This window comes from Mucilaginibacter sp. GW822-FHT03E02 (genome assembly GCF_058801545.1).
In genome coordinates this window covers 57,672-115,342 of record NZ_JBXANJ010000003.1, presented here as the reverse complement: position 1 = coordinate 115,342, position 57,671 = coordinate 57,672, and the positions used below count along the sequence as shown (strand labels likewise).

The 57,671-nt window shown below is 42.0% G+C and carries 47 protein-coding genes (2 of these 47 cut by a window edge); 21 read left to right on the top strand and 26 right to left on the bottom strand.

The genetic code is table 11. The annotated features are described in order from the left end of the window. On the bottom strand, positions 1-424 hold the 5' portion of the coding sequence (locus tag AC1RM2_RS33005) for an MOSC domain-containing protein (RefSeq protein WP_492989388.1). 419 nt of this gene lie to the left of the window's left edge; 424 of the gene's 843 nt are visible here — the first part of the coding sequence; the start codon lies at positions 422-424; the stop codon falls past the left edge of the window. Positions 425-615: 191 nt separating this feature from the next. Between AC1RM2_RS33005 and AC1RM2_RS33000 the strand changes: the two genes are divergently transcribed. The 7 genes from AC1RM2_RS33000 to AC1RM2_RS32970 all read left to right on the top strand — a co-directional run bounded on the left by AC1RM2_RS33000 (position 616) and on the right by AC1RM2_RS32970 (position 7,369). After that, the gene (locus AC1RM2_RS33000; RefSeq protein WP_492989387.1) at positions 616-2,325 is read left to right on the top strand and encodes a GMC oxidoreductase; all 1,710 of its coding nucleotides are present in this window, start codon (positions 616-618) and stop codon (positions 2,323-2,325) included. A gap of 219 nt (positions 2,326-2,544) precedes the next feature. After that, positions 2,545-3,021, top strand: a complete 477-nt coding sequence (locus AC1RM2_RS32995) for a GAF domain-containing protein (RefSeq protein ID WP_492989386.1) — start codon at positions 2,545-2,547, stop codon at positions 3,019-3,021. Then, positions 3,021-3,671: an alpha/beta hydrolase gene (locus AC1RM2_RS32990; RefSeq protein WP_492989385.1), complete on the top strand. Its 651-nt coding sequence runs from the start codon at positions 3,021-3,023 to the stop codon at positions 3,669-3,671. Before AC1RM2_RS32995 ends, AC1RM2_RS32990 begins: the two co-directional genes overlap by 1 nt. Next, the gene (locus AC1RM2_RS32985; protein ID WP_492989384.1) at positions 3,668-4,270 is read left to right on the top strand and encodes a DNA-3-methyladenine glycosylase; all 603 of its coding nucleotides are present in this window, start codon (positions 3,668-3,670) and stop codon (positions 4,268-4,270) included. The genes AC1RM2_RS32990 and AC1RM2_RS32985 overlap by 4 nt, the downstream gene beginning before the upstream one ends. 35 nt (positions 4,271-4,305) lie before the next feature. Further along, positions 4,306-5,592, top strand: a complete 1,287-nt coding sequence (gene kynU / locus AC1RM2_RS32980) for a kynureninase (RefSeq protein ID WP_492989383.1) — start codon at positions 4,306-4,308, stop codon at positions 5,590-5,592. Between the two features lie 11 nt (positions 5,593-5,603). Next, complete coding sequence (locus AC1RM2_RS32975) at positions 5,604-6,458, top strand: bestrophin family protein (RefSeq protein WP_492989382.1); 855 nt, start codon at positions 5,604-5,606, stop codon at positions 6,456-6,458. A 5-nt stretch (positions 6,459-6,463) separates the two neighbouring features. Next, a complete protein-coding gene (locus AC1RM2_RS32970) occupies positions 6,464-7,369 on the top strand; it encodes a histone deacetylase family protein (protein WP_492989381.1) in 906 nt (301 codons plus the stop codon). On the opposite strand, the gene AC1RM2_RS32965 is transcribed toward AC1RM2_RS32970, so the two are convergent. Genes AC1RM2_RS32965 through AC1RM2_RS32950 form a run of 4 tightly spaced genes read right to left on the bottom strand, consistent with a single transcriptional unit; the run spans position 7,366 to position 10,390 of the window. Next, positions 7,366-8,745, bottom strand: coding sequence for an MATE family efflux transporter (locus AC1RM2_RS32965; protein WP_492989380.1), 1,380 nt, complete (start codon positions 8,743-8,745; stop codon positions 7,366-7,368). The two genes, AC1RM2_RS32970 and AC1RM2_RS32965, sit on opposite strands and share 4 nt — an antisense overlap. Before the next feature lie 51 nt (positions 8,746-8,796). After that, on the bottom strand, positions 8,797-9,420 hold the full coding sequence (locus tag AC1RM2_RS32960; protein ID WP_492989379.1) for an AlbA family DNA-binding domain-containing protein: 624 nt from the start codon (positions 9,418-9,420) through the stop codon (positions 8,797-8,799). 25 nt (positions 9,421-9,445) lie between these two features. Continuing rightward, the gene (locus AC1RM2_RS32955; protein WP_492989378.1) at positions 9,446-9,904 is read right to left on the bottom strand and encodes a GNAT family N-acetyltransferase; all 459 of its coding nucleotides are present in this window, start codon (positions 9,902-9,904) and stop codon (positions 9,446-9,448) included. A gap of 9 nt (positions 9,905-9,913) precedes the next feature. Then, the gene (locus tag AC1RM2_RS32950; RefSeq protein WP_492989377.1) at positions 9,914-10,390 is read right to left on the bottom strand and encodes a DUF4442 domain-containing protein; all 477 of its coding nucleotides are present in this window, start codon (positions 10,388-10,390) and stop codon (positions 9,914-9,916) included. Between the two features lie 191 nt (positions 10,391-10,581). Between AC1RM2_RS32950 and AC1RM2_RS32945 the strand changes: the two genes are divergently transcribed. Beyond that, positions 10,582-10,758 (top strand): coproporphyrinogen III oxidase, encoded by a 177-nt coding sequence (locus AC1RM2_RS32945; protein ID WP_492989376.1) that lies wholly within the window; start codon positions 10,582-10,584, stop codon positions 10,756-10,758. A 99-nt stretch (positions 10,759-10,857) separates the two neighbouring features. Here the strand turns inward: AC1RM2_RS32945 and AC1RM2_RS32940 are convergent, their stop codons facing one another. The 12 genes from AC1RM2_RS32940 to AC1RM2_RS32885 form a co-directional block, all read right to left on the bottom strand. Next, positions 10,858-11,652 carry an SDR family NAD(P)-dependent oxidoreductase gene (locus AC1RM2_RS32940; RefSeq protein WP_492989375.1) on the bottom strand — a complete coding sequence of 265 codons (795 nt, stop codon included), beginning with the start codon at positions 11,650-11,652 and terminating at the stop codon, positions 10,858-10,860. A 503-nt stretch (positions 11,653-12,155) separates the two neighbouring features. Further along, a complete protein-coding gene (locus tag AC1RM2_RS32935; RefSeq protein WP_492989507.1) occupies positions 12,156-12,236 on the bottom strand; it encodes an SEC-C metal-binding domain-containing protein in 81 nt (26 codons plus the stop codon). A 154-nt stretch (positions 12,237-12,390) separates the two neighbouring features. Continuing rightward, positions 12,391-13,044, bottom strand: coding sequence for a hypothetical protein (locus AC1RM2_RS32930; RefSeq protein WP_492989374.1), 654 nt, complete (start codon positions 13,042-13,044; stop codon positions 12,391-12,393). A gap of 274 nt (positions 13,045-13,318) precedes the next feature. Beyond that, the gene (locus tag AC1RM2_RS32925; RefSeq protein WP_492989373.1) at positions 13,319-14,329 is read right to left on the bottom strand and encodes a hypothetical protein; all 1,011 of its coding nucleotides are present in this window, start codon (positions 14,327-14,329) and stop codon (positions 13,319-13,321) included. Between the two features lie 249 nt (positions 14,330-14,578). Beyond that, positions 14,579-15,820: a tetratricopeptide repeat protein gene (locus AC1RM2_RS32920; RefSeq protein WP_492989372.1), complete on the bottom strand. Its 1,242-nt coding sequence runs from the start codon at positions 15,818-15,820 to the stop codon at positions 14,579-14,581. Between the two features lie 6 nt (positions 15,821-15,826). Next, positions 15,827-16,903, bottom strand: coding sequence for a tetratricopeptide repeat protein (locus AC1RM2_RS32915; protein ID WP_492989371.1), 1,077 nt, complete (start codon positions 16,901-16,903; stop codon positions 15,827-15,829). 47 nt (positions 16,904-16,950) lie between these two features. Next, on the bottom strand, positions 16,951-19,515 hold the full coding sequence (gyrA, locus tag AC1RM2_RS32910; RefSeq protein WP_492989370.1) for a DNA gyrase subunit A: 2,565 nt from the start codon (positions 19,513-19,515) through the stop codon (positions 16,951-16,953). A gap of 163 nt (positions 19,516-19,678) precedes the next feature. After that, positions 19,679-20,077, bottom strand: coding sequence for a hypothetical protein (locus AC1RM2_RS32905; RefSeq protein ID WP_492989369.1), 399 nt, complete (start codon positions 20,075-20,077; stop codon positions 19,679-19,681). Between the two features lie 11 nt (positions 20,078-20,088). After that, positions 20,089-21,003, bottom strand: a complete 915-nt coding sequence (hemF, locus tag AC1RM2_RS32900; protein WP_492989368.1) for an oxygen-dependent coproporphyrinogen oxidase — start codon at positions 21,001-21,003, stop codon at positions 20,089-20,091. 118 nt (positions 21,004-21,121) lie between these two features. Beyond that, on the bottom strand, positions 21,122-22,354 hold the full coding sequence (locus tag AC1RM2_RS32895; protein ID WP_492989367.1) for an MFS transporter: 1,233 nt from the start codon (positions 22,352-22,354) through the stop codon (positions 21,122-21,124). A 113-nt stretch (positions 22,355-22,467) separates the two neighbouring features. Next, positions 22,468-22,665, bottom strand: a complete 198-nt coding sequence (locus AC1RM2_RS32890; protein WP_492989366.1) for a cold-shock protein — start codon at positions 22,663-22,665, stop codon at positions 22,468-22,470. A 140-nt stretch (positions 22,666-22,805) separates the two neighbouring features. Further along, positions 22,806-23,441, bottom strand: coding sequence for a peroxiredoxin (locus tag AC1RM2_RS32885; protein WP_147060352.1), 636 nt, complete (start codon positions 23,439-23,441; stop codon positions 22,806-22,808). A gap of 149 nt (positions 23,442-23,590) precedes the next feature. Between AC1RM2_RS32885 and AC1RM2_RS32880 the strand changes: the two genes are divergently transcribed. Continuing rightward, positions 23,591-25,375, top strand: coding sequence for a glycoside hydrolase family 15 protein (locus AC1RM2_RS32880; RefSeq protein ID WP_492989365.1), 1,785 nt, complete (start codon positions 23,591-23,593; stop codon positions 25,373-25,375). 114 nt (positions 25,376-25,489) lie between these two features. On the opposite strand, the gene AC1RM2_RS32875 is transcribed toward AC1RM2_RS32880, so the two are convergent. The 5 genes from AC1RM2_RS32875 to AC1RM2_RS32855 form a co-directional block, all read right to left on the bottom strand. Next, a complete protein-coding gene (locus tag AC1RM2_RS32875; protein ID WP_492989364.1) occupies positions 25,490-27,703 on the bottom strand; it encodes a bifunctional alpha,alpha-trehalose-phosphate synthase (UDP-forming)/trehalose-phosphatase in 2,214 nt (737 codons plus the stop codon). Between the two features lie 146 nt (positions 27,704-27,849). Next, positions 27,850-28,329, bottom strand: a complete 480-nt coding sequence (locus tag AC1RM2_RS32870) for a hypothetical protein (protein ID WP_492989363.1) — start codon at positions 28,327-28,329, stop codon at positions 27,850-27,852. 693 nt (positions 28,330-29,022) lie between these two features. Then, positions 29,023-29,502 (bottom strand): hypothetical protein, encoded by a 480-nt coding sequence (locus AC1RM2_RS32865; protein WP_274213405.1) that lies wholly within the window; start codon positions 29,500-29,502, stop codon positions 29,023-29,025. A gap of 227 nt (positions 29,503-29,729) precedes the next feature. Next, complete coding sequence (locus AC1RM2_RS32860; RefSeq protein ID WP_492989362.1) at positions 29,730-30,539, bottom strand: SDR family oxidoreductase; 810 nt, start codon at positions 30,537-30,539, stop codon at positions 29,730-29,732. A gap of 200 nt (positions 30,540-30,739) precedes the next feature. Then, positions 30,740-31,912 (bottom strand): MFS transporter, encoded by a 1,173-nt coding sequence (locus tag AC1RM2_RS32855; protein WP_492989361.1) that lies wholly within the window; start codon positions 31,910-31,912, stop codon positions 30,740-30,742. 210 nt (positions 31,913-32,122) lie between these two features. On the opposite strand from AC1RM2_RS32855, the gene AC1RM2_RS32850 reads away from it, so the two are divergent. The 9 genes from AC1RM2_RS32850 to AC1RM2_RS32810 all read left to right on the top strand — a co-directional run bounded on the left by AC1RM2_RS32850 (position 32,123) and on the right by AC1RM2_RS32810 (position 49,635). Next, entirely contained in the window at positions 32,123-33,277 is a 1,155-nt protein-coding gene (locus AC1RM2_RS32850; protein ID WP_492989360.1) for a putative sensor domain DACNV-containing protein, read from the top strand. Positions 33,278-33,480: 203 nt separating this feature from the next. Then, the gene (locus AC1RM2_RS32845; RefSeq protein ID WP_492989359.1) at positions 33,481-35,991 is read left to right on the top strand and encodes a DUF3857 domain-containing protein; all 2,511 of its coding nucleotides are present in this window, start codon (positions 33,481-33,483) and stop codon (positions 35,989-35,991) included. Between the two features lie 239 nt (positions 35,992-36,230). Continuing rightward, entirely contained in the window at positions 36,231-37,454 is a 1,224-nt protein-coding gene (locus AC1RM2_RS32840) for a Pycsar system effector family protein (RefSeq protein WP_492989358.1), read from the top strand. Between the two features lie 37 nt (positions 37,455-37,491). Next, a complete protein-coding gene (gene ppk1, locus AC1RM2_RS32835; protein WP_492989357.1) occupies positions 37,492-39,531 on the top strand; it encodes a polyphosphate kinase 1 in 2,040 nt (679 codons plus the stop codon). A 4-nt stretch (positions 39,532-39,535) separates the two neighbouring features. After that, a complete protein-coding gene (locus AC1RM2_RS32830) occupies positions 39,536-40,396 on the top strand; it encodes an SdiA-regulated domain-containing protein (protein ID WP_492989356.1) in 861 nt (286 codons plus the stop codon). Between the two features lie 4 nt (positions 40,397-40,400). Beyond that, on the top strand, positions 40,401-41,027 hold the full coding sequence (locus tag AC1RM2_RS32825; RefSeq protein WP_492989355.1) for a phosphatase PAP2 family protein: 627 nt from the start codon (positions 40,401-40,403) through the stop codon (positions 41,025-41,027). After that, positions 41,020-44,622: a BamA/TamA family outer membrane protein gene (locus tag AC1RM2_RS32820; protein ID WP_492989354.1), complete on the top strand. Its 3,603-nt coding sequence runs from the start codon at positions 41,020-41,022 to the stop codon at positions 44,620-44,622. Before AC1RM2_RS32825 ends, AC1RM2_RS32820 begins: the two co-directional genes overlap by 8 nt. A gap of 20 nt (positions 44,623-44,642) precedes the next feature. Beyond that, positions 44,643-46,991, top strand: a complete 2,349-nt coding sequence (locus AC1RM2_RS32815; protein WP_492989353.1) for a GAF domain-containing protein — start codon at positions 44,643-44,645, stop codon at positions 46,989-46,991. A gap of 52 nt (positions 46,992-47,043) precedes the next feature. Next, a complete protein-coding gene (locus AC1RM2_RS32810) occupies positions 47,044-49,635 on the top strand; it encodes a BamA/TamA family outer membrane protein (RefSeq protein WP_492989352.1) in 2,592 nt (863 codons plus the stop codon). Positions 49,636-49,872: 237 nt separating this feature from the next. Here the strand turns inward: AC1RM2_RS32810 and AC1RM2_RS32805 are convergent, their stop codons facing one another. Continuing rightward, positions 49,873-52,899: a glycosyltransferase family 117 protein gene (locus AC1RM2_RS32805; RefSeq protein WP_492989351.1), complete on the bottom strand. Its 3,027-nt coding sequence runs from the start codon at positions 52,897-52,899 to the stop codon at positions 49,873-49,875. A gap of 199 nt (positions 52,900-53,098) precedes the next feature. Here AC1RM2_RS32805 and AC1RM2_RS32800 point away from each other — a divergent pair, with 199 nt between their 5' ends. Then, positions 53,099-54,787: a gliding motility protein RemB gene (locus AC1RM2_RS32800; protein WP_492989350.1), complete on the top strand. Its 1,689-nt coding sequence runs from the start codon at positions 53,099-53,101 to the stop codon at positions 54,785-54,787. Positions 54,788-55,001: 214 nt separating this feature from the next. On the opposite strand, the gene AC1RM2_RS32795 is transcribed toward AC1RM2_RS32800, so the two are convergent. Further along, positions 55,002-55,382 (bottom strand): DUF1493 family protein, encoded by a 381-nt coding sequence (locus tag AC1RM2_RS32795; RefSeq protein WP_492989349.1) that lies wholly within the window; start codon positions 55,380-55,382, stop codon positions 55,002-55,004. A 165-nt stretch (positions 55,383-55,547) separates the two neighbouring features. Here AC1RM2_RS32795 and AC1RM2_RS32790 point away from each other — a divergent pair, with 165 nt between their 5' ends. Further along, positions 55,548-56,252, top strand: a complete 705-nt coding sequence (locus tag AC1RM2_RS32790) for an HAD family hydrolase (RefSeq protein WP_492989348.1) — start codon at positions 55,548-55,550, stop codon at positions 56,250-56,252. Positions 56,253-56,295: 43 nt separating this feature from the next. Here the strand turns inward: AC1RM2_RS32790 and AC1RM2_RS32785 are convergent, their stop codons facing one another. Next, on the bottom strand, positions 56,296-56,805 hold the full coding sequence (locus tag AC1RM2_RS32785) for a GNAT family N-acetyltransferase (protein ID WP_492989347.1): 510 nt from the start codon (positions 56,803-56,805) through the stop codon (positions 56,296-56,298). 67 nt (positions 56,806-56,872) lie between these two features. Next, positions 56,873-57,208, bottom strand: a complete 336-nt coding sequence (locus AC1RM2_RS32780) for a cupin domain-containing protein (RefSeq protein ID WP_492989346.1) — start codon at positions 57,206-57,208, stop codon at positions 56,873-56,875. A 223-nt stretch (positions 57,209-57,431) separates the two neighbouring features. Between AC1RM2_RS32780 and AC1RM2_RS32775 the strand changes: the two genes are divergently transcribed. After that, positions 57,432-57,671, top strand: partial view of a DnaJ C-terminal domain-containing protein gene (locus tag AC1RM2_RS32775; RefSeq protein ID WP_492989345.1) — the start only. The gene runs 663 nt beyond the window's last position; the window shows 240 of its 903 coding nt (coding positions 1-240); its start codon is at positions 57,432-57,434; its stop codon lies off the right edge, out of view.

Here is a 57,671-nt window from a genome sequence, read left to right as displayed (position 1 = left end):
TGATCATGCCCGGTTGGGCATAGCGTTGGTCAACTTCACGTTCACTGTCGTCGGGCATATAAATCAGCCGGCAAGGAATACCCAATGTGGTGGTAAACCATTCGTCAAACTCATCGCTTACATAAACGCCCATACACGTATCATCCCAAATCACAACGTCATGTTTACTACTGGCATCGTATGCAAACGGAATCGTTATAGATCCGTTTGCATGATAAGAAACCAGCAAGCCATCGCTTTGTATGTTTACTTTGATCAGCGCCATCTGGGGGTGTTCCCTTTGGGTGAGAAACCTGTTTTGGCCATCAACCAGCATCCATCTCCTATCATATTTAAAACCGCGCGAGGTAACTTCGGCCGAAGTTACCGGAATACCGCCAAGAGACTTGATAGGGTAGATGAAGAGTTGGCTAATTTGAAGCATATAAGATTGTTGTGGCCTGGTAAAAATAAAGAATTTTGGCATGAATGCGAAGTCGGCTTAGTAGCAACTGCGGTAAATTTGGTTTATATAAAAAATATTTCAATCGATTGCTTTAGTTAATATTAATTGATAATATTGTTTTATCCAATTGAGAAACCATTACTTAATTTACTCATAACCAATTCGAGATTATGCCATTAAACAATGTAAGCGGCAGCGCCAAAGCCGGGAATACTTATGATGCTATTGTTATAGGTTCGGGCATCAGCGGCGGCTGGGCGGCTAAAGAACTAACAGGCAGGGGTTTAAAAACCATTATGCTTGAACGGGGCAGAAAGTTTGATCACATTAAAGATTATAAAACAGCGGCCAAAGATCCCTGGGACTTTGAGCATCGCGGCTCGGTAACGCAGGAGCAGCGGAAAGCCCGCCCGGTAATTTCACGTAACTGGGGCGCCCAGGAACCTATTATGGATTACTGGGTGAATGAGCAGGAAGCGCCTTATCACGAGGTTAAGCCGTTTAACTGGTGGCGATCATATCAAATGGGCGGCCGCTCTATTTTATGGGGGCGTCAAAGCTACCGCTGGAGCGATTTTGATTTTGAAGCCAATGCAAAAGATGGCTGGGCAATTGACTGGCCCATCCGTTATAAAGATCTGGCGCCATGGTATGACCACGTGGAGAAGTTTGCGGGTATAAGTGGGTCCTTGGAAGGATTGCCTCACTTACCTGACGGTCATTTTTTACCACCGATGGATATGAACTGGGTAGAAAGAGATGTAGCTGCCCGAATTAAAAAGAATTATAACGATACAAGGCATATGATCATAGGTCGTGTTGCCAACCTTACGGCCGCTATACCTGGCCGTACGCAATGCCAGTTCAGGAACAGGTGTTGGGAGGGCTGCCCCTTTGGGGGATATTTTAGTACGCAGTCATCTACCTTGCCTGCTGCTTTGGCAACAGGTAATTTGACGGTGAGGCCGTACAGCATTGTTACCCGGATATTATATGATAAAGACACGCAGAAAGCTAAAGGTGTAGAGGTATTGGATGCCGAAACCAACAAAACTTATGAATATTATGCCAAGGTTGTATTTGTTAATGCTTCTGCTTTAAACAGTGCGTGGGTATTGATGAATTCGGCCACCGACATCTGGCCTGATGGGTTGGGCAGCAGTAGTGGCGAACTGGGCCACAATATTATGGATCACCATTATAATTTGGGTGCATCGGGGACGGTTGAAGGGTTTGAAGATAAATATTACTATGGCCGCAGGGCCAATGGCATTTACGTAGTGCGTTTTGCCAATTTATTTGGCGATAAACGCGATTACCTGCGTGGTTTTGGTTACCAGGGCGCCGCAAGCCGCACCGGCTGGAGCCGTGAAATTGCCGAAATGAATATTGGTGCGCAATACAAAGATGCCATAACCGAACCTGGCGACTGGCAAATAGGTATAGGCGGATTTGGCGAACTACTGCCTTATCACGATAACAAGATCACCCTTGATAAAACCCGCAAGGACAAATGGGGCCTACCGATATTATCTATGGACGCCGTAATCAGGGATAACGAGATGAAGATGCGTGTAGATATTGTAAAAGAAGCTAAAGCAATGCTGGAAAGCGCCGGTGTTAAAAATGTAAAAACGCACGACAGAGGCCATAATATAGGCGATGGAATCCACGAAATGGGGACTGCACGTATGGGCCGCGATCCTAAAACATCGGTGCTAAATGAACATAACCAGGTTTGGGATGCCAAAAACGTATTTGTTACCGATGGGGCGGCCATGACATCGTCGGCCTGTCAAAACCCATCCCTAACTTATATGGCATTAACCGCCCGTGCCGCAAATTTTGCTGCGGATGAGTTGAAGAAAGGGAATATTTAATTGATTTGAAAATTTGAGGATTTGAAAAGCAATTTGAAGATTTGAGGATTTGAAAATTTGAGGATTGGAAAAGCAATTTGAAGATTTGAGGATTTGAAAATTTGAAGATGGATTGTTTGGTAGGATTTGTGTTGTAGGTGCTTTTTTGCATTGTAAATAATATGCAAAAATTGACTTTTGCACTAAAATACTTGCTGCCAAATTATCCATCTTTGCGTTATGGCAGAGGATTTAAACATAACCACATCAACCGATAAAACCGAACAATATACCACATTGCTACCCCAGATAGCAGCTTTGCTTGATGGCGAAACCGATTTAGTGGCTAACCTGGCCAATATCAGCGCAGCTTTAAAAGAGCAGTTTAATTGGTTTTGGGTCGGTTTTTATATGGTAAAAAACGACGAACTTGTTTTAGGCCCGTTTCAGGGGCCGGTGGCATGCACCCGTATTAAATTAGGCAAAGGCGTTTGCGGTGCGGCATGGGAGCAGGCCAAAACATTGATAGTGCCGGATGTTGAAGAATTTCCCGGGCATATTGCATGTAGTTCGCTTTCCCGGTCGGAGATTGTGGTGCCGGTTTTTAATAACGATTTAGCAGTAGGGGTGCTGGATGTTGACAGCGAATTGCTGGATCAGTTTGATGAAACCGATGCTTTGTTCCTGGAGCAAATAGTAAAGCTGATTAAATTTTAATGAGCCGGATTTATATCATTCCGGGCCTTGGTGCCGACACCCGGATTTATAAGAATATCGACTTGCACGACCATGAAGTTATCCCGATAAACTGGATAGAGCCCGGCAAAGCTGATACTTTAGCTTCGTACGCCCAAAAGCTTATATATCAATATAATATAAAACCTGATTCAATAGTGATTGGCAATTCGTTGGGAGGAATGCTCGCGGTAGAAATTGCCAAAATCGTGCCTATGAAAAAGGTGATCCTGATATCCAGTATCAAAACCAGTGATGAGGCGCCGGGCTATTTTAGCTTTTTCAGAAATGTGCCGATTCAAAAACTCGTTTCGGGCAAATTAATGACTTCGATGGGTTCTATGATCAGGCCGGTGTTCGGAAGGATGACGAAAGGTGATGCAACGGTGTTTATGGAGATGTTGAAAGGTACTTCACCGGTGTTTATCGAGTGGGCGATGGGGGCTATTTTAGCATGGAAAAATGACATTATTCCACCAAATACCTACCACATTACCGGCGATAAAGATTTGGTTTTCGATTACAAAAAAATAAAGGGTGCCACCATTGTAAAAGGCGGTACGCACATTATGATTTTTGATAAAGCAGCAGAAATAAACAAATTATTAAAACCAATCCTCCATCAGCAATGAAACTAAATGAGGACTATTACCTCGGGAATGATGTGGTTGCCATCAGTAAAAACCTGCTTGGCAAGTACTTATTTACCTGTATTGATGGTGTAATAACCGGAGGTTATATTGTTGAAACAGAAGCTTATAATGGAATTGTTGACAAAGCCTCTCATTCCTTCGGCAACCGGATAACTCCCCGTACCAAAACCATGTTTATGAAAGGCGGTATCGCCTACGTCTACCTGTGCTATGGCATTCATGAGATGTTTAATATAGTAACTAATGTTGAGGGTACACCCCATGCTATACTTATCCGTGCAATAAACCCTGCGGAAGGTATTGAGGCCATGCAGGTTAGGCGCAATATGCCCATACTTAAGCCCACTATTACTGCGGGGCCAGGCTCGGTGGCTAAGGCATTAGGTATCTCCCGCAATATCAACGCGATAAGCTTGCAAAGCGATACCATTTGGATAGAGGACCGCGGTCTTAGTTTTACAGATGAACAAATTGCTATCGGCCCCCGTATTGGTGTAAGTTATGCTGGCGAAGATGCTTTTTTACCTTATCGGTTTTATGTGAAAGGCAATAAATACGTGAGTAAACCCAATAAATAACCCGGTTTAAAATGCCTTTTTTGTAATATTGGGCGATGAATTACCAAAACAGCTTAGCATTTGCAATTGAACAGGACGAACTCGATCCACTAAAAGAGTTCAGAGATCGTTTTTTGATTCCGAAACATAAGGGAAAGGATGCCATTTACCTTTGTGGTAATTCCCTTGGCCTTCAGCCAAAATCTGCAGCTCAATATGTGGCCGATCAAATGGCAAACTGGCAAAACCTTGCGGTTGAGGGTTGGTTCCAGGGAAATGATCCCTGGCTGGAGTACCACAAGCCGCTTGCCAGGTCGATAGCAAGCATAGTAGGTGCAAATGAAAATGAAGTTGCTGTTATGAATTCGCTTACAGTAAATCTTCACTTATTGATGGTAAGTTTCTATAAGCCAGATAATAAAAAATTTAAAATCATCATGGAAGGCGGCGCTTTTCCGTCAGATCAGTATGCCATGGAAAGCCAGGTTAAGTTTCATGGCCTTGATCCTAAAAATGCTGTTATCGAGATTTTTCCGCGTGAAGGCGAAGTAACACTACGTATCGAAGATATCTTAAATTGCATCAATGAACACGGTGATGAATTAGCTTTAGTAATGTTTAGTGGAATAAACTATTACACAGGACAGTTTTTTGATTTACCGGCCATAACTAAGGCTGCACATAATGCCGGCGCCTATGCCGGGTTCGATTTGGCGCATGCTGCCGGAAACGTGCCGTTGAAGCTGCACGAGTGGGGAGCCGATTTTGCCTGCTGGTGTTCGTATAAATACATGAATTCCGGCCCGGGAGGCATTAGCGGGATATTTGTGCATCAAAAACATTTTAAAGATAAGGAAATGAACCGCTTTGCCGGTTGGTGGGGCTATCGTGCCGATAAACGCTTTTTGATGGCCCCGGGCTTCGATCCGGCATCAGGTGCCGATGGCTGGCAGGTGAGCACCAGCCCCATAATCCTTTTGACTTTGTTTAAGGCCTCTATGGCGATTTTTGACGATGTGGGCGACATTGATATCCTTCGTAAGAAAAGCGTTGCGCTAACGGGCTATTTGGAGTTTCTGATCGGGGAGATTAATAAAGGGCTTAATGGCAGTGTTTTTAACATCATTACGCCGGTAGATGAAACTATGCGGGGTTGCCAGCTATCGGTAGTTTGCAACCAAAATGCCAAAGCAATTTTTAAATACCTGGCCGACAATGGTGTAATTGGTGACTGGCGTGAACCGGATGTGATTCGTTTAAGCCCGGTTCCATTATACAATTCTTTCCAGGACGTTTATCATACAGCAAAACACCTGGCAAGTGCCTTCGAAGCTGTAAAATAGATTATTGACATATGGTTTATTACAATCCCAAAGAGTGGTTTTCTTTTATTTTTAAGCTTAATAAAGCCGATACCCTGCGCGAACTTCTGCCACTGATAATTGCAGTTAGCGCCTATGCAGGGGTGGTTATTTATTTACTGATAGATTTTTGGCACCTGCCAGATAGCAGCCTGCTCAAAAAAGTGAGTTTTGTACACCAAACTGTAGGGTTTGTATTATCGCTATTGCTCGCGTTCCGGATTAATTCGGCTTATGACCGTTGGTGGGAAGGCAGGAAAGTATGGGGCAGCCTGACAAATAGCAGCCGTAACCTGGCTATAAAACTTAAATTCCTGATTGGCGAAGATGAATGGGCGTTTTTCAACTACCTAATTCCGTTTTATGCAAGAGTGTTACGAAATCATCTTCGGGATATTTATATACCAGAAGAACAGGCCTTCGTTGTTATTGATGCAGAGAAACATGTGCCTAACCAGGTGGCATCTGTTATTATCGGACGTATTTATGGGCTTAATAAACAGGGGCTTATAAACCCGGAGCAATTATTTAGTATAACTACCGAAATTACTTCATTTACAGATATTTGTGGTGCTTGCGAGCGAATCAGGAAAACCCCTATACCGTTCTCATACAATGTATTTATCAAGAAGTTCATCTTTACTTATATCATGACGCTTCCATTTACATGGGGATTTGAGATGAAATATCTTGCCATACCCATTATTGGTTTTGTATTATTCGTTTTTGCCAGCATTGAGTTATTGGCCGAAGAAATAGAAGACCCGTTTGGATACGATGCCAATGACCTTCCCCTGGATAATATTTGCGAAAATATCCAGAAACACGTAGGGGAGATCCTGGGTTAAATAATATGTTTAAGATAGCCTACGACCCGATATACGCTCATCCGTTGCCCGAAGGACATCGTTTCCCGATGCTGAAGTATGAACTGATTCCTGCACAGCTACTACATGAAGGACTTGTTAAACCCGACGATATTTTCTCCCCGGGACTGTTATCGGATGATATTATAATCAAAACCCATGATAAAGACTACTGGAAACAACTTCGCGATTTAAAACTCCCCCAAAAAGAGCAGCGGCGAATAGGCTTCCCTTTATCAGCACGACTGATTGAGCGTGAAGTAAGAATCGCTAAAGGGACTATTGATGGTTGTTTATCAGCCTTAAAAAATAACCGGATTGCGTTTAACGTAGCCGGGGGCACACACCATGCCGGCACAAACTGGGGCGAGGGTTTCTGCATGTTGAATGACCAGGCTATTGCAGCTAACTATTTGTTATATAGTAATTTATCTAAATCTATCTTAATTATTGATTTAGATGTGCACCAAGGCAATGGCACCGCGCAGATATTTGAAAAAGAAGCCAGGGTATTCACATTTTCGATGCATGGCGATAAAAATTTCCCTTTCAGAAAAGAACGATCTGATCTTGATATTCCATTAGCCGATGGGGCTGGAGATGAAGAATACCTGGATATCTTACATAAAACACTCCCAAAGTTAATCAGTACACATAAACCGGACTTTGTTTTTTACTTGTCGGGTGTTGACATTTTGAGTACCGACAAACTGGGCAAGTTATCCCTTAGCAAAGATGGCTGTAAAAAACGCGACAGATTTGTTTTTGAACAATGTATCAACAATAATTTACCGGTACAGGTAAGCATGGGAGGCGGCTATTCGCCACAGATCAAAGATATCGTGGATGCACATTGTAATACTTTTAAGGCAGCAATCGATTTGTATTTTTAATCTTTTGCAGGTATCGGTATCGTTATATCCCTATGCCGTTTACTGATCAAATTGAACCTGAAAAAAAGCAGCACAGAGGCAATAGCCAGGCCCAGCACAAGCCCGTACCAAACCCCATAAACGCCCATTTTTAATTTTACGCCAAGCAAGTAACCAATTGGCAAACCACCTACCCAATAAGCCAGAAAGGTGATAAACGTGGGAATATTTACATCGCCCATTCCTCTTAATACGCCCAGGCCAACAACCTGCGTTCCATCAAAAAGCTGAAAAAAGGCCGCTATGATCAGTAATTGCGAAGCTATGATGATAACGTCTTTGTCGGAGGTTATAATCCAGGGTAAATAATTTCGACCAACAGCAAAAATAACCGCTGTTATACCCATCAATATCAACACGATATGATAATTAGATATAGCTGCAAGTCGCAGGTTTTTGTGATCGTTAACGCCAAAATAATTGCCCGATTTTATCGCTGCAGCGGCTGATACGCCAGTGGCCATCATATAGGTAGCCGAGGCCAGGTTAAGCGCAACCAAATGTGCGGCTTGCTGGTTTACGCCGATGGTACCTATTAAAATAGATGCGCCGCCAAATGCGCTAACCTCAAAAATGTACTGCAGGGCGACCGGAGCACCAATTTTCAAGATTTGCAAACCACGCAGGCGATCGATATTTTTGACGGCAAAACTTTTTAAATAACCTTTAAATATGGGGGATTTAAATACATAAAACGACATTACAATTGCCATCACACAACGATCAATCAGTGTGCTGTAACCAACTCCTTTTATTCCCATAGGATGAATACCGAACAGGCCTTTAACAAATATGATCCCCAGGCAGATATTGATTACATTGCCCCAAATAGATATTTTCATGGCCTGTTTGGTAAAACCCAAACCCTCTGCAAATTGCTTAAACGTGTTAAAAATAAGCAGCGGAATAATTGACAGACTTAACAAGAAAAGATAAGGTGTGGCCGCTTTTACAACTGATGGTGCCTGCCCGAGATGGCCAATTAACGGCAACGTACCAAAATATATGGCCGAAAACAAGACAATGCCGGTCAGGAGGTTTAACATTAAGCTATTTGACAGTAATAAACCACATTCCTTAAAATCCTTGCGCGCATTATTTTGCGCGATGAGCGGGGTTAAGCCATATGATATTCCCATACCAACAACAAGCGGTATCATAAACAAGCTGTTTACCAACGAAACCGCGGCTAATGAAACTTTATTTGTAAAATGGCCAATGATGATTGAGTCGGATATCTGAACCATAATATGGCCAAGTTGCGATATCATTACCGGGATGGCCAGCTTTAAACTCTCGCTGTAAAATGGGCGGTATTTATGGTATATGGCTTTCATTACTTATTTGCAGGGGTGCAAAAGTAAGGATTGAAGGCGACAAAGAACGAACTAACAAGCTGTATAATATTCCTCTTTTTCGGTTGTATTAATCCGGATAAGCCCCGAAAGTATCAGATCAACTAAAATACGTTGGGTGCGTCGCCGCCCCATTTTCAGTAGTTCACTGCACTCTTTTATCGTGATCCGGTTGGATTTTTCCAGGTGACTTAGAAGCGTTTTTTCATTATCTGAATATTCTATTAAAACTCCCTGGTCAGCCGATGACCTTTTAAGCACTTCCAGTACAATTTTACTGGCTAATACACTTTTATCTTTTACCCTCACGTAAGCCCACCATTTACCGTCATCGGCAAGGGCATAGTGCGGTTTAAGGTCGCTTGGCGGCGTGTCTACTACCAAAACCAATTTATCGTCAACATAAATTTCTTCAAAAGTAGGCTCCAGTGCAGGCCTGATGAACATGTGGGCGGCCCGCGTAATCATGTAACGCTCTTCATCTTCGGATTTTACGCCTTTTATGGTGCCATCGTCAGCTACGCCAATTAATAATTTGCCGCCTTTGTTATTGGCAAACGATACCATAGTTCTGGCTATCTTTTCGCAGCTGGTAATAGTTTTTTTAAAGTCGAGCTTAACACCCTCGCCCTCAAAAATCAGTTTTTTTATATTCATTATAAGCTCCGGTTCCTTAAACTAATTATTGAGGTTTTATGTAAGGTGTAAATATTTCCATCCAGTTTTGGGGCTTACTTAATTGCGAAAAACCAAACTGTCCGTATAAGCCATGAGCATCCGCTGTAGCTAACGACCAACGTCTTAATCCTTGTAAATCAGGATGTTTAACGATGGTTTGCATTAGCCATTTCGACAGGTCTTTTTTCCTGAATTCGCGTAAAATAAATACATCGCAAAGGTAAGCAAAAGTGGCTTTGTCTGTAATAACCCGCGCAAACCCGGCAAATGCGGTATGACTGTAAACGCCAAAGCACATAGAGTTTTCGATAGCATTTTCAAGTCGTTGCCGCGGAATCCCTTGCGCCCAATAGGAGTGGTTATTTAAATAGCTGTATATAAGCTCAATATCCAACAGTTTTTTGTCTGTTGATATCATAAAGCCTTTTTCAATAAAAGGCTTATCATCAATAAAAGTAGTCATCAGCTAAAATTATAAATTCTGATCGATAAAATCGAGGTTCCGCACATAAACCTCATTCATTAATGAAACACATATTTCACCATGTTTATTATAAATGTCAATAGGGTGGTGGCCCGTGTATTTTCCGGTACTCTTCAATATGTCCTCAGCCTCAGCTATTTCAGCCTCGCCTAAGATGATTTTAAAACGCAAATCGGTTGAACCAGGCTTTAAATACTGTATAGTAGATGATTTTGACCATACCCTTAAACGATAACCTTTTTTGATAAACACCTGGTGAAATAACAGCGGATAAAACGGATCGGCGGCAGCGAAAATCGTGCCTCCAAAAATGGAGTTATTATAATTTTTGTTTAAAAAACTCTTTTTAATTTTTACTTCCACCCCTTTAAAATCTTTGTCAAATTGCACAACCCAAATTCGTTGGAAAAGGAGGGGAGGGTAAATGCGCATTGCCCATTTTAACAGGCTTTCGGATACGACCATATTTTTAAATATCTGAATTTTATGGCAAAATAGTTCAATTATAAGACGAAAAATGTCAATTAATTTTAACTTATTTCACAAAAAAGTACAACTATTTTCAACTAATGCGCAAACTTGTTTAAACAATGTAACACTTATCGGGTTAATAAGTATGTTCATTAAAAACGACACACACTATTAAATCAATAACTATGAAAAAGCAAATTTTAAGTTTCGCATTAGTCGCGGCCATGGTAGGTTCAATTGCAACAGGATGTAGTTCAACCAAAGACGCCAGCAAATCTGACACTACAAAGATGGATTCAAGTTCTAACACAACCCCGGCAGCAACCGACACTGCAAAAAAAGATACTTCTAAAAAGCAGTAATTACCCGTTAAGTTTTACCATAAGGATTACGGGATTTTCATAGCAAACCCCGTAATCCTTATGGTATTTTCATTACACTTTTATTGAAATTCAGCCTATTTAAAATGCCGTTTTTATGACCCCTCCGTCGGCCCTTAAAGTAGCGCCGTTGGTAGCGGCCGAAAGCGGGCTGGCCACATAAGTTACCAAGCTGGCAATTTCATCGGGCGTTATAAAACGTTTAATGAGGGATGTACCCCGCATGCTGGTGAAAAACTCCTTTTCAATTTCAGCTTCCGTTAGCCCCTGGTCGTTGGCCAGCGTAGTGATAAAATCGCCAACACCTTCAGATAGCGTTGGTCCGGGCAATACCGAATTCACCGTAACGGCAGTGCCTTTAGTCATTTCGGCTAATCCGCGGGCAATTGCTATTTGAGCTGTTTTGGTCATGCCGTAATGAATCATCTCGGCGGGAATTTGCAGCGCCGACTCACTCGAAATAAAAATGATACGCCCCCAGTTTTTGGCTATCATTTTATCAAAATAAGCGCGAGACAAGCGTACGCCGCTCAGTACATTTACTTCGTAAAATTTAAACCAGTCTTCATCAGTAATTGCCGAAAATTCTTTCGGTTCAAAAATGCCTACGTTGTTTACCAGGATGTCAACCTCTGGTAGTTGAGTCAGCAGGTTTTGAATTTGCTGTTTATCCGAAAAGTCGGCAGCGATGCCTTTGATGTTTTTGTTGCCGGTTTCGTTGCTCAGTTTATGAGCAACTGCATCAACTTTATGTTGATCGCGGCCATTGATATATACCTGGGCGCCTTCGTTGGCTAATGATTTGGCAATGGCATGGCCGATGCCTGCAGTTGACCCGGTTACCAAAGCAACCTTGCCCTTAAGTTGTAGATCCATAGGTTTTGTGTTTTTTTGAATTACCCCGCAAGATTAATACCTGCTTTCAGAATCGCAATTTTTTAAACTAAAAGATTAAAGGGCCCTGACAAAGGCATATGTTTATGACATAATTGTGGTTTGTTTTAAATAAAGCCACATCTCACCGCCATTTACCACAAATCTGGGGTGTTTCACCACATAAATCATAAGGTATCTGTTTGGTTAGTTTATTTTGAAATACAGTTGCTGGTAGGGGATAAGAGGGGTGGAGCCGTTTGGTGAAACAGTCAACGACTCTCCTAAAAATAAAACAGAAACGTGGGTGTCAGTAAAACGGCACCCCGCTTTACTTGTAGCCAGTTTAAGGGCAAACGCATTTAATTGGGTTAACATAACTTAACACATTTCAGAAATTGAATTTTTAATTAACTGATAATCAATATTTTATAATTTTTCATGGTTAACACTATTCGAACCGGTAATATTTAACAAAAGTATTTTTAATACACCATCCCAGTTAATCATCGAGCCATACAACAATTCTTAAATTTCTTACCGCTTTTACAGGGACACGGAGCATTTCTGCCAATTTTCCCTTTCATTGGTGTCACCGGAGTTGTTTTCATTTTTCCCAGTTCCTCCTGGTGTGCCGCTTCCAGCTCAGGATCGGGCTGCCAGGGCTCATTCAGGTAAATTAATGCATCGATAAGATGCGAGCTGGCTGAATAGGCTCCGAGGCCGAGCCAGGCGTTGGATTTACAAAGATATTTTCTGAGCCGGGCATAGGTACTCCAGTTCTGCAGAATCCCTGTTATTGGTCACGACATAGCTTAAACCGAAATCTGAAGCGAAAGAAGTAGCGAGCGACTTTATGGTTCCCTCTCTTCGGGATGCCTCGTTTAATTTGACCATGTGAGCAACAATGTTCTTGCGTGATTCGCCTGACCAGTCCAGTAAGTGGAAAATAATATCCGTTGTCCTTGGATCATTGGCCGTTTTAATGGCCTTTATAAACAAGTCGAATTGCGGATCCTTCCAGCGGTTAAGAATGGGATCATCTTTTTCGGGTAGCAGGTGCAAGATCCCGGTCTTATAAGGGTAATAGTTTCGGTCGATGATCTTACCAAAATCTGTTTCAATCGAAACAAAATCGAAACCATCCCGCGGCCAGAGCTTCTGATCGAGGTGATAGCCCAGGTAAACCAGTTCTTCATCCGCTCGAAAATAGTCCATTAGCCTGGTTCTTTGTCGCACGTAGTATAAAAAATCATAAGGATCTTTCAGGTAATGAACGAGCAATTCCAAGTCGAACGCAGAAACAAACAGGGGATAGGGGTCTTCCGGCTTTTTAGATAGCAAGATATGAATTTGATGCGCTAGCGTGGGGTAATTCTCTGTAGTAAGTCCCATGATGTAGGCTTCCTTGATCGCATCAGGCAAAACGATTTCTTCACCGTCGGCATTTACAAACTTGGCCTTTCGTTTAAATAGAGCGTCACGGGATAGAAGCCCTAGTCGTAAGCATCCTGAACAGCACCCTTAAAATCCTTGCATAGTTGTTCAAAATCTCCGCGTTTAGAGTTCAGCGTCAGTTTTTTGGATTTGACCTGGACACACAATGCTTTGTCGCCCAATATGCAAAGGACATCAATATCGGTTTCCCTTTGTCCTTTTTTGATTTCGATCAGCACGGACCGATAGGTATTGTCTTTGCCGAAAACCTGAGACAATAATTCATAAGCAATCTCTTCGCCGACATCCCCGCGGTGTTTAGCATATTGTAGTAACCAGGCCCTTTATAGGCCTCGTTGCACGCCGGGGAAAAAGAAAAATTTGTAAGGAAGTGGGCTACTGCGTCAGCGTCGATTTCGGCAAGATCAGAAGGCCGTATAATAAACAGCTCCAGAAGGTTCTGGTAAAATGCTTTCCAACCTTCACTGCTGTCATTCGATGTAAAGTCAGGATCAGGGAATAGTGCCCTGTACCGGTAAAAGCTTGCAACTATCAACTGCTGCCGTTCTATCTCGTCGATCCTCTCTTTTGAATATGCTTTCTTCAGTTTCTTACGTGCTTTTGCCGCCACGGTCGGGAATATTTCGCGGATGTCAGTTGGTAGTACTTTTTCGGACCTTTTTTTAGCAATTTTCTTGATGGTACTTACGATTTCTCGGGTTGAAGCAATGTCAAATTCTTTATTTTCCAATAACCATTCCCGGTCATATTTATATTTTGCATCAAGGTAATCCATATATTGGAAGTCATATACGCCGTCACCCGCGTAAAACATCGGTTCGATCATGCTGCCGTCTTTTGCGAAAAAGTCCGTCCGTTCCTGCCGGTTATCTTCAAAGACTTCGTCTTTCTCTTGTCTTTCCATCATCTCCCTGAGTTTGGCGAATTGCAGAGTATTGAAAGATATATGAAGTTCTTCCATCAATGCGTAAGTTTTCTCTTTTTTTTCGAAGGCTTCTTCCGATGTCTGGGGAAAACTGTAATCAATTTCTTCTTGAGCCAGGAAGCCGATTATTAAGGAACATTCTTTAACGCTAAGCTTTGCCCTGTGATCGACTTCATGGATTTTATTCATCTCTACATGGAAATCTTCGTAAAGAATAAGACAAAGCGAATAGATGTAACCTGGAGTGTGGATGAGAGCTTTAATATCTGCAAGGATCACCTGTGAATTTCTTAACATATAATGAACCGGTTTAAGTCTTATAAAGATAGTTGTATTATATGTGTACAACAACTACACGTTGAAAAAGGCCCTTAGATGTATTTTATATATTATGTAAATTTTGTTACGAACAATTCACTTGGGCGAAATAATCTTATGATACAAACCGACCAAGCAGGTTTTAATATTTTTTAAATATTACATAATTAACATTATGTTAAATAAGAATATCAAAAAGAAAGGCTTTTTAAGCCTTCCCTCTTTCAATTACTTTATTGCGTCTAACTGAGCTTTTATCTTTGTTGCATTTGCATCATCCTTTACGCCCAGGTAATAAGTGCGTAAGTTTGTTAATGCGTCAACAGATTTTGGATTCAAATCAGCAGCTTTTACCAAATATGGTTTTGCTGCTTCAAATTGCGCCTTGGCTTTTGCAATAGCGGCGTCGTATTCTTTTTGTTTGTTAGCTGGCAGTTTATTAGCGGCGTTGTAATCGTCAATCGCCGGGTTGATGATAACGTAACCTAAATTTAAGTTTGCTTCAAAATAGTTAGGATCGATTTCTAACGCTTTTTTGTACATTTCCGCAGCTTTGTTATAATTCTCAACTTTGCTTGCCTGTAATTTAGCTTTTGTGGCAGCGTCTTTTGCTTTGGCTTGATCTCTGCCAATTGCTTCTGCCGTTTGCGAATATGTTAAACCAGCATAGTAATACAGCGTTTTGTTTTTAGGATCTGCTGCTAAAGCAGTTTGAATTTTTTCTAATACTTCTTTTTCTTTGCCTGTTTGCAGGCTTATTTCAATTTCCCTTTTACGTAAATCTGCATTATTAGGGTATTTTGCGACACCCTCTGTAACTGTTTTAAGCGCGTTTGCAGTATCTGCGTTTAACAAATAAACAGATGAAAGATCAAGGTACACACCTTGTACCTTTGAAAATTTAGTTGTTACCAGCTTGGTGTAGTTTGATATGGCTGCAGGGTAATTTTTTGAGTTTGCTGCTGATAAGCCAGTGTAATAAATAGCGTTGGTATCTTCGGGCAATATGGTACGGTAATAATCAAACGATTTATAGGCAAGGTCATACTTACCGCTTCCGTATTCAGCAACGCCTTTTGTAAGCTGGTATTGGGCTAAATTTAAGTTGCCTGTTTCAATAAGCTGTTTGTTTTCGCCTTTGGTGTCCAGTTCTTTAGCCTTTTTTAAGGCTTCTTCGGCAGTTGTAAACAACGGTAACGACGTAGCGGCTACCGAATCCTGGTTGGCATAGGTAGAGTAAATAACACCCTTCAGTGCGTAAGTAAGCGGCAATGTTGCTGTTTTTTCATTAGCGGCCGCTTTGTCGATAGAAGTGCGTGCAGTGGTTAAACTTGCTTTGGCCAAAGGTGTGCCCCTTAAGCCTTCATACTTTTCATATTCTGATTTGGCAGTGTTCAATTCGCCTTTTTGCGCAAACGTTGTTGCGGAAACTAAGCCCAGCAGGCCCGCCATCAAAAGTTTGATTTTCATGTTTTATTAGTTAGTTAGCTGTTTTAATTTATTGTTTATTTTGTCAAGTTGATCTTTGTTATTGGTTTTAGCACATACAATTTGCAAAGCCTGTAAACCTTTCACATTGCCCGGCGATATTTCATTGGCCTTTTCGAGCCATTGAATAGCCATACCAATATTTCTGTCGCTCTCCCCCTCCTGCTTTGTTAAAGCACTTTGCTTTAAGTACAACAAACCCAGGTTAAATGCCGGATCGTAAGCCGAGCCATTTAGCTCAATAGTATGTAAATAAAGCGATTCGGCCTGGTCGTATTTGTTCAGATGATCGTAGCAATTGGCGGCTACGAATGCAATATCGGCGTTATTTGAATTAATATCAAGTAGTTGGGCAATTAATGGCTCTAATGATTTATAATCCTTTAAATTATTGTAGATATTGGCTTCATCCAGCAACAAAAACCTGTCATTGGGTACAAGTTTCCGGCCTTTTTTGAGTATTTGAAGCGCTTTGGCCGTATCGCCTAATGATTTGTAAATGCCCGATGCGGTTTCAATGTATTCGGTACGGGTACTATCAACAGCCAACAGGTTGCTGTAATATTTAGCCGCATCAACCAAATTGCCCATTTTATTATTGGCATAGGCTATGTAATCATTAACAGGTTTAAAATTCGGCGCATATTTTTTAGCATTTTCAAATGCCTGCCTGCCGTTGGCAAAATCAGAATTATTTACAAACTCAAAACCCTTCCTGATGTATGTATTAGCCAGGCACCGCTTTACATAGTCCATTTCAGGCTGATAGTTGTATATCTTGCTTTTGGCCGAGAGTTTGTCGGTAAGATCTGATGTCTGCGCCAATAACGTTGCAGGCTGCCCAAGCGTATTGGCAGAATCGATAAATAAAATACTTGCGTTGATTAATGCCCGGTAGGTATTCTTGGCTAAATCTGCTGAATCTGATTTGGTAACTACCAGGCTATCTGCCGATTTTTTTGCTGCCCGCAAATATTTCAAATCTTTATTTTGCTTATAGAAAGCCAGGTTATTAACTACAACTTTAAGCGCTTCGGATTGTGCGAAGGCAAAAGTTGTAGTCATGAATGGTATTAAAACCGATAAAACAATTTTACGGCACTGCATATTTGTTATTCAGTTGGTGGTTCGTCAGTTTTTGATTCTTCGCTGCTTTCGGTTGCCTCGTTTTCATCGGCTGCACCTGCTTCTGCATTTTCATCAATTTCCTTCTCTTCATCCTCGTCGTGCTCAATTTTAGCAACCGAAGCAATCTCATCGTTACCCTTAAGGGTAATCAAACGTACACCCTGTGTAGCCCTGCCCATTGTGCGCAGTTCGCTCACGGCGATACGGATAATAATGCCCGATTTGTTGATAATCATCAAATCTTCTTTATCTGTAACACCTTTTATGGCAACAAGGTTTCCTGTTTTTTCGGTAATATTTAAAGTTTTTACACCTTTACCGCCACGGTTGGTTACCCTGTAGTCGTCAATATCGGTACGTTTACCATAACCTTTTTCTGATACTACCAGTACGGTTGTCTCGCTGTCGTTAATGCTGATCATACCAACAACCTCATCTGTTTCGTCATCCAAAGTAATACCACGAACGCCGGTTGCGGTACGGCCCATTGGCCTTACTGTCGACTCGTTAAAGCGGATAGCCCTGCCCGATTTAAGCGCCATTACAATTTCGCTGCTACCGGTAGTCAAGGTTGCTTCTAATAAGGAGTCGCCTTCGTTAATGTTAATGGCATTGATACCATTGGCACGCGGACGAGAGTATGCTTCTAAAGAAGTTTTCTTGATGGTACCTTTTTTGGTACACATGATAATAAAGTTATTCTCCAGGTAATCCTTATCCTTAAGGCTAATCAGCTTAATGTAAGCTTTAATGTTCTCCTCTTTAGGGATATTAATGATATTCTGGATGGCACGTCCTTTTGAGGTACGTGTTCCTTCCGGAATTTCAAATACACGTAACCAGTAACACTGGCCCGATTCGGTAAAGAACAGCATGTAGTTGTGGTTGGATGCAACAAGCAGATGCTCAATAAAATCAGCATCGCGGCTATTACTGCCAATTGAACCTTTACCACCCCTGCCCTGGCGGCGATATTCGGTTAAAGGCGTACGTTTAATGTAACCTTCGCGCGATATGGTGATCACCACATCTTCATCCTCAATAAAGTCCTCAGTCTGCATTTCGGCAGATGAGTGAACCATTTCGGTGCGGCGCTCGTCTCCGTATTTCTCTTTAATCTCTAACAGTTCATCTTTAATGATCTGCATCCTTAAACCTTCATCGGCCAAGATAGATTTCAAGTGCTCAATCAGTTTCATTAAGGCTGCGTATTCATCTTTGATCTTATCACGCTCAAGTCCGGTTAACCTGCGGAGCGTCATATCCAAAATTGCGCGGGCCTGGATATCTGATAAGCCAAACTGGGCAATCAATCCTTCCCTTGCTTCATCAGGCGTTTGTGATGCACGAATCAGGCGGATAACTTCATCCAAATGATCTAACGCTATCAATAAGCCCTCTAAAATGTGGGCGCGTTTTTCGGCCTCCGAAAGTTCAAATTTGGTACGGCGGATAACAACCTCGTGCCTGTGCTCCACAAAGTGGTGTATTAGGTCTTTCAGGTTAAGCATCATCGGGCGGCCATTAACCAGCGCGATATTGTTTACACTAAATGATGTTTGTAACGCGGTGTATTTAAACAGGTTATTCAGTACGATAGCTGCATTAGCTTCGCGTTTTATTTCATAAACTATGCGGATACCTTCCCTGCTCGATTCATCACGGATTGCAGAAATGCCCTCCAGTTTTTTATCGTTCACCAGTTCGGCAGTACGCTCAATCATCAGTGCCTTGTTTACCTGGTAAGGTACTTCGGTAACAATAATGCGCTCCCTGTCATTACCATGGGTCTCAATCTCGGCCCTTGAGCGGATAACTATCCTGCCCCTGCCTGTCTCTAACGCTTCACGCGGGCCTTCAAAACCGTAGATGATACCACCTGTCGGAAAATCCGGACCTTTTACATATTTCATCAGCTCGGTAACCTCTATCTGGCGGTTATCAATTAACGCCATAGTGGCGTCAATAACCTCCGATAAATTGTGCGGCGCCATATTGGTGGCCATACCCACTGCGATACCCGAAGCGCCGTTAACCAACAGGTTAGGGAATTTGGCAGGTAAAACGGTTGGCTCCTGTAACGAGTCGTCGAAGTTTAATTGAAAATCGATGGTATCTTTGTTGATGTCGGCCAGCATCTCTTCGGCAAGCTTTTGTAAGCGGGCCTCGGTATAACGCATCGCTGCCGGCTCATCCCCATCTATCGAACCATAGTTACCTTGTCCTTCTACCAGTAAGTAACGCAGGCTCCACTCCTGGGCCATACGTACCATGGTATCGTAAACAGATTTATCACCGTGAGGGTGATATTTACCCATTACCTCGCCCACAATACGGGCCGATTTTTTGTAGGGCTTGTTGTTATTTAAGCCCAAATCAAGCATGCCAAATAAAACACGCCTGTGTACGGGTTTCAGTCCGTCGCGGACATCGGGCAGCGCCCTGGAAACAATCACCGACATTGAATAATCAATGTATGCCGATCGCATTTCCTCATCAATATTTATCGAAATTATTCTGTCTTCTTTGCTTGAATTATCGTCAGCCATTTTTATTTATTTGTAGAACCTTCTCTCTGTTTTTCGTGTTAAAAATTGATTTTTAAACGACCTGCGAAGTTAAGAAAATAGTTGACTAATGTGCCAATTTTGGCAACAATATGCATGCATAATTTATGCACACCAGCTAATTTATTAACGTTGCAGGTTTGGTTTATTTGATTTTTACCCAGTGATCTTCAATCTTATTCCCGTTGGGTAAAACGGTGAATAATTTAAGTGTATCATTACTAATTGCATAGGTATATTTCACTACTTTATTGAGCAATTGTGAGGATTGCAAACTGTAGGTTTGTGTTTCCAAACAGGTATCGGCCAGCAATTGATAATCTCCTTTTTCGTAAACCACATCCTTCTCGCCCTTTTCCTTTAAAACGGCTTTATAATGTGATTTATCGTAGGTACGCTGTAAAGAGTAAGCGGTTGAAGCGCTATCCGTTTTGCCATTAACCACGCCTCCCCTATATTCCCATACGCCCTTAAGCGGGTAATCCATCGCGGCAAATGAGCACAAAAAGCAAATTGTTAAAATTGGCAGTACAAGCTTTTTCATAGGTAATGATATTAAGCCCAGTTAATTCCTTTTTTTAATAAAGATAGTGTTTTTTCTTCCTCGCTACCCGGCGTTGCCTCGTAGTTATACACCCACTTGGCGGTTGGCGGCAGGCTCATCAATATCGATTCGATACGGCCATTGGTTTCCAGGCCAAATTTGGTGCCGGCATCATAAACCAGGTTAAACTCGGCGTAGCGGCTGCGGCGTTGGTATTGCCACAATTGCTCTTGTTCAGTAAATGATTTATGGCGGTTACGGTTAACCAACTCGGTATAAGCCGGAATAAACGAACGCCCCAATGCTTTCGAAAAATCAAAAATATCCTCCCATGATAATTCATCATTGGCAGTAAGCCTGTCGTAAAAAATGCCGCCTATACCCCGGGTTTCGTTTCGGTGTTTGATGAAAAAATAATCATCGGCCCAAAGTTTAAACCGGTGGTAAAAATCATGATAATAGCTATCACAAACGTTTTTTAAGCTGGTATGAAAGAATTTAGCGTCCTCCTCAATAACGTAGTGCGGCGTAAGATCGATACCGCCACCAAACCACCGTATGGGCTTATCTGTGCCACCGATAGTAGATGGCATTTCAAAGTAACGTATGTTCATGTGGATGATAGGCACCATCGGATGGTTTGGATGGATCACTATGGAAACGCCCGTCGCGAAAAAATCGTCAGATTCTACCTGCAGAGCCCTTTTCATACTATCGGGTAGCTGGCCATGCACGGCCGAAAAGTTTACGCCCCCCTTTTCAAAAATATTGCCGTTTTGGATAACACGCGTACGGCCGCCGCCGCCGCCTTCCCGCTCCCATTTCTCCTCTTCAAATTTAGCTTGGCCATCTGTCAATTCAAGCGCCGCACATATCTCGTCCTGTATCTGTTGGTAGTCTGCAGCTATTTGTTCTTTGCTAATCATTAATGCAAATGTAATTTTATTAGTCTTATTTGAGAATTTGAAGATTTGAGAATTTGAAGATGAAAAAAGGGACAATGGCCCTCCAATTTTCAAATCTTCAAATTCTCAAATCTTCAAATTAACTGATCTCCACATAATCAAGGTCTTTGCCGAAAGTTTCTTTCAATTGGCTCAGCGAGAATAATGATATTACAGTTAGTAATCCCATCATGATATAGCCGGCGGAGATATAGCCGTAGTGATCTTTAAAAAGATTAAAAACCATAATTATGGGTATAAGTAAGCCACGTACAAAATTAGGCACCGTAGTAGTAACTGTTGACCGGATATTAGTACCAAACTGCTCAGAAGCAATTGTGACAAAAGTAGCCCAGTATCCAACGGTGCATCCCATACAGAAACTAAGAATTGCGAATTTTCCTGGAGTTATACCCTGGCTGCTTAGATAAAAATATACACTAACAACCGAAAGAACAAGGAAGACGGCCATTGTTAATTTTCGGGACTTGGTGAATTGTGCTAAAAGACCAGCCAAAATGTCGCCAATAGCAATGCCTATGTAGCTATAAAAAATACCATCGCCCGGTTTTATGGGTGTTGTTGCTCCTAAAGCTGCTCCAAATTTATCTGAAAAGCTAATTAGCACACCTACAACATACCATAACGGTGCGCCTATCAAAATACAATACAGGTACTTTTTCAAGCGCTCCCAGCTTGTTAACAACATAAGTATATTACCCTTAGATGCTCCGCTGTTTTTTTCGTTTTTAAACATTCCTGATTCAAATGTACCTATCCGCAGTAACAACAGAAAAACACCTAAACCCCCGCCAACAAAATAAGCATTACGCCATCCAAACTTTGCTACGGCGTAAGCAGCAGTTGCTCCAAATAAGCCAATTACTGCTACCATCATGGTGCCATATCCCCTGTTTTCCTTACTTAAAGTTTCACTTACCAATGTAATACCGGCCCCCAATTCACCGGCAAGGCCAATTCCCGCTATAAAACGTACAATAGCATAGGTATTCACATCGTGTACAAAACCATTGGCAAAATTGGCGATTGAATAAAGCAATATGGAGCCAAAAAGCACTTTTATACGTCCGAGTTTATCGCCTATAATACCCCACATGATTCCGCCAAGTAGCAAACCAAACATTTGCACGCTGATAATAAATTGACCTTTATCGGTGATTTGCTGTTCGTTCAATCCCAGATCTTTAAGGCTTGAAATTCGTACTATCGAAAAAACCAGCAGATCATAGATATCAACAAAATAGCCAAGCGATGCTACAAGTACGAGGAAAATCATGTTCCTGGTTGCCTTGGCGGCGGTAGAGTCAGTCATAGTTGTATATAATTGGGTGGCTAAAGTAGCAGAATTATGGATATAATTTCAAAAAAACAGCACAAAAAAAACCCCTGTGTATGCAGAGGTCCCTTATCAAGAACTTTGGTTATTTATGCTTTTTTAACATTTACTGCCTGTAATCCTTTTCTGCCTTCTTCCACTTCGTAGGTAACGTTATCATTATCTTTAATGGCATTTACGCCGCCTTGCACATCCTTAAAGTGTACAAAAAGATCTTTACCGTCTTCGGTAACAATAAAGCCATAACCTTTTTGTGTGTTAAACCATTTTACTTTTCCAGTTTTCATAATTATAATTATCGTATTAAAAAATTGTTGTGAGATTAAAAACTAAAGCCAAACTGAAAATAAAATGGTTTTAATGTTCAGACGGAATAGATAACCCTATCTTTTTCAAATATATAAAATAATTAATAAACCAAATAAAATTATTTATTTGGTTGCGGAGTAGTGCGTAAGTAGGGTTTTATGAGGGTGAAACCCTTTGGAAATTTGGCCGGAATGTCTTCTGTCTTGGTAGCAGGTACCACAACAACGTCTTCTCCGTCTTTCCAATCAGCCGGGGTAGCAACACCGTAATTGGCCGTTAATTGCAACGAATCAATAACCCTTAAAATTTCCTGGAAATTACGCCCGGTTGATGCAGGATAGGTAATAATTAACTTAACGGCTTTGTCGGGCCCGATAATAAACAACGAGCGCACCGTTGCGTTTACAGACGCATTGGGGTGGATCATATCGTAAGCTTCAGAAATTTTACGGTCTTCATCGGCAATAATCGGGAAGTTTACCTCTACTCCTTGCGTCTCATTAATATCGTTTATCCACCCGGTATGTGATTCAACAGAATCAACACTAAGGGCTAAAACTTTAACATTGCGTTTAGCAAATTCATCTTTTAACGCGGCTGTTTTACCAAGTTCGGTTGTGCAAACCGGTGTATAATCGCCTGGGTGCGAGAATAATACTGCCCAGCTATCGCCAAGATATTCGTAAAAGTCTATTTCTCCTGCCGAGGTTTTTGCTTGAAAATTTGGGGCTTTGTCGCCTAATCGTAAACTCATGACTATTTAAATTTTAGTAGAATAAAGTCTACTAAGTTAATATGCATTAATTGACAAATCCAAATTAATCAGAAATTATACCGCTTTTTACGCCAACATTACACAAGGTATGTTGTTGAACAATTGAACCATGCTAAAAACTAACATTAATGGCACGACATACCTACGATACCGGGATAATTGGAAACTGCGCTTTTTTGGCGCACATACACAAAAACACAAATATAGAATGGCTTTGCTGGCCGCGATTTGACAGCACTTTCATCTTTGGCGGCTTGCTGGACAAAAAAAAGGGCGGCGAATTTTCCATTTTACCCGAAGGAGAATTTTCGTCCCATCAGTATTACCTCGAGAATACTAATGTGCTAATAACAGAAATTAGTCCGGCTTCAGGCGGCATGTATCGGGTAACCGATTTTGCTCCCCGTTTTTACCAGCACCAGCGCTATTATAAACCTTTGATGCTGTTCAGGAAAATTGAAGCTATTGAAGGGTCGCCGAGGGTTAAAGTAAAATGTGAGCCGGTGTCTGAATACGGCGCTGTGAAACTTAGGGTAAACCGCGGCAGTAATCACATTCAATACCTGGGCGGCGAAGAGAACATCAGGCTAACCACCAATATTCCCATCAGCTATGTTTTTGATGGGCAGCCCTTTGTGCTTAACGAAATCAAATACCTGGCGCTCACTTATGGCGAACCATTGGAGGCGCCGCTGATTACAACTGCCGAGCGTTTTTTATCCGAAACTATCCAATACTGGCGCACGTGGATCAAACACTCCTCTATCGCCACTTATTTTCAACCATATGTAATCCGGTCCGGGCTGGCTTTGAAAATACACCAGTTTGAGGACACAGGAGCCATTATTGCAGCCAGCACTACCAGTTTACCGGAATCGCCGGGAAGTGGCCGTAATTGGGATTATAGGTACTGCTGGCTGCGCGATACTTACTATGTGATAACCGCACTTAACCACATTGGCCATTTTGAAGAAATGGAGCGGTATTTTAGTTACGTTACCGATATATCTTTTTCAACAAATGAGCGCTACCAGCCGCTGTATAGCATTACCGGTAAAAAAGATCTGGTAGAAATTGTTTTAACCGATTTGGAAGGCTACCTGGGCAACCAGCCGGTACGCGTTGGCAACCAGGCATCCGAACATATTCAGAACGATATTTACGGGCAGGTAATGATCTCTATGTTACCACTTTACACCGATCATCGCTTTGTTTTCTCCGAAAGGAAAGACTCGGTACGATGGATTGAGTTTTTGCTGAATAAGATTGAGTTTACAATTGACGAGAAAGATGCCGGCATCTGGGAGTTCCGTAACATGGCCAATATCCACTGTTACAGTAATTTGTTTCAATGGGCGGGAGCTTCAGCAGCCGAAAAAATGGCGCGTACGATTGATAATCAGGAACTGATTGATAAGGCAATAGCTTTAAAAGAACGCGCAGCCGCGCATATTGAAAGCTGTTATGACCCTGTCAGGAAGGTATACACCAACTCGGCAGGCAGTTCAAATCTGGATGCCAGTACCTTGCAGCTTATTATGATGAATTACCTCGACCCAACCTCGCAGCGGGCAAAGGATCATTTAATTGCACTTGAAAATGAGCTAAAAGCAACTAATGGATTATTTTACAGGTACCTATACAAAGATGATTTTGGCAAACCTAAAACCACTTTCCTTATCTGTGCATTCTGGTACGTTGAAGCACTGGCCAGTGTTGGCCGCTTAGACGATGCCCAGCGCGAGTTTGGCAACCTGCTCAAGTACTCCAACCACCTGCTGCTTTTCAGCGAGGATGTGGACGAAAATGACGGTAGCCAGTGGGGAAACTTTCCGCAGGCCTACAGCCATGTGGGATTAATGAACGCGGCTTACAGGATAGCTATTAAGTTGGATAGGCCAATTTTCCTCTAACACTTAACGCGATTTAAGGATTTTGCAGGATTGACAGGATTTTTTTTGATTAACTCCCGGTAAAATTCGTCATTAACGAAGTTTTACCAGGTATTTGAAATCTGCACATCTGCATTAGTCCTGCAAAATCCCTGAATCTTGTCCTACGTGTTGTTTGGTAAAACTGGTGAGTAGCTTTCGTACTTCCTGTGGGTTGCGCAGGTAAAATTTAGCTGCCGATAAATTACTGCCCACCTTAATGGTAATGGCGCTTTCTGGCAGGGCTTTAAAAATATCCTCATCAGTATAATCGTCGCCAAAGGCTATCACAAAGTCATAGTCTTTACCTTCTGTGAGTGTTAAAGCTGCCTTGCCTTTGTTGATATCCATATTCTTCACTTCCAGTACCTTATCCCCTGCCAATAGCTGTAAACCTTTATCGCTGGCCAGGTACTTGAGGTTATTCATCAACTCCCCTGCCCTAAGCTCGCCCAGACCGGCCTGGGCCTTGCGGTAATGCCACACCAGCGAGTATGTTTTTTCTTCGATGAACGATCCTGGTGTACGGTCTACGTACGTTTCCAATAACGGGTATATATCATGTTTCCATTGGTCAGACAGGCCGGCTATTTTATGCCAGGTAGTACCCGGTTGTTTAAACCAGGAACCGTGCTCGGCTATCAGGTACATATCCGTGTGCTGAAACCACTCGTCAAGATTTTCGTGCTTCCGGCCGCTGATAAGCACCACCTGGTTGGCAGGATCCTCTGTTAGTTTTTGAATGATGTTGTAAAGCTCTTTATCGGGGCTGGCCTGCTCAATGGCCGATCTGAACCCGACCAGTGTACCGTCGTAATCTAAAAAGATAATACGCTTTTTGGTTTTACTGTAGCGGTTAATGATAGATTGCTCGGTAGTGTTGCTCACGTGCCTGGTTTGCAATGAACGCTGCATGAGTTTTACCTCCTTAAGCCTGTCCATAAAAATTTTAACCCAATGCCTGATGTTAAATTTTGCCACCAGTTGCCGCATGGGAATCATGCGCCTTTTTTGCTCATCAATGGGCATGTTAATTGCCTGCAATATGGCCCTGCATACCTCGCCTGTATTATTGGGATTTACAATTATCGCATCTATTAATTCTTTAGATGCGCCGGCCATCTCGCTCATAATCAGCACACCATCGTTATTTACGCGACTGGCTATATATTCTTTACTCACCAAATTCATTCCATCGCGCATTGGTGTAACCAGGCAAACATCCGCTGTGGTATATAAGGCTGCAAGCGTCTCGAGGGGGAACGATCTGTAGTAATAGTGAATAGGGCTCCAATCCATAGTGCGGTAAATGGAATTGATGTTGCCCACTTTTTTATCAATCTCGTCGCGCAGGTGTGCATACTGTGGCACCGTGTCTCGCGATGGTACTACGATCATATAAAGGGCTATGTTTTCGATACACTCGGGACACAATTGCAGCAGTAATTCAAATGCTGCAAGCCTTTGTAATATGCCTTTGCTGTAATCAAGCCTGTCAACAGATAATATGAGTTTACTATCCTTAAAGTTATTCTTGATTAGTTCTATCTGGTGTTTTACATCGTCCTGTAGTGGTAACGATGCATATTTTTGCTCGTCAATCCCCATGGGGAACGATTCGACTACGATGGATCGCTCGCCGGTCGCGATGATATTTGCCGACGATGTTACCGGCAAAATACGGGTTGTAGCCCCTAAAAAGTGCCTTACATCATCAAAGGTATGCAGGCCAATAAGGTCGGCTCCAAGCATTCCTTCCAACAATTCCGACCGCCAGGGGATCAATCTGAACATCTCATGTGATGGGAAAGGGATATGCAAGAAAAATCCGATAGAAACATCGGGTATTTCGTGCCTTACCAGGGCCGGTAACAGCAGCAATTGATAGTCATGTATCCAAATAACATCGCCGGGTTCGGCAATAGTGAGTATTACATCCCTGAATTTTTTATTTACCGCCTGGTAATAATCCCAGTTTGATTGTTTATAGGTGGCGTAGGTAGATGCGTAGTAGTGAAAAACGGGCCATAAAACCTCGTTCGAGAAACCTTCATAATATTGATTAATCTCCTCCTGGTCAAGAAAAACGGGTACCAGGCTCAGTTCTTTCAACTGTTGTGTTACGGTATCTTTATCCTGCTGCTCGGTAATTTCAACCCCGGGCCACCCTATCCATACGTTATCACCTTGTTTGTAAATTGAACCTAAGCCGGTAGCTAAGCCTCCCTCGCTTGATGACAAATTGTAATCGTTATCGGTTTTAGAGATTTTTACAGGCAGCCGGTTAGATACGATAATGGTCTTTGGCATAATAATTATAAAATATATTAACTAATACTTTATAAAGGCTTAAACAGCCAAGTTGTTTGATAAAATTTAATTATTGCGATTATCATAAAATAAAAAAGCCATCCCAATAAATTGGAATGGCTTGTATTAAGGTATTTTTTGGAGAATTATTTCACTTGTTGAAAAAACTCAAGGTTTGCTTGTTGAGTTATCCTTACAAGTACTTCGTGTTTGTCGTTTTTCAGATCAACAAAGTATGAAGTAGCATCAATGTTTGCATTGATATCGGTATTAGCCTGGTAAACAATTACTTCGCTAACCTCGTAGCCAGCGTAGTCTTTGCTGATTTGTTTCATTGTTTTAGCAGGGATAGCTTTAGCGTCAACGCGTTGAGTTACACCAAGGTACTCGCCGTTAAGGTTGTAAAAAGCAGTTTTCCTTACGCCATCAACAGTAAATGTTGCTTTCTGGGTATTTTTAGTTACAGTCCAGTTCACATCTTTTGCATCAGCAAAGTCAACGGTGAAACCATGTAAGGCTATGTATGATACGTTAGTACCTCCATCATTCTTTTTACCGCCATCGGCAGCAAATACATTAACACTTAATAAAGCGGCAATTGCGGTTGTTAAAAATATCTTTTTCATGTTGTTTTAAATCTTAAATCCACAACAAAAATAGACTAATGTTATAAATTTGGCAACTATAATTTAATTTTTATGAATATTTGATAATTTTAGTGGATTTAAAGTATAAAATTTAATTTTTGGCAATTCACTTAGTGTATATTTTACAATATCTTAAAGAATTGCATGGCTTGTAAATCGGTTTAGCTAAATCTGAATGCAGTAAACAGGTAACTATTGGCTTGAACTCTGTAGTTCTTCAATAAATTTCCAGCGACAAAATGATGCCTTTAGCCCGAATGGAAAATTCTGCGAAATATTGAAGGGAAAAATGAGATTGTAAAAAGGACTGTCATGGTGAGTGGTAAAGTTTCGTGAAATTCTGAAGGAGGAATGACGTATATTGCATGGCGGCGAGTCGACTCACCCCGACGAGGCTCCGCCCGTCTGCCCCTCTCTCCGCTTCGCGCATAGAGGGGCAAAAAAAGAAAAATGGGCTTCACCCTCTTTGCGGCGCAGCCGGAGAGAGGGTGGTCGGGCGTAGCCTCGACCGGGTGAGTTGTAGCCAGCGTTCAAAAGCCGAATGATTATTTGAAGTGAAACACATCAAGTGCATGCTTTTATTGATTTGATTACCCCTTGCTAAATCGATTCAAGCAAAAAAGCCACCCCGGATACCGGGATGGCTTGTAATAGTTGTGATTTTTTAAAGGATTACTTTACTTGTTGAAAAAACTCAAGGTTTGCTTGTTGGGTTATCCTTACAAGCACTTCGTGTTTGTCGTTTTTAAGATCAACAAAGTATGAAGTAGCATCGATGTTTGAATTTACTTCGGTGTTAGCCTGGTAAACAATTACTTCGCCAACTTCGTAACCAGCGTACTCTTTGCTGATTTGTTTCATTGTTTTAGCCGGGATGGCTTTAACGTCAACGCGTTGAGTTACACCAAGGTACTCGCCGCTAAGGTTGTAAAAAGCAGTTTTCCTTACGCCATCAACAGTGAATGATGCTTTTTGGCAATTTTTAGTTACTGTCCAGTTTACATCTGTTGCATCAGCAAAGTCAACAGTAAAACCATGTAATGCTACGTATGATACATTTGCACCTCCGTCAGCTTTCTTACCGCCATCGGCAGCGAATACATTAACGCTTAATAAAGCGGCTATTGCAGTTGTAATAAATATCTTTTTCATGTTATGTTAAATTTTAAATCCACAACAAAAATAGACTAATGTTATAAATTTGGCAAATAAAATTTAATTTTTATGAATATTTGATAATAACAGTCAATTTGACGTATAAAATTTAGAGTTTCGCAAATCACTTAGTGTACAATTTACAATATCTTCACCCTGAAAATTAATTAATATCGATTTAGCAAGATGCTAAACCAATATATTCACGTTTGATTTACATTGAGTTAACCGTTGTCGGCAAATCCGGGATATAAAGTCATGCCCCCATCCATAAATATGGTTGTACCGGTTATATAGTCGGCCTGATCTGATGCCAGCCAGGCTGCCAGCTGCCCAATATCGCCAGGTTTGCCTATCCGGTTATAAGGTATCAGGGTTAGTAATTTGTCAAGGGCTTCGGGTGTATCCCAGGCAGATTTATTGATGGGGGTTTGAATAGCTCCCGGCCCGATGCCAACAACCCTGATTTTATGAGGGGCAAGCTCCTGGGCTATACTCTTCATAAACATACTGATACCACCTTTACTGGCGGCATAGTTTACATGCCCGGCCCAGGGAATTACTTCGTGTACGCTGCTCATACAAATGATTTTGCCGGCGGCCATGCTTATGTCTTCAACTACTCCCCTGCGGATAAATTCTTTGGCGGCTTCGCGCGAGCATAAAAACTGACCGGTGAGGTTGATGCTGATCACCGTATTCCAATCTGCTAAGGTCATATCTACAAATTTGGAATCTTTTTGCAGCCCGGCGTTGTTAACCAATATATCAATAGTGCCATAACGTGCAAACATTTGGGCAAACATGGCTTTTACCTCGTCTTCGTGGCTTACATCGGCCTGCACAGCGAACGCCTCGCCGCCACTGGCTGTTATTTGGGCTACAACATCATCGGCAGCCGCCTGGTTATGCGCGTAATTGATTACTACTTTGGCGCCCGCAGCGGCCAGCGCCAGGGCAACGCCTTTACCGATACCACTATCGGCGCCTGTTACTAAGGCTGACTGATTTTTTAACGGTGGAGTTTGGTTCATGCTAACAGTTTTTGTTGTTCAATATAACCAATAAAATTTTGACACGATTGAGGGATTTTACAGGATTTACAGGATTTTTTCTGAACCCGGATTAAACAGATGTCTCGTCCTCAAAAAAGTTTACATTTTTTTCTTTAGTCCTATTAGTTGTTTACAAAGACAAGACATACGCTGCTGTCATAGGGACAACGCCGAATGAATTAAGCCAAAACTTCGTCGGGTTCTGCTTCTTCTTTAATGCGGGCAACCATCATGATAATAAGTGCGCCGAAGCCCGATACTATGCCAAATGCCCAGCGTAAACCGGCTCCCTGGGCTACAAAGCCCACAAATGGGGGGATAATTAAGAAACCAAGGTAGCTTACGGTAGATATTGCTGCCAGGGCCTGCCCGCTTTTTAATGTTTTTGATCGGCCGGCCATACTGAATACCAGCGGCACTACACATGAAATACCTAAGCCAACCATGGCGTACCCAATAAAGGCAGTATAGATGTAAGGTAAAAGCACGGCCATTAAAAAACCAACTAAAATAAATATGCCGCTAAAGTTCAATACCTTTTTGATGCTTGTGGCAGCTACTATCCTATCGCCGGTAAAACGTCCAAGGGTCATAAAAAACATATAAACTACAAAGGCAGCTGTTGAGGTAGCTTTAGGCGCATGCAGCGCTTTTTGAAAGTAAATGCTGCTCCAGTCATACATCGTGTTTTCGCAGGCCATACAGGCAAAAGCAATGAGTGCGAATTTAAGGAGGCCTTTGTCTGGAAACGAGAAAACAGTAGTGCTGCTTTGTCCGTATGCGGCTTGCTCCAGCGTACTTGGGTAAAACCAAAGTGTGAGGATAAACAGTACAACACTTACACCAATAAGGTGATAGGTTGGCGCAACATTAAAATAAACCATAATATAGCCTACTGCCGCCCCGGCAAAACCTGCCAGGCTCCAAATGCCATGAAAAGTAACCATAATGGGTTTATCATACATGGCCTGCACCCCTACCGCCTGCGCGTTCACGGTTATGGCAATTATGTTACGGGTAGAGCCTATAAAAAACAACACCAAAATAAGCTCCCACATATAGGCAGTAAAACCAGGCAGGCAAAGCAACAAGGTAAATGCAGTTACCCCGCCAAACATGATACTACGACTGCTGAAATGCCTTAGCATTTTGGAGGTGATGGGCATGGTAAGCATCAGGCCTATTGGCAGGGCAAGTAAAACTACCCCTAATTCAGCATCGTTTAAATGTAACTGCTGTTGCAATGATGGGATGCGCGATGCCCAGGACGAGTACCCAAACCCCGAAATAAAGAAAAAAATACTGATGCCGGTACGTAGTTTAGCCCTGTTAGCAACACTGGTGTTGTCCATGCGGCAAAAGTAAAAATAAATTATTTGCCTGCCAGCTGTTTACATACGCCGCTAAAAGTTTCTGTATGGCTGGCAAGGTACCAGGCGGTCATAATTATCCGCCAATTGCAATTTTGAGGCATTTGTTTGTGTTGGCGGCTTTTATGACCTATTTTTGGTAGACAATCTTTTTTAACCGGCCATACCGGCAGGCATCATCTTAAAAACAGCATGGAATCAAGGACAATTACCTCTGAACCAACCTATAAAGCAGCCCGAAAAATTGCCCCGGCAATTGAACGGCATTTTAAACATTTTCATTCAATAGCGGCAGATAACCCTGCCGAGCTTGGCCTTACGCCCGATATACAAACCATTGAAACCCTCATAGATTTGGCTTTCTGGGCAAGTTTGCGCCGCGAAGAAGGTTATTCGCCCAAGTTTACGCTGGCTTTTTTACCCCCCGAAAGCGCAGGGCAACCTTTGTTATTTGGCCATAAAATTAAGCTGGCACCTAATATACTTACCAAATTTGCTTCGGCAGTACAGCAGCCAGGTATCCACCTTGGCGTTTGTTTAGAGGACGGTGAGCTGTATGTTTGGGGAACAACCCTTGCTATACCTGCTTATTGCTTTGTTTTGGAAGTAATTGAACCAGGCCTGCTGGTAATAAAACATCGCCGGGTTGATGGTTTTGGCAAATTTTTAAATATTGCCATTTTAAAAGGCGACGAAATAAAGGTGGTTGACGAAAACGGATCAACCCTGTCTGACTGCCCTAACATACTTACCTCGATGCTTGATTTTACCCTGCCATCGTCATGGAACGATCCGGTGAATGTGCTTGTGCAACTGGCAGCATCTATGCAGGCCCATAAACGGGGCGGTATTTTGCTGGTGGTTCCATCGGGCAGCGATGACTGGCTGGAGTCTATCATTCAGCCTATCTCCTACCCTGTTTCGCCCGCGTTTTCGGGCCTTACCGATTTGATGATACACCAGGGGATTGAAAAGTATCATACACCCTGGCAGGAAAAATTGCGCCGCGCTGTTGACACTATCGGCGGTTTAACATCAATAGATGGCGCTACTGTAATTAATGATAAACATGAGTTGCTGGCCTTTGGGGCCAAAATAGGCCGTTCATCAAAAAGTACCCGCGTAGAGGAAATTGTGGTAACCGAGCCTGTTGTTGGCTGCTCCACCAGGGTAATCCACCCGGCGCAAAATGGCGGCACCAGGCATTTATCGGCAGCCCAGTTTGTATTCGATCAAAAGGATGCCATAGCATTGGTGGCCTCGCAGGATGGCAGGTTTACAGTTTTTGCATGGTCGCCGGTGGTGAATATGGTGCATGCACACCAGATTGATATATTGTTGCTGTAAAAGCAGCTAAATCTATCTATCAAAATATAAAATGTATTCACGGCGGCCTTGAAATTGCTTTTGGCGCCGGCCAAATATTTAATAAATAATTATTAATCCGGCTTCTTTTTTTTATTTTCATAGCCGGTATGCAAAATTGTTTTAAACTATACTTTAGCCTTATTACTGGTATTTTACTGTTGTTTGTTAATAACCAGTGCGTTATGGCGGAAAGTACGCCCGCGGTGCATGTAACACCCAAGCCCAATTGGTTAAGTGTTTGCAAACCTTACAACCAAAGGCCATCGGCGCGTACTATAGAAAAAGGATATTTTTTCGCGCTGATAGAACAGCAGATACATGTTGAGCTGAAGGCCGATTACCATCATGTAATTAAGGAAATAGTATCAGAAACCGGCATTCAAAATGCTTCGCAAATAAACGTTAGTTTCGATCCAAGCTTCCAGCGTCTTGATTTTCATGAAATAACTGTATGGCGCAACAATAAACCTGTTAATCGCTTAAATGTAGCTGGCTTTAAGGTAATTGCCGACGAGCAGGATTTATCCAACTTTATTTACCAGGGCAGCTATTCGGCATTGTTAATTCTTGATGATATCCGCAAAGGCGACAGGATTGAATACTCCTACACGCTTACCGGCCGCAACCCCATTTTTAATGGCCGTTTTTGCGATGATATATCTTTTCAATGGTACCAACCCATAGCGCATCAGTATACGGTGCTTATAGCATCGGCACAACGGAAATTAAACTTTAAGGCCATCAATACCATACCTAAAGTGGCTATTACTCAAAGTGCAGGCTTAAAGCGATACGAATATGAGGCTTTCCAGGTACCACCCGCACGTGATGACGAGAACCAGCCTGCCTGGTACGAAAGCAGGCCCCGTGTACAGATCAGTGAATTTGACGGCTGGGCCGGTGTGGTTAATTGGGCGCGTGGTATTAATCCGGCAGAAATCAATATCAAAGGCGAATTAGCGCAGCGCATAGCCGAAATAAAGGCCAAAACAGGTAACGACCAGGTAAAATATTTCCGCGAGGCCGTTAAAACTGTGCAAAATGAGGTGCGGTATATGGGCATCGAAATGGGACAATACTCGCACAAGGCCAATAATCCAGAAAAAGTTTTTAAACAACGTTATGGCGATTGTAAAGATAAATCGTTGTTACTGGTATCGATGCTGAAAGCAGACGGAATAGATGCGTGGATGGTGCTGGTGAATTCGAGCGTTAGGGCACATATTGAAAATTACCTGCCAACTTACTATGCGTTTGATCATGCTGTGGTTACTGCCAATGTAAAGGGCAAACAGGTTTGGGTTGATGCCACTATCGACTACCAGGGCGGCACTGGTACAGATATTTATTTCCCCAATTATGGTAAGGGTTTGGTACTAAGGGCGGGCGACACATCGCTTACAACCATACCACAATCAAAGCCGGGAAAAGTTATCTTTAACGATTTATATACGATAAAAAACGACCATGCACCGGTACTGTTCACGGTAAAAACTACTTATACATTAAACGAAGCCGATGATATCCGTAGCCGTCTTGCCTCAACAGGTATGGCCGAAACAGAGAAAAGCTACCTGGATTATTATGCTAAAACGTACGCCAAAATCGAACAAAAAGACTCGATTACCGTGGACGACGATCTGGATAGAAACGTACTTACCACCACGGAAACCTATACGATAAAAGATTTTTTCAGGGTAGATACCGAGACCAATAAAAAGTCGGCCGATTTATATGCCAACTACATTTCGCAGCAGCTGCCATCTTTAAACGGGAGAATAAAAACGCCCGTATCATTAAATTACCCGCTTGATTATGATTATACCATAAACGTTATATTAAAGGGCGGCTGGGATATTACCGACAGAACCAATGCGATTACAAGGGATTATTATAAATTTTCGTCCGATTATACCTCATCGGGCGATACCTTACAGCTTAATTACAAACTTGCTTATTTAAAGGACAATGTGCCTGTAGATAAGCTGGACGAATTTAAAGGCGATATTAAAAAGCTTAACAGCGACGGCCTGAGCTATAGTTTTAGTTACGGAGCCACCAGCGAACCTGAGTCAAACATCAACAATGCGATGGTTGTTTTTGCCGGCTTTTTGGTAGTTGGCCTGATGTTTTTAGGCGTATGGTTTTACCAGCGCGAAACACCAGCTATTGTTTTTAGTTATGGATCAACCTTTATGCCTATTGGTGGCTGGCTCATATTGATAGCCATTGGCCTTGGGGCAACAGTCCTTAGCGTAGTGCGGAATCTTTACAACGGCAATTTTTTTGATATGGCTACCTGGAATTCCTTTGCTACCAGTAAATACGGCTTTAACCACAAACTTTTATTGGTTGTTGGGGCCGGCGGCAATATTATACTTATGATGCTGGCTGTTTTTTGCCTTATCCTTTTATTAAATAAACGCGATATATTCCCTAAAGTTATTACCGGTTATTTTTTATATGCCTTAGGATTTGGCGCTGTTTTTTATATCATATCATTAACCGTGCATGATGAAAAAGTTGTTTCGCAGTCTTTGTACTTTTTAATAAGGGCATGTGTTGTTTCTGCTATCTGGATCCCCTATTTCAAAAAGTCTACCCGGGTGGAGGATACTTTTATTGTGCCTTATCCGCCATATAACTATAGCTACGAGGGGCCGGACTCACCAAATGCCGGGCCGGGAAATTAATCGGGGACATCACATATTACAAGGATTTGATTATTTTGATCACTCCAAGGGTTCTCGTGTTCCTTTTTTCGCTATTGAATCGATATTTTTATTCGACACATCTGGTTAGCTTATTGATTTTTGACTATTATTGAAGAGGTGCTGTTCGGTCAGTTATTAGTAATAATTAGCTTATAACATTAAATCAACAGCAAATAGAGATTTTTAGAATAAATTTGATTAAATAATTACACAGGCCAATGAAATTTCAACAGTTATTAGAAGACGTAAAGAAATACGTTATATCCTATTTTGATGCCTACCAGGACCCCAATTTAATTTATCACGACCTTCAGCATACCAAAGATGTTGTAGCCGCTGCTACAAAAATTGCCAACCACTACCAGCTTAGCGATGAGGATTTTTTTGTTGTGGTAGCTGCCTCGTGGTTTCATGATACAGGATATTTTACTGATAAAGCCGAACACGAAGCAAAGAGCATCAGCATAGCCGAACACGAGCTTAAACAGCTAAAAGTAGCCGATGCGGTAATTGAAAAAGTAAAAGGCTGTATTATGGCTACCGAAATGCCACAGAAACCCGTTGGTTTGTTACAGGAAATTATATGTGATGCCGATCTTTTTCATTTAGGAACCGACGATTTTAACGAACGCAGTAAATTGGTGCGTAAAGAAATTGAAAAGGTAAAAAACATTGTACTTGATAAAGACGAGTGGCGTCAAAAGAGTATCGAACTATTGCAATCGCACCAGTATTTTACTGATTACTGCCGCCTGCTGCTTGGCGATCAGCAGCAAAAAAACCTGGATAAGTTGATAGGCAAACAAGCATTGGTAAAAGACAAAACGCCTGTAATAGCCCTGGCCGAAGAAGGTGTTGTGGCTGACACAGAAGATGATAAGGCTGATACCGAAAAGCATGGTAAAAAGCATAAAACGGATAAACCAGAGCGCGGTATCGAGACCATGTTTCGCATTAGCTCAAGCAATCACCAGCGGTTGAGCGATATGGCCGACAATAAGGCTCATATCATGATTACGGTAAATTCCATCATTCTATCGGCTATTATTAGTTTGGTGCTGCGCAAAATTGATGAACACTCAAACCTGCTGGTGCCAACCTTTATGCTGCTTGGGGTAAGCCTGCTCACCATCACCTTTTCTATACTGGCAACCCGGCCATCGATACCTAATGGGGTATTTACACATGAGGATATCGAGAATAAAACCGTTAACCTTTTATTTTTTGGTAATTTTTACCGCATGTCGCTCGAAAAATACAGCGAGGGTATGGTTAAAATGATGGACGACAGCGACTTCCTGTACGGCAGCCTCATCCGCGATAATTATTCGCAAGGTGTTGTATTGGGGAAAAAATACCGGTTGTTGCGGGCATCATACAATGTATTCATGTTCGGCCTTATCATTTCCGTTGTTGCGTTCATTATTTCAACACTGATCTAACGCGGTAAACATTATACCGTTACAAATATATCTACCTATGGATCATTACTCATTTTTTGACAGGGATTTAAGCTGGCTGCTTTTCAATGAACGGATTTTGATGGAAGCCGGAAAAGAAACCTTGCCATTGATGGAAAGGGTAAATTTTCTCTCCATATTTTCGTCCAATTTGGACGAGTTTTACCGGGTGCGGATGCCCGTATTACTTGCCCTACATAACCTCGCCAAACACGGTAACAGCGAAAAAGAGGATGTATTGCTGGAAGCCCAGGAACTGATAGGCCATCAGCAACAAAAATTCGGACAGGTTTTTACCGCTGAGATTGTCCCTTTGTTAAAAGCCCAAAAAATCACCCTGCTTTTTAACGAACCGATACCCAATGAAATTGCGGATAAAGTAAGCGACTATTTTTACAGCCAGGTTATGGCTTTTTTACAACCGATAGACCTGGCTGATACTAAAAAGAATTTTTTTCCCGAAAATAACCGGTTGTACTTTTTGGTAAGCCTGCAAGCTGAAAACAAAACCGAGCGCAATGTAATCCTTAACATTCCATCAAACCAGCTGCCCCGGTTTTACAGCGTTAATACAGATGGAAGGCAATACATTGTTTTTTTGGATGATATCATCAGGCATAATTTGGATAAATTATTCAAAAACGAGGTGCTTACAGGCTGTTACAGCATTAAGATAACCCGTGATGCCGAACTTGACCTGGATGACGAATACCAGGGAGACTTATCTGAACAGGTTGAAAAACAACTATTAAAACGCGACCTGGGCATTGCTACCCGCTTTTTGCACCAGCCCGGTGTGCCTTTACGTACCCTGCATTTTATAACCGATAAATTTAACCTGCAAAGTTCAAGCGTGGTAGAAGGTGGCATGTACCATAACCTTAAAGACTTATCGGGTTTGCCGGTTAATAATCCATCGTTACGCTACACACGCTGGTCTCCTTTGGTGGGGTACCACGTGAGCGATGCAGGATCGTTGTTTGACCATATCGAAACACGGGATTATATTTTTCATACGCCCTATCAATCGTACAATACAATTCTTCGTTTTTTTAATGAGGCCGCTACCGATATTTCGGTCAGGGAAATCTCTGTTACCTTGTACCGGGTGGCCAGTGATTCGCGCATTGTAAATGCTTTAATAAGTGCTGCTAACAATGGCAAAAAGGTGCGCGTTATGGTTGAGCTGAAAGCCCGCTTTGATGAAGCCAACAACATCAAATGGGCAAAAAAAATGAAAGCTGCCGGTGTGGATATTATTTACAGTAATACCGCATTAAAAGTGCACGCCAAAATTGCATTGGTAAAAAGGCAGGTTGATGGCCGCGACAAATATTCAGGCCTGCTTGCTACCGGCAATTTTAACGAAAGCACGGCTGCGTTTTATACCGATCATATCATGATGACGGCCAATTCATCGTTACTGCGGGAAATGGAATTGTTGTTTATGTTTTTAGCAAAGGGAAAAAAATCGGCAGACGGATATCCTATTGATTTTAAGCACCTGCTGGTAGCTCAGTTTAATTTACAGGACCGCTTTTTAGCGTTAATTGACCAGGAAATTGCCAACGCAAAACAAGGCCTGCCTGCATCCATCACCATAAAATTAAATAACCTGGAAGAGCGTACACTAATAGCCAAACTTTATGAAGCCTCGCGGGCTGGTGTTAAAATTTCGCTGATAGTACGCAGCATTTGCTGCCTGATACCCGGTGTACAAGGAATGAGCGAAAATATAGCCATAAAGCGTATCGTAGACCGTTACCTGGAACATGGCCGGATTTTTATCTTCCACAATAACGGCGACGAAAAGGTATTCCTTGGCTCGGCCGATTGGATGAACCGGAACATTTACAGGCGTGTTGAGGTTTGTTTCCCGGTTTATGATGATAATATAAAGGCGGAAGTTTTGCAGTTGATAAACCTTCAGCTTAATGATAACGTACAGGCCGTTACACTTGACAGCCAATTGCAGAACATCAGCATACAGCCGATACCACCTTTGGTGCAATCGCAAAAAGCAATTTATGAATTTTTAAAATCGAAGCTTAATGATTAAGGATATGCGCAACACATTAATGGGTGTTATTGTAGCAGGCATGTTGCTAAGCATCTCCTGTGCCAACAAAACAGGTACACCAGGTTACGATAGCCCCACTGGATACAACCTCAACAAACCTATCAAATATTACATGCCCGATGGCCTGCTTGAAGTATCTGGTATAGCCTTTAACAACGGCAAAAGCGATTCTGTTTATGCCGAACAGGACGAAGACGGGAACATCTATTACCTAAAACTGGGCGATAAGCAGGTTAACTACAGCAAATTTGGTAAAAAAGGCGATTACGAGGATATAGCCATTTGCCATAACCAGGTAATTATGCTGCGGAGCGATGGAGTATTGTTTACGTTCCCGTTTAGCCAGGTACGGAATAAAGAAATCACGGATGTGCAAAAGTTAGAAGGATTATTACCCAATGGCGAATATGAAGGGATGCATGCCGATGAGAAAAACGGCCTGGTATACCTATTATGTAAGCATTGTGCCGATGACAATACCGCAAAAAGCAGCAGCGGTACTATTTTAACTTTACAGGCCGATGGCACATTTAAGCAAAGCGGCAGTTTTAGGGTAGACGTAAAAACAATTGAAAAGATAACCGGTAAAAAGAAGATCAATTTCCATCCATCGGCATTAACTCAAAACAGCAAAACCAACGAATGGTATATTTTATCATCAGTTAACAAAATGCTGGTGGTTGCCGATAGCAATTGGAATGTGAAGGCGGTTTACAGTTTAGATCCCGCCATTTTTAACCAGCCCGAAGGAATTGCATTTGACAATCAATACAATCTTTATATCTCAAACGAGGGCAGCAAGACAAGCGCAGGAAATATTTTAAAATTTAATTATACCAAATAAACTGATGACCGGGAGAAAAAAACTACTGTTTGTATTATCTATATTAATCAACCTGACAGGTTTTCAGTTTTGCTACGCTCAAAATGCGGATATCGATATTTTAAAAAGTGTCAATCCACAAAACCCAACGTCTGGCTATTGGCGTACCACCAGTACATCGGCCTACTACGTAGCGGGAGCCGCTTCTTTCGGTACGTTGATATATGGGTTGGCAAGCGGCAACCAAACCGCAAAACAAAATGGCTTAGAGGCGGTGATTAATTTGGGGGCTACCGAATTGTTTACCTACGTTGTTAAAATGAGCGTAAACCGCACGCGTCCCGCAGATAGATACCCCAATGATGTATTTGTGACTTCACCCACGCACGGGCAGTCATTTCCGTCGGGCCATAGCAGTCTTGCTTTTGCTACAGCGGCTACCATATCCATGCAATATCATAAGTGGTACGTAACGGTGCCTGCATATTTGTGGGCTTCGTCTGTCGGATATTCGCGCTTGTACCTGGGCAAGCATTATCCATCTGATGTGCTTGCGGGTGCCGCGGTGGGTATCGGCACTGCATATGCAGGCCATTGGCTTAACCAAAAACTATTTAAAAAGCATACTGTAATTCATGAAGGCCATGATTAAAAAATTACTTCTGCTACTGATAACATTGACGGGCAGCCTTAACCTACTCGCCCAGGATTCGGTAAAATACCGGGTGATACTTATTGGCGATGCGGGCGAAATGGACATGCAGCAAAACGCGGTTTTAAAACACGCGGCAGCCAACATCATCAAAAACAAAACCATTGTGATGTACCTTGGCGATAATATTTACCCAAGGGGAATGGGCTTGCCCGGCAGCCCCGAAGAGAAGCAAACCCAGAAGATACTTCAATCGCAATATCAGCCTATGCGGGCCAATGGCGCACCGGTTTACTTTTTACCCGGCAACCACGATTGGGATAAAATGGGGCCGCAAGGCCTGGCTAAAATAAAAAGGGAATGGGCGTTTTTAGAAGAGCAGCAGGATAGCCTGTTAAAAATGGTGCCCGCCAATGGCTGTCCAGACCCTGTAGAAATAAACCTGGGCGATAATCTCACAGTTATAGCTTTTGACAGCGAATGGTGGCTGTACCAGTACAGCAAAGCAAATGATGCCGCCGAGTGCGATTGTAAAACCAAAGAAGATATTATTGACAAATTTGAACAAATTCTGAGCCGGAACCGCAATAAGGTTATCCTGCTGGCATCGCACCATCCGTTTCAGAGCTATGGCACTCATGGCGGCTATTTTTCGTTGAAGGATCACATTTTCCCATTGACGGCTGTAAACAGCAATCTGCTTATTCCGTTGCCTGTGTTAGGGTCGTTGTATCCCTTTTTGCGATCGTCATTTCCAAACCCGGAGGACCTAAACCACCCTTTATACAAGGATATGATGAAACGGATAGATGGCGTGTTTAAAGATTTCCCAAATGTAATCCACGTGGCCGGGCATGAACATGGCCTTCAATTTATAAAAGACGATCAGCTACAGGTGGTAAGCGGCGCAGGCGCCAAGCATACCTATGCAATAAAGGGCAAAAACTCCCTGTTTGCCGATGCTACCCAGGGATATGTGATAGCCGATGTGCTCGCTGATAACAGCATGCGTTTTACCTACTATATTGATGGTGAAAGCGGGGTAAAACAAGCGTTTGTTTATCCCCAGCCTTACACACCGGTGAAACCCTTAGCGGCAAACCAGCTTAAAGTAATTACTGCCGATAGCCTGGTGATTAAAGTACATCCATCGTATGATAGTGTAAGTAAATTTCATCGTTTACTATTTGGCGAAAACTATCGTAAGGAATGGGCTGCCGATACCAAACTGCCGGTTATCAATATAGCCACCTTTCAGGGAGGGTTGACGCCCGAGAAGCTGGGCGGTGGTTTTCAAACACACTCACTGCGTTTAATTGACAAAACCGGCAAGGAATGGGTTATCCGCAGCGTTGAAAAAAGCCCGGAAAAATTGTTACCCCCGGAGTTCCAGGAAACTTTTGCCCGCGACTGGGTAAATGATGCCATGAGTGCCCAGCATCCGTTTTCCGCATTGATAGTGCCCCCGCTGGCCGATGCCGTGCATGTGCCGCATACCAACCCGCAAATCGGTGTAATGTCGCCCGATGAGAAACTGGGTAAGTTTAACAAGGTATTTGATAACAAAGCAGTGCTTATTGAAGAGCGCGAGCCTACCGGAAAATCAGATAATTCGCTAAAAATGGTAGCCACCATGTTAAAGGATAACGATAACAGGATAGATGCCGAAACATTTTTACGCGGCCGCCTGCTGGATCTGCTAATTGGCGATTGGGACCGCCGGGGCGACCAATGGCGCTGGCAAGGCACCAAAACCGATAAAGGCATTTATTATACCGGCGTCCCCCGCGACCGCGACCAGGCAATGTATACCAACCAGGGCATTATCCCCTATATAGCGTCAAGGGAATGGGCGGAGCCTGATTTGCAGGGTTTTGGCGGGAAAATTAAAAACATATATTACTCCTTATGGAGCAGCATGTTTGCCGATTTGTTTCCGGGGATGAAATATAATCACGAAGATTGGACGCGCATTGTTAATGAATTTGTGGCTGCCGAAACTGACGAGGTTTTAGAAGCCGGCTTGCGCCGGTTACCCGCATCTGCCTATAAATTAAGGCATGATGTATTGTTGAAACAACTAAAGGAACGCCGTGCAAATATCCCGGCCGCCATGGAGGAATTTTATAAGATCAGCAATAAAATTGTCGAGATCCACACCTCAAAAAAAAATGAGCTCTTTAACATTAAAGATATCCCCGGCGATGGATTAAATATCACCATCAACAAAATCAGCAGTGGCGGTAAAGTGCGGGATACGTTGATGAATATCAATTTTATGCCCGATATTACCAAAGAGATAAGGATTTACCTGGGTGCCGGGGCCGATAAAGTTGTTTTAAATAACGCCACGTCGCCCATAAAGATCCGGTTTGTTGATAGTGTTGATGTGAAAGATTACAACATTATACGTTCAAAAAACAAAGTGCAGATTTATGACCCCGGTACGTTGAAATTGACGGGCGATAGCAGCAGGGTACATAAGTATTTCTCGGCCGATAGCGCCAATATTTCGTACATGGCCGTAAACCTGTCAAACGTTACCATGCCTATGGCCAATATCGAGATAAACCCCGATGAAGGTTTTTTATTGGGACTTGGGTTTAAGTATACACACCAGGATAGTTTTCGTAAATTCCCGCATAACGATGTACAGCAGGTGTTTTTGAGCCATTCGTTTTCAACAAAAGCCTTCAGGGCCAGTTACAGCGGCGAGTGGATTAAAGCTGTTGGCAATGCTAACCTGTTATTGCAATTTCAGGCCAATTCACCGGAAAATATTAACTTTTTTGGCCGGGGTAACGAAACCGTGTTTGATAAAACCGGGAATTACAAAAAGTTTTATCGTACGCGTTTCACCACCGTTCAGTTCGATCCGGCTTTAACATGGCATAGCTCGCGTGGCACTACGGTAACCGTTGGGCCATCATTGCAGTACTATAATTTAAATGCAGCTGACAATACAGGACGTTTAATTACAAACCCGTTACTCACCAATAGTACAGATAGTTATACCTTTGATCAGCGGAAACTTTTTGCAGGTGCGATTTTTAATTTTACCAGCGATTTGCGTAACAATAAGATACTACCTGCCTGGGGAAGCTATGTAAATGTTAAATTGCAGGGGTACACTGGCTTAAATAGTAATTCAAACTCGTTCATACAACTGATACCACAGGCGGCATTATATAAAAGCTTAAATACCAACGGCACCATTGTGCTGGCCGAGCGAATAGGCGGAGGTGTAACCATTGGTAAAACCGCCTTTTATCAATCGTTGTTTTTAGGCGGACAGGATAACTTATTAGGTTACAGGCTTTACCGCTTTGCCGGTCAATATAGTTTTTATAACAATTTGGAACTGCGCTTAAAAATGTTTGATTTTGCAAGTTATATTGTACCCGGGCAGGCTGGTTTGGTAGGTTTTTATGACATTGGCCGCGTTTGGGAAAATGGCGAACATTCTGATAAATGGCACAATGGTACCGGCGCCGGCTTATATATTGCCCCAGCCAAATTAGCGGTTATAAAAATCGTGGCCGGGCATTCTGAAGAGGGTTGGTATCCTTATTTATCAACGGCTTTCAGGTTTTAACTTAAGGTAATTTACAAAAAATGCACACCGAAGTACTCAACATAAGTAAAAATGATTGCAATGTTTGCCAGGTAGAAACCTGCCTTACGTTTGATCCTTTTGTAGCGCATTTACAGGAGCGTGTAAAAACAGAAAAGACCCTTAAATCGGAGTTTTATAAATACGTACTCAATAAGTTTGAAACAGACTTGTGTATTGATCTGGAGGTGAACCCCGATTATGCCGAAATGTACAGGGGGACGCTGGAACTGATTTACAGTATACTTACACCACCTATTTTAAATGAAAAAGAGTTTTTTTGGGCCTTGAGTACTGCCGTGCCCGAAAAAATATTTTTCAGCACCGATGCTTTTTTTGAATTTCATTCCAGTCACCATTCTGGCCTGTATGGTATGAATATGCCCGATCAGGAGTTATTTGCCCAGCGGCAGAAGCGCTTTATTTATAACCTGATACTGGAGCGGATGTATGGGTTTAGTACAATACTGCGTAATGAACTGCTTTACAGCTACATAGATCCCGATACCAAACTTACCCGTTATTATAGCATTTTTACAAATTCGGAATTTGTAAATGTGGTATTAAAAGGCGAATTGCCTGTTTTGAGCCTGGAGGTTATTGAGCCTTATCTTAATGATTTTGAGGGAGTTGATGTACTTGAAAGGCTTTTGCCATTATCAAATTTTAAATTTGAAGGTTTCACTGTAATTACCTTAACCGATGTTACACTGCCGCATGCTATGGAAAGTATCAGGAACGAATTGGTTAACCATTCCAGCAACGAACCCGAACAATATGAACATATCATCAGTTCGTTAAAAACCCTTTCTGAAGATCCGGCCATTGAGTTTGGGCTGATGCCTTTTTTAACCGTAAATAACCATCCAATATTTGATACAGATGACTGTTCTCAAAGCGTGCTGATGTCGGTGGCAAAAGAATATGACCTGGCCGAGGAAACCTTTGTAGCCATTGCTGATGACTACAATAGAAACCCCAAACCCATATTTTTTAATTTCATTAACGACGAAAAGACCACAAAATATCCTTTTTTGAAGGTATTGAAACAATCGGGCGTTAAATCGTACGGTATTTTCCCTGTTTACTACAATAAAAAAAATGTGGGCATCCTTGAAGTATATGCTTACAAGGAAATAGCGTTTTATGAAAAGCTGTTATCAAAGCTGCAAACCGCTATGCCCCTGATAGCGCAATTACTCCAAAATAGCATCGATCAGTTTAATGACCGCATCGAGCGGGTAATTAAAGACAAATTTACGTCGCTTCAGCCGTCTGTTCAGTGGAAATTTAACGAGGTGGCCTGGGAATATCTTAAAGAAGGCAATAAAAGGCGTAAGAACCAGGAGATAGAAACAGTTGTTTTTGACAACGTTTACCCCTTATTTGGCGCAATAGATATTCGCAATTCCACCGTCGAGCGCAACACCGCCTTACAGGACGATTTAAAGGCATTCCTTACGCTGGTTATGGAAACCCTTACCACTTTAAAAAAACACATCCACTTGCGCCTTATTGATAACCTGGTATTTAAATGCGATGAATGGCTGCAAAAAGTTAGCGGTTTTATCACCACAAACGACGAACTTACGCTGGATGGTTTTGTAAAAGATGAACTAAACCCATTCCTGGAACATTTCAGGCAGAACTATCCCGACGAAAAACCGGTAATTGATAAATATTTTGCCGCATTATCTGAAGATACAGGACTTTCTTTCGCCAACAGGCGTAACCTGGAAAATTCCATGCAGCTTATCAACAACAGCATCAACCATTACCTGGAAGTGGCGCAGGATGAAGTACAGGAATCATATCCCTGTTATTTTGAAAAATTCAGAACGGATGGTGTTGAATATGACATTTACATAGGGCAGTCCATTGCCCCCAGCCGGGTTTTTGATTTGCTCTATTTAAAAAATATCCGTTTGTGGCAATTAAGGTCGATGGCGGAAATAGCAAGGATCACCAGCTCTTTAATCGACCAGATCTCGCATCCACTGCAAACAACCCAGCTGATTTTTATCCACTCAAACCCTATCCAGATCAGTTTCAGGAATGACGAACGTCGTTTTGATGTGGAAGGCGCCTATAACATCAGGTACGAAGTAGTTAAAAAACGTATTGATAAAGTATTGATAGCTGGCACTGTTGAGCGCCTTACCCAGCCGGGCAAAATTGCTATGGTATATTTTAACGCCAACGAGGCAACAGAATACCATGAATACATTAAATACCTGCAGGATTCGCATATCTTAAACAATGATCTTGAATACCTTGACCTGGAGGAATTGCAGGGTGTTACCGGTCTAAAAGCCTTGAGGGTTGGGGTAAATTATGATTTTAAATCATAAAACAAAACGGTGTATTAAACTATTGTGTACTATGCGTTATTAGCTTATCACCTTGAAAAATACATACCTAAAAAACAGACCGGCCAAAAGTTTATTGCTGCTGATATTAGCAACATTAGGAGTAATGCCCGCTTTTGCGCAAGCCCCAGGCGATAGCATTAAGCTGGCTATTGAGCCCGGATACAATAAGGCGAGCGGCACCCATCGTTTTTTCCTTGGCGAAAATTACCGTAAGTTGTGGGCAGCCCCGGTAAAACTACGCATTTTTCATATTCAGACTGAAAAAGGCGGCTTAAAAATCCTGCAAAAAGGCGGCGGCCAGCAAACCAAGTCGTTACGCCTGCAAGACCCATCCGGACAGCAATGGGTATTAAGAACCATCCAGAAATATCCCGAAAAAGGGTTACCGCCAAGCTTGCGGCCAACAGTAGCCAAGGATATCCTGCAAGACCAGGTATCTGCCGCGCATCCCTTCTCGGCTTTAACCGTGCCGCCATTGGCTGCGGCACTGGGCATCCCCCACTCCAACCCCGAAATTGTTTACATGCCCGATGATACTGCCCTGGGCGATTATCGCAAGGATTTTGCCAACCAGGTTTTCTTGTTTGAAGAGCGCGAACCGCTGGATGCCGAAAAAACCGACAACACCGATAAGGTGCAGCGTAAACTGCAGGAAGACAATGATAACCGGGTTGATGAAAAAACCGTGCTGCGCGCCCGCCTGCTGGATATGCTGCTGGGCGATTGGGACAGACACGAAGACCAATGGCGCTGGGAGAAACTGGGAGGTGAAAAAGGAACCACTTATGAACCCGTGCCACGTGATCGCGACCAGGTTTACTACAAAACTTCGGGGCTGTTTCCGTGGATAGTAGCGCACCAATGGCTCAAATCAAAATTTCAGGGTTACAGTGGCGAAATAAGGGACATCAACGGCTGGAATTTTAACGCCCGGTATTTTGACCGTTATTTCCTGAATGCCCTAAGCGAAGAGGATTGGAAAGAACAGATAGTCTTTGTCCAAAATACGTTAACCGATAACCTGATAAAAAGCGCGGTTAAACGAATGCCCGATACCATATTCAAACTTTCGGGTGCCGAAATTATCAGCAAAATGATTGCCCGCAGGAACATACTGGATAAGCAGGCCATGGAATACTACCGTTTTATAGCCAAACAGGTAGAGATACCTGCAAGCGATAAAACCGACAAGTTTACCATTAACAGTGAAGCCGGAGGCAACCTTACTGTTACCATTAATAAGATCAAAAAAGATGGAAGTGTTGATAAAATAACCTACAAACGCACCTTTAAACCGGATGTAACCCAAGAGGTAAGGTTATACGGTTTCGCCGGCGACGATCAGTTTGCAGTTACCGGTAGCAATCCATCGCCTATAAAGGCGCGCATGGTTGGTGGTGATGGGGTGGATAGTTTTTATGTAGATAAGAATCTGCACAATAGAAGCAGTTTGTATGTGTATGACAGGTCCGATCAGCAAAATAAGTTACCATCATCGGCCGACGCGAAGATTCGTACATCAACAGATACGGCAGTAAATCAGTACGATAAAAAGAGTTTTAAATTTGACAGGTTTGAGCCTATCATACTGGCCAATTATAGCCCGGATTTAGGGATTTCATTGATAGCCGGTTTATCATGGGAAAAGCACGGTTTCAGAAAAGAACCTTATGCCTTCCGTGATGAATTCCTTGTGAATTATAACCTGGGCAGGCAATCATTCATGCTTACCTACGCGGCCGATTGGAAAAAAGCTATAGGTAATAATGATCTGGGTATTAATATCAAATCGTTAGGCCCACATAACCTCAGTAATTTTTTTGGTATAGGCAACAATACCGTTTTTGAAAACGAAGGTGATAAGGAGATCAGCTACTATCGTAACCGTTACGATTTTGTTACCGCCAATGTATCTCTTAGTCAAACAAATAATAACTGGCAGTTTAGTGAGGGCATAGCCGGCCAATATTATAACAGCAGTGCATCAAATAATACCAGTCGTTTTTTAAATGGCTACAACCAGGCCAATCCAGATCAGAATGTATTTGGCACAAAATTTTACACCGGTGTTTTGGCCAGTGCCCGGCTGGATACCCGCAACAAGGCAACCATCCCCACCAAAGGCATTTTATGGAATACTACCATTGGCGGCTACACCGGCTTAAGCAAAAACAGCCACAACACCTACGGGCAAATCCTGTCGGAGTTTAGTTTTTACTTCAATCCCGACAGGGATTCGATATTAGTAATAGCCAACAGAACCGGTCTTGGCACTACCGTTGGCGATGCCGCGTATTTTCAGTTGATGAAACTTGGTGGAGCGCAAAATTTTCGTGGTTTCCACACCAACAGGTTTACGGGCAAATCCATCGCCTATAACAATCTGGAATTACGCCTTAAAGTGTTGGATTTTACATCGTACCTCCTACCCGGTTCCCTGGGCATTATCGGCTTTAACGATGTAGGCCGCGTTTGGGTACCCGGCGAAAAATCAGATCAGTGGCATGATGGATACGGCGGCGGATTTTATATTATCCCCGCCCAGCTGGTATTAATTGAGGCCGTGATGGGCTTTTCAAAAGAAGGATCGTTGCCTTACATTACTATTGGATTGCGGTTTTAAGCTTACTGATTTTCCGTTATTTCATTTTTGTTTTTGATAACCCCAATATTGATTGACGTTTGCTGGTTGAGGTTTGGTTTGTCCAACTACACGCAAAACAAACAATCTATAAAAACAATGAACGTAAAAAAAAGCTCCCTGTAAAAGCATAAAAGGAAATTTCCTTTTAAAAAAATTTCCTTTTATGCCATACAAATCAAAAGTCTCCCCCTCCCGGAGGAGATTTAGAGGGGGCTACTACTGTTGCCCATCATTCAATAATGGTGCAAACTTTTTAACGTAATCCTTTAACTGCCCATCGAATTTTTTAAATAACGCTGGCTGGTTGTTTTCTTTTACAAAATCGGTTACCCCATTTAGTATCTGTAAACCAATTTGTATATCACGCTTGTTCAGGGTGTTATCATTTGTAGTCAACAAATGATAATTATAATCAAGCTGATCGGTTACATACTCATCAAGATGGTTTGCCATTTTGGTACCCAACACTACATCATTTAATTGAAATGCCATTTGTATTAAAAATATTTTACGGCCGGCTATGTCAATATAAGGATTGATATCGGGCATTTCCTGGTCGTACTTGTGCAGTACTTTCAAGGCCAGGTCATTATGTCCTTCCTTCATCAGGTTTTGAATCAGATCGGTAAAAGTGGTGGTCATTACCGGGTAAAACATTGATGTTGATTCGTGATCAAGATATTTAGCAGTTTTAAAATTGCCAAACTTAAACTTGTTCATCACATTATTGTACATCACCATGGTGTTTGTTTTACTCAACTGGTCATGTACCGTTGTATCCTTTTGGAAAGGTATTAAATGGTAAGTAAAACCCTCTTTATACAGGTATGGCTGCAAACCAATCAGGTTTTCATTACCAATAGTGGTAGTGAAGCAGATAGGCCTTTTCCAGTTATTATGAGCCAGTATATCCAATATGGCCAAATTCTCTTTTGTAATATAATTTGGCGGGAATTTCCAATCCATTACGCTTGCAAGCCTGCTTTTTTGATCTGGGGTTACAACGCCCATTTTTACCACCTCGTCTGGGTTTATGGTTAGTTTCAGGTTTTTAGTGGGCAAGTAGTTGCCCATGTCACCGCTTCCATACGTAACCTGTGTAGCTTTATCATCAGATGTAATAAAGTCGAAAACTTCTTTTACTTCCTGTGGACCGTCTAATTTCTTGTCGTTAAAGTAAATGGCATCGCGTACACCTTCTTTATATTTATCATACGGCATGGTAATAGGCAAAGGCTCCGATTCATTCATTTTCTTCTGCATCTGACGGATATACCAATCGCCGGTAAATAAGCTCAGGTTAACGATGCGTACATCCGGCCTGATGCCTTCAACTTCCTGGTCATACCATAACGAGTAGGTATCATTATCGCCATAAGTAAACAAAATGGCATCTTTAGGGCACGATATCAGGTAGTTATAAGCCATATCATGCGGCGTCATTTTGGTGGAACGGTCATGATTGCCCCATTCCTTGCTGGCCAGCAACACAGGCGCAGCCAATAAACACACGGCAGTTGATGCTAAAGCGGCAGTTCTGCCGTCAATAAATTTGCGGGCGCTTTCGGCAATGGCTATAACACCTAAACCTATCCAGATTGCGAAGGCATAAAAGGAGCCCACATAGGAGTAGTCACGCTCGCGCGGCTGCACATTAGCTTGATTAACGTATAACACGATAGCCAGTCCGGTAAAAAAGAAAAGCAGCAACACAATTAGCGCATCTTTCTTTTTACGGTTAAAATGGTAAGCAGCACCTATTAAACCGATAATGAGCGGCAATGCATATAATGGCGTATAGGTTACTGCGCTTGTAACTGATTTTGGCAAATGTCTGCCACCATCAAATATTCCGGTTGTCCAGTTACCATCAATGGCCACCATGCTTTGCTGCCCATCAGCATCATTATAACGGCCCACAAAATTCCATAAAAAATAACGCCAGTACATCTGGTACATTTGCCAGGTAAACATCCAGCTTAAGTTATTTGCAAAAGTTGGCGCCTGCCCTTCAGGAATGCGTAGCCACTCTTTGTAAAACTGTACATCCTGCGGGTCGGTACTATACATGCGGGGTAAAATTGTAGTATGATCATATACCGTTTCAATTTTTTTGCCTGCATTTTCATATTTGGTATTTCCTTTACGATAAATGATGCTTCCCTCCTTTTGTTCGGTAACCTGCGCATCGTAGTATTGTCCAAACAATAAAGGATTTTCGCCGTACTGAATGCGGTTTAAGTAACCATACAGGGTAAATGCATTATCGGGATGGGAGTTATTTAAATCGGGGTTTGCGGTTGCCCTGATAGGGATATACGCAAATGAACCGTAACCAAAATAAATGAAAGCCAGGCATAACAACGCAAGGTTAAGCGTTGGCTTTTTAGCACGGATACTATATATAATACCCGATACAAGCGCGGCCACTATGATGAGCATAAAAAAGAATGCCCCACTGCCAAAGCCCAGTCCTAATGTATTTACAAAGAAAAGGTCAAAATAAGCAGCAAACTTAATGGTGTATCCCCTAACACCATACTGTACCAGGCCCAGGATAACTATCCCGGCCAAAAACGCCAGTATTCCGTTCCCTACATTGATATTTTTACTCCTGCGGAAGAAATAAACAATGGCCAAAGCAGGTATAGTTAATAAATTCAGCAGGTGAATACCTATTGATAAACCAATTACATAGGCTATAAAAACCAGCCATTTATCGGCGCCTTTTTCATCGGCGTGGGCATCCCATTTTAAAATGGCCCAAAATACAATAGCAGTACATAGTGATGATAAAGCAAATACGATAGTTTCAACGGCCGAGAACCAGAAAGTATCGGTATAAGTAAATGCCAATGCGCCAACCAGGCCGGCACCCATAATCAATATCAGGTTTGTTTGGCCAATTTCTTCATCGCGTTTGTTGAGCAACAATTTTTTGGCTAATGCGGTAATTGTCCAAAATAAAAACATAATAGTAGCCCCACTCGCAATAGCCGAACCCATGTTTGTGTAATAAGGCACCTTAGCATTATTACCGAATGAAAGTAATGAAAATAGCTTGCCCAACATGGCAAAAACAGGGTACCCTGGTTGGTGGGCTACCTGTAACCGGTAGGCGCATGAAATAAATTCACCGCAATCCCAAAAACTAACTGAGGGTTCTAATGTTAAAATGTAGGTAATTGAAGCTATAACAAAGCAAAGCCAGCCTAAAAGATTATTGATTTTTTTGTACTGCATTTATATAAATAGTAAGGATTTTTATCGCGCGGGCAAATATCACTATTTTTAAATGGTAATTAAAAAAAACAGTTTGCCTGTGCCAAATTTAACATTTATTAACTTTTTTGAACAAGAATATCCAAATGAAAGACTTTCTCTGAAATCTATTGCCAATGAAAATTTTTATCTTACCATAAATAATACTTATTTTGTTGCGATGCAAAAAATCTACCAATTTCTATCCAGAAAATCATTTTTGTTAGCCGGAATCATCCTGGTTTCGGTGCAAGGGGTTAAGGCGCAGTCAACCTATCTGCCAAACTCCTACCAGTTGTACCAAAAGTTCAATGCCGACATTTATTCAACCAAAACGGCATTCCACAGTTCCCTGCGTCCATTTTTGATAGATAGTATTATTCAGCATAGCTATGACTCGGTGATGAATGTAGGGGTAAATCCCAACCGCAAAAGCTGGCTTACCCGCAAATTATTAAACGAACATCTTTTTGAAGTAAAAAGGCCCAATTATACATTTTACGGCGATGTCATCCTGGATTTGGACTTGAGTAAGGATTTTAGCGCAAAAACCGGTGGCCTGTCTCAAACTTATTCGGCACAGGGGCAGCTGGCTACTTTAACGGTAAATTCAAGTAATTATTTAAATACACGTGGTTACCAGTTTGGTGGTACGGTTGGAAAAAACTTTTCTTTTTTCACCAGCGGCTTCGAGAACTCAGCCAAATTCCCTACGTATTATAATACTGTAGTAAATGCCAACCGCTTTATCCCCGGACAGGCTTATTTGCGCAATTACCAGGGCATAGCAAAAAACTCAGCAGATTGGTCGTACGTCACCGCGATCTTGTCTTATAACGTCACAAAAAACGTAAATGTAACCCTTGGTGAGGATAAAATGTTTATCGGCGATGGCTACCGGTCGTTATTACTATCAGACTATGCCGCAAATATGCCGCTGTTAAGAGTTACTGCAAATTTGGGCAAGCATGTGCAGTATATGGCTGCCTGGGCTTATATTGAAGACCTGAAAGAAACAAAATTCGATACGTTTGGCAGCAACCGCCGCAAATGGGCATTTTTTCATTACATTGATTGGAACGTGAGTAACCGGGTTTCATTTGGTTTCTTTAACGCCCTTATTTCGCCGGAAGCAGATGCAACCGGCAACAGGCGTGGCTTTGATGCTAACATGATAAACCCAATTTTCTTCTCCAGTTCACTGGGGCCATCTCAACAACCTAAAGACAATACTTTAGTCGGTTTTACAGCCAAATACAAAATTCTGGATAAAACAGCCTTATATGCCCAGCTATTGTTGGATAGGTTTAAAGCTGGCAGCTTTTTCTCGGGTAATAATGCAGATAACACCAATGGTGTGCAGGTGGGTATCCGCGGAGCCGATCTTTTTGCTGTTAAGCGTTTTAATTACCTTTTTGAGTTTAATACAGTTAAACCGTATACTTATCAAAGTGCCAATACCATAAGCAGCTATAATTTTTACGGCGATCCGTTGGCACATCCTTATGGCGCAAATTTCAGGGAAGCTTTGGGTATCCTGAACTACTCTTTTGGGCGGATTGATCTGCAAGGGCAAATAAATTACGCCAAATACGGCACCGATTCGCTCAACACCATCAATAACGGCAAAATAGTGAACAAACCATTTGTACCAACGGCAACTACCACCACAACCGTTGGCCAGGGACTAAGCACCCAGCTTTACTATGCCGAAGGCACCATTTCATTTTTGATTAACCCTAAATATAATCTCCGTTTTGAATTAAGTGGCTTGTACCGTCAGGAAAAAAGCGCTAAAGCAGATAATAAAACAACGATGGTTACCTTTGGGCTGAGAAGCTCGTTCAGGAATTTATATCATGATTTTTAAACGAGATTAGTGAATTTGGCAGGATTTACAGGATTTTTTTGAATGTCTCGTCCTGAGAAAAGTTTACATTTTTTTTCTTTAGCACTCTTAGTTGTTTACAAATTAAAATAGCGGACTTACCAATCCTATCTTAACCTCAGTATATTACTTCCCCGAGGCATGATGATAGCTTGATTGTCAACGTAAAAACAATTAAAGTATCAAGTTTAGGTATTTATACCAGCATACCGGTAATTACCGCGTCCTGTAAATTACGCACCCTAAATTTGGGTTTGTAACAGTAGTGCGCAAGTTGTTTTACCCAGGTGCTGTTATACCCAAATACCATTTTTATCATCCTTACCCTGGTTGAGCCTTTGGGGTACCCGTATTTATACCAGGTAAATTTAGATTGGTCAATTTTAAACTGATCAGTAAAATCGGCCAGGAAGAGGTCAATTTCAATATCAAAAATATCCAGGTCGAGGTCGAGGCTGGTTTCAAGGCAAAGACTGCCGGGGTCTACGCTGCGAATTTTGTAGCGGCTGCAATAATCAACAATAAATTCTTTTAAAGGGGGCAGTATCTCTTCCATTAATTGAATAGTTTTGATCATGTTGGTTATAGGACGTTGTTTTAAAAACAAAGGTTGCATCATGGAGACCAGTTTTTTTAAAAAAGGTTACCGAAATATTAAAAACGTTGTCAATTGCGCCTAATTCACTTTTTGATGAATAATTAACAGGGTATTGTTATTATTGCAATCAGTTTACCAATTACCATGAAATTAAAAGTTATTGCTTTTGATGCCGACGATACCCTTTGGGTTAACGAACCTTATTTTCAGAATACAGAGAGAAAGTTTTGCAGCCTGCTGGAAGACTTTTTGCCCGAACATGATATTTCAAAGGAGCTTTTTAAGGTAGAGGTTGATAACCTGCCGCTTTATGGTTACGGCATAAAAGGCTATATCCTGAGCATGATTGAAGCCGCATTAAAAATATCAGACAATAAGATTGGTATTGATACCATTAACATTATTTTACAATATGGGCGGGAGATGCTCAATGAGCCTATTGAACTGCTGGATGGCGTGGAGCACGTGTTATCAACGCTAAAAACTGATTATCGCCTGGTGGTAGCTACAAAAGGCGACTTGCTTGATCAGGAGCGTAAACTAAAAAAATCAGGCCTGGCGCATTATTTTCACCATATCGAGATCATGAGCGATAAAAAGGAAGATGATTATATTAAACTGATAAAACACCTCGATATCAATCCCGAAGAGTTTATGATGGTGGGCAATTCCCTTAAATCGGATGTAATGCCGGTGTTGAATATTGGTGGATATGCCATACACGTACCCTACCATACCACCTGGGCGCATGAGCATGTGGAGACAAGTTTAAGTCATGAAAAATTTATGCAGACCGATAAGCTTGCGGATATTTTAGTATCGATACAAAGTTCAGATCCTGACAGATAGTTTGCACATTGGCCAGTTTATTGATCCGGCTGAAGAAAGGCGTTTAAACCGTTTTTTCCATTACAATAAGTTCTATCAATTCTTTTGGTGCTCCAAAACGGCCGTGATCATGAAAGGGCTGAATTTCGCCCGTGAATGCGTAACCGCGGCGCTCATACCAGCTAATCAACTCCTTACGGCTGCGGATTACCGTCATGCTGATTGTATGAAGGCCAAGCTGGCTTGCAATAACTTCGGCTTCCTCAATTAAAGCGCGGCCTACTCCCCCGTTTTGCAGCGCCGGCGATACGCTAAACATCCCCAGGTATAACTTATCCCCCTTAACTTCGAGGTATACTGTGCCTATGATGTTACCGTCGGCGTTGGTATACTTTAAAATGGTGATGGCATCGTTATTCAGGTAATCAATTAACATCGGCTCATCAATCCGGATACCGCCAACAAGGTCGGTTTCTGTAGTCCAGCCTTTTTTTGATTCTTCGCCCCGGTAGGCGCTGTTAATCAATATATTTAGTTCGGCTACGTCGGTAAGCGTTGCTTTGGTTATTGGCATAATATTTTGTTTTTGGGATGGCAAACTTAGTATTTACAGCAATAAATCCATAACAAAAATTAGCCGTTTACAACAATTTATAATCCTCGCGGGCCGGGCTAAAAATATCAATCAGTTTGCAATCAGTAACAGCAGTGCCACCATGCACAATATTTGACGGGATGATTGCAAACATTCCGGAATCCAATACCTGCGGAATACCATCAACAGTAAGTTCAAATTGGCCTTCCAGCACAAATGAATATTGTTCGTGTACGTGTTTATGCATCGGTAAAGATATCCCGGCCTTTACTTCAATAAAATTGATGGTGTTAGCATTGGTGTGGATTAGTTTCGAAAAATAGCCGGGCGCAATCTCTTTTGTTTTGATATCGCTAAAGAGGTAGAAAAATTGGTTTTGCATACATCAAATTTACACTACTATTTTAAACTTTGTACCTTTTCTTTAATTGCCATTAACTCCAAGGTAAAACAATCCCGGTGTTTGGTGGGATTGTGAAAGGGGTAAAAACAACCACCTGGTTAACTAAAATATATAACCAAATGCTGACCGTTTATAATGCCGCAATATTTGAAAACCATCTTATCTTTATACAGTTATTAGATAAGTTACACATCAACCAACCATGGCTTTTATTGATTACTATAAAATATTAGGGATAGACAAGGCAGCTTCGGACAAAGACGTTAAAAATGCTTACCGCAAGCTGGCCCGCAAATACCATCCCGACCTAAATCCCAACGACGCCGAAGCGAATAAAAAATTTCAGGAAATAAATGAGGCCAATGAGGTACTTAGCGATCTCGAAAAACGCAAAAAGTACGATAAATACGGCGAAAACTGGCAACATGGCGAAGTATATGAA

Coding starts and splice junctions, on each gene's coding strand:
- ppk1 (WP_492989357.1), top strand. CDS start 37,492: ATGGATCATTACTCATTTTTTGACAGGGATTTAAGCTGGCTGCTTTTC.
- AC1RM2_RS32880 (WP_492989365.1), top strand. CDS start 23,591: ATGGCACGACATACCTACGATACCGGGATAATTGGAAACTGCGCTTTT.
- gyrA (WP_492989370.1), bottom strand. CDS start 19,515: ATGGCTGACGATAATTCAAGCAAAGAAGACAGAATAATTTCGATAAAT.
- AC1RM2_RS32960 (WP_492989379.1), bottom strand. CDS start 9,420: ATGAATATAAAAAAACTGATTTTTGAGGGCGAGGGTGTTAAGCTCGAC.
- AC1RM2_RS32995 (WP_492989386.1), top strand. CDS start 2,545: ATGGCAGAGGATTTAAACATAACCACATCAACCGATAAAACCGAACAA.
- AC1RM2_RS32890 (WP_492989366.1), bottom strand. CDS start 22,665: ATGAAAACTGGAAAAGTAAAATGGTTTAACACACAAAAAGGTTATGGC.
- AC1RM2_RS32970 (WP_492989381.1), top strand. CDS start 6,464: ATGTTTAAGATAGCCTACGACCCGATATACGCTCATCCGTTGCCCGAA.
- AC1RM2_RS32865 (WP_274213405.1), bottom strand. CDS start 29,502: ATGAAAAAGATATTTATTACAACTGCAATAGCCGCTTTATTAAGCGTT.
- AC1RM2_RS32975 (WP_492989382.1), top strand. CDS start 5,604: ATGGTTTATTACAATCCCAAAGAGTGGTTTTCTTTTATTTTTAAGCTT.
- AC1RM2_RS32870 (WP_492989363.1), bottom strand. CDS start 28,329: ATGAAAAAGATATTTTTAACAACCGCAATTGCCGCTTTATTAAGTGTT.
- AC1RM2_RS32825 (WP_492989355.1), top strand. CDS start 40,401: ATGACCGGGAGAAAAAAACTACTGTTTGTATTATCTATATTAATCAAC.
- AC1RM2_RS32990 (WP_492989385.1), top strand. CDS start 3,021: ATGAGCCGGATTTATATCATTCCGGGCCTTGGTGCCGACACCCGGATT.
- AC1RM2_RS32830 (WP_492989356.1), top strand. CDS start 39,536: ATGCGCAACACATTAATGGGTGTTATTGTAGCAGGCATGTTGCTAAGC.
- kynU (WP_492989383.1), top strand. CDS start 4,306: ATGAATTACCAAAACAGCTTAGCATTTGCAATTGAACAGGACGAACTC.
- AC1RM2_RS32805 (WP_492989351.1), bottom strand. CDS start 52,899: ATGCAGTACAAAAAAATCAATAATCTTTTAGGCTGGCTTTGCTTTGTT.
- AC1RM2_RS32795 (WP_492989349.1), bottom strand. CDS start 55,382: ATGATCAAAACTATTCAATTAATGGAAGAGATACTGCCCCCTTTAAAA.
- AC1RM2_RS32985 (WP_492989384.1), top strand. CDS start 3,668: ATGAAACTAAATGAGGACTATTACCTCGGGAATGATGTGGTTGCCATC.
- AC1RM2_RS32855 (WP_492989361.1), bottom strand. CDS start 31,912: ATGGACAACACCAGTGTTGCTAACAGGGCTAAACTACGTACCGGCATC.
- AC1RM2_RS32785 (WP_492989347.1), bottom strand. CDS start 56,805: ATGCCAATAACCAAAGCAACGCTTACCGACGTAGCCGAACTAAATATA.
- AC1RM2_RS32845 (WP_492989359.1), top strand. CDS start 33,481: ATGGCGGAAAGTACGCCCGCGGTGCATGTAACACCCAAGCCCAATTGG.
- AC1RM2_RS32925 (WP_492989373.1), bottom strand. CDS start 14,329: ATGTTAAGAAATTCACAGGTGATCCTTGCAGATATTAAAGCTCTCATC.
- AC1RM2_RS32940 (WP_492989375.1), bottom strand. CDS start 11,652: ATGGATCTACAACTTAAGGGCAAGGTTGCTTTGGTAACCGGGTCAACT.
- AC1RM2_RS32905 (WP_492989369.1), bottom strand. CDS start 20,077: ATGAAAAAGCTTGTACTGCCAATTTTAACAATTTGCTTTTTGTGCTCA.
- AC1RM2_RS32895 (WP_492989367.1), bottom strand. CDS start 22,354: ATGACTGACTCTACCGCCGCCAAGGCAACCAGGAACATGATTTTCCTC.
- AC1RM2_RS32955 (WP_492989378.1), bottom strand. CDS start 9,904: ATGACTACTTTTATTGATGATAAGCCTTTTATTGAAAAAGGCTTTATG.
- AC1RM2_RS32815 (WP_492989353.1), top strand. CDS start 44,643: ATGCACACCGAAGTACTCAACATAAGTAAAAATGATTGCAATGTTTGC.
- AC1RM2_RS32860 (WP_492989362.1), bottom strand. CDS start 30,539: ATGAACCAAACTCCACCGTTAAAAAATCAGTCAGCCTTAGTAACAGGC.
- AC1RM2_RS32780 (WP_492989346.1), bottom strand. CDS start 57,208: ATGCAAAACCAATTTTTCTACCTCTTTAGCGATATCAAAACAAAAGAG.
- AC1RM2_RS32935 (WP_492989507.1), bottom strand. CDS start 12,236: ATGAAAGGGAAAATTGGCAGAAATGCTCCGTGTCCCTGTAAAAGCGGT.
- AC1RM2_RS32950 (WP_492989377.1), bottom strand. CDS start 10,390: ATGGTCGTATCCGAAAGCCTGTTAAAATGGGCAATGCGCATTTACCCT.
- AC1RM2_RS32875 (WP_492989364.1), bottom strand. CDS start 27,703: ATGCCAAAGACCATTATCGTATCTAACCGGCTGCCTGTAAAAATCTCT.
- AC1RM2_RS32945 (WP_492989376.1), top strand. CDS start 10,582: ATGAAAAAGCAAATTTTAAGTTTCGCATTAGTCGCGGCCATGGTAGGT.
- AC1RM2_RS32790 (WP_492989348.1), top strand. CDS start 55,548: ATGAAATTAAAAGTTATTGCTTTTGATGCCGACGATACCCTTTGGGTT.
- hemF (WP_492989368.1), bottom strand. CDS start 21,003: ATGATTAGCAAAGAACAAATAGCTGCAGACTACCAACAGATACAGGAC.
- AC1RM2_RS32820 (WP_492989354.1), top strand. CDS start 41,020: ATGATTAAAAAATTACTTCTGCTACTGATAACATTGACGGGCAGCCTT.
- AC1RM2_RS32800 (WP_492989350.1), top strand. CDS start 53,099: ATGCAAAAAATCTACCAATTTCTATCCAGAAAATCATTTTTGTTAGCC.
- AC1RM2_RS32850 (WP_492989360.1), top strand. CDS start 32,123: ATGGAATCAAGGACAATTACCTCTGAACCAACCTATAAAGCAGCCCGA.
- AC1RM2_RS32840 (WP_492989358.1), top strand. CDS start 36,231: ATGAAATTTCAACAGTTATTAGAAGACGTAAAGAAATACGTTATATCC.
- AC1RM2_RS32965 (WP_492989380.1), bottom strand. CDS start 8,745: ATGAAAGCCATATACCATAAATACCGCCCATTTTACAGCGAGAGTTTA.
- AC1RM2_RS32920 (WP_492989372.1), bottom strand. CDS start 15,820: ATGAAAATCAAACTTTTGATGGCGGGCCTGCTGGGCTTAGTTTCCGCA.
- AC1RM2_RS32915 (WP_492989371.1), bottom strand. CDS start 16,903: ATGACTACAACTTTTGCCTTCGCACAATCCGAAGCGCTTAAAGTTGTA.
- AC1RM2_RS33000 (WP_492989387.1), top strand. CDS start 616: ATGCCATTAAACAATGTAAGCGGCAGCGCCAAAGCCGGGAATACTTAT.
- AC1RM2_RS32930 (WP_492989374.1), bottom strand. CDS start 13,044: ATGGGACTTACTACAGAGAATTACCCCACGCTAGCGCATCAAATTCAT.
- AC1RM2_RS32885 (WP_147060352.1), bottom strand. CDS start 23,441: ATGAGTTTACGATTAGGCGACAAAGCCCCAAATTTTCAAGCAAAAACC.